Genomic DNA, 57,010 nt, shown 5'->3' on the forward strand with positions numbered 1-57,010 from the left:
TGCAATCGCTGCAAGGTTTGGATGCCGACGGACGCGTGATTTATATAGGGACGTTCTCGCGTACCATCTTCCCCGCGCTGCGGATCGGCTATCTCATCGCTCCCAAGTCGCTGACCGCGGTGTTCACGTCAGCCAAATGGCTGTGCGATCGGCACACCGCCACTCTGGAACAGGAAACGTTGGCGGAGTTCATCTCGAGTGGAATGTACGAACGTCATCTGCGTCGCGTTCGGCGGAGGAACGCCGCCCGCCGCAAGGTGATGCTGGACGCGGTCGAACGATATCTCGGCGACCGCGTTCAAGTGACAGGTTATGGTGCCGGCGCTCACGTTGTTCTGTGGTCCCATAGACGCATCGCCGAGCGCGCCGTGGTTGAAGCGGCCGCATCGCTCGGGGTGGGAATCTACGGCATATCTCCGTACTTTCTGACGCAGCCCGCCAGGAACGGTTTCATTCTGGGATATTCGCGCATGAAAGAGGCAGACATCCGCGAGGGTATCCGGCGCTTGCGCCAGGTGCTGTGAGCCACAGAGTTTCGAACCAGGGCCGCTCACGCTTCGTTCTGAAGCAAGACGATGAAGTTGCCGCACGTGTCATCGAAGAATACGAACCTGCTCGATCCCACCTTTTTCGGCTTGCCGCGAAACTTGACGCCCAGGCCCTTCAAGCGTTGGTATTCGGCGGCGACGTCGTTCGTCGATAGTATGGCGGCCGGAAAGACGGCATCGTAAAGCGCCTTTTGCGCCGCCCGTGCCGGTTTGAAGGCGTTCGATTCCAGCACGAGCTCGACGCCCTTGGGACCCTTCGGCGAGGCTACCGTCAGCCACCGGGTGCGGCCGCGACGATCTCGAGACTTCCTGAAGCCCAAGACGCTCGTGTAGAACGCGAGCGCCTTGTCCTGGTCGTCGACCTTGATGATCACATGTCGGATTTGCATCTCGCGCTCACTTCGTCGCACTACGCACTGCCGTCGCCGCCGGCGCGTCGCCGCTCTTCACGTAGCCGCAGGCCTCCACGACCCGACCGTCGCGCACGCGCATGACATTGACACCGCGTACCGACTGCGACATCCCGGGGCCGAAGCGATAGCGCCAGCGAATGAAACCGTGCTCATCGAAAGCGACGATGTCCTCCGCAGTGAACGCGCCGTCGCGGTTGGCCGCCAGCTTCTGCCAGAAGTCCAGGCAAGCGCTGCGTCCGACGTATCGTGTTCCGTCTGGAGCCGGCTCCACGCTCTCCATGACACAGTCTTCGGCGATCAGATCATCGAGCAGCGTCCCATTGTGCTCAATGAAGGCCTGGTTGAAGCGCTGCAGGATTTGTAACGTGTGGGATGGCTGGGCTTTCATGGTCTCTCCTATACTCCTCGTTGGCTGGGAGAGAGTGTGCCGAGGGCCGCCCGGCTGGAATTGATCGAGAGTCCTGAGTTCTTTGCAGCGGCTGGATTTGGATGGATGCACTGACAGAAGCCATGCGCGCCGTGCGCCTCACGAGTGCGCTGTTCTTCAACGGCGAGTTCTCTGCGCCGTGGCGTTTCGCTACGCCGGCGCAGGACAAGGTGGCCCCCATTGTTTCACCCGAGAGTGAGCGGCTCGTTCTGTTTCATCTCGTCACCGACGGAGCAGCCACCGCTCGTGCCGCCGGTCACGATGATGTGGCGCTCACGGCGGGAGACATCGTCGTGTTCCCGCAAGGCGATGCTCACGAGATGTGGAACGGACGAACTTCCAAGCTGTTTCCTGGAGCCCGCCTGTTGCCGCGGCTCGCCAAAGGTGAGCTGGCCGCCGAGAAGTGGGGCGGCACTGGAGCCGTGACGAAGATCATCTGCGGCTACCTGGGTTGCGAACGTCACGCCGAGGGCTCGTTCCTGAGCGGCTTGCCGCCGATTTTCAAGGTCAACGTGCGAAGCAGCCCGGCCGGCGCGTGGATCGAAAGCGCAATACGTCACTGCGTGAGCGAGATCGATCCGCCACGTGCGGGCCGCATGGCGGTGCTCGCGAAGCTGGCCGAGACGCTGTTTGTGGAAACTTTGTGTCGTTACATGGACGAGTTGCCGGCCGAGCGCACCGGCTGGCTCGCCACTGCACGCGATCCGAAAGTGGGGCAGGCGCTTGCCCTGCTGCACCGTGAGCCGGCGCGCGCATGGACGTTGCCCGATCTCGCTCGGGAGAGCGGAACGTCGCGTACCGTGCTGGCCGATCGGTTCGTCCAACTCATGGGTGAATCGCCGCTCGCCTATCTGGCGCGCTGGCGGCTGCAACTCGCTGCGCGCCGCTTGACGACTACCGACCGGAAGGTCCTGCAAGTTGCGTATGACGTAGGTTACGAATCGGAAGCGGCGTTCAGTCGCGCTTTCCGTCGAGAATTCGGAATGCCCCCGGCCCGCTATCGACGGGAGCGCAAAGCGCCAACGGGACACGCGACTTAGAGCGCCCGACTTGCGTCGGCAATTCAAGTTCCGGTAGTCCGTCAGTGACAGCGTGTGCGGATCGGCGGGTGTCGATCCGCGGAACTCCTGCACGCGTCGGAGTATTCCTGGGTTGGAAAGGCGTGACGCCGCAGCGGAGGGCTCCGCTCATGAACTCTGTAACATCCTTCCCAAGGACTTCGTCCGTTCTCCTGCTGGCGGCATCGTTGGTCGCTGGTTCTGGATCGATGGCGGTTGCGCAGCCGCCGAATGAAGAGGAGCCTCCGCCGTCCGCAACACCCGTGCCGCCAGCCGCCGCGCCGCTCGAAGACAAGAAGCTCGATCAGTATGCGGATGCATTCCTGGACATCGAACAGATTCAAGTCGAGGCGTCAGCGCAGCTGGACAAAGCAGAAAATGAAGCGGCTGCCGTGGCCATCAAGGAGAAGGCGGAAGGCGCGATCATCGAGGCCATCGAACGCAGCGGCCTGAAGCTCGACGAATTCAATCAGATCACCGAGGTCGCAGCGTTCGATAACGACGTGCGCCGCAGGATCGCCGATCGTGTCGAGAAGCGCCGGACCATCTGAGGTCTTGCCTGATTACAGACCCTCTCGAGTCGGGGCCTGAAACAGCTCCGCAGTCCGCGTTCGCAGCCAGCGGTTGCGCGGGTCGTGGTGAAACTTGCGGTGCCAGATCTGCCGCAATGGGATTCGCGGCGACGGAAAGGGCAGGCCGACGACGCGAACCTGGGGCGACGCGGCTGAGAAATAATGAGCGAGCGGCTCCGGCACGGTGACCATGAGATCGGATTGCGCAACGATCACCGGGGCGCTGCCGAAGTGGGGCGTAGTCAGCACGACCCGGCGCTGAATGCGCTTGCGCTTCAAGTAACCTTCGATGACTTCTTGGCTGCGGCTCTCGGCTCGCACGACCACGTGCTCCAGCTGCAGAAACTGCTTCAGGTTGAGCTTCTTCGTCGACAGCGGATGGTCGGCGCGCAGCAGGCCGATGAAGCCGTCCGTGAACAGCACCTGCTGAAAGAAATTGTTCTTTTTGAGATCGGGGAAGTAGCCCATCGCCAGATCGACCGTCCCGGACTCCAGCCCGTCAGCGATCTGTGCCGCCGGCAGGCTGACCGCGTTGATGCTCGCTTGAGGCGCGAGCCGGCGAAGGTCCTTGAGCAGCTTCGGAAGAAATACGATCTCGCCCACGTCGGACATGGCCAGCGAGATCGGCCCGGTCAGGGTCGCGGGATCGAAGACCGGCGTCGCGATGATATCGGCGCCGATGCGCCCGAGAATGACGCGTGCCGAGCCGACGACGCTCCGGCCTCGGGGCGTGGGCTGCATGCTGTTGCCGATGCGCACGAATAACGGGTCATCGAAGAAGCTGCGCAGCTTGCCAAGCGCCGCGCTGACCGCAGGCTGACTTCGGCGCAGCTTCACAGCCGCGTCGCTGACGCTGCGGCAGTCATCCAGCGCCACCAGCACGTAAAGCAGATTCAGGTCCAGTTCGCTCATAGAGATGTATCGCCCGGGGTGCTCTATTCATTTCACGGATAGAGCCAATAGTCCAGATCGTGTTGCCGGATGAGGGCCCGGAGCCGGAGCATAGCCTGCATTGGACGATTCTCGAAAAGACCGCCGCATGCAGCGTTACATCCTCAGGCTTTCCTGCCCGGACCGCAGAGGCATCGTCGCCGCCGTGGGCAGCTTTCTGCTCGAACACCGCTGCAACATCGTGGAGAGCGCCCAGTTCGGCGACCAGGCGCAGCGCTTCTTCATGAGAGTTTGTTTCGATGGCGAGCAGGCCCAGCCGGTCGAAGCCCTGCAGGCGGCGTTTGCGCCGATCGCCGAGAAGTTCTCCATGCAGTGGGACTTTTACGACCTCGCGGTCAAGCAGCGAGTCGTGCTGATGGTCTCCAGGTTCGGGCACTGTCTCAATGACCTGTTGTATCGCTATCGAATCGGCGCGCTCGCCATCGAGATCCCCGCGATCGTCTCGAACCATCGCGATTTCTATCGGCTCTCCGCCGCCAACGACATCCCGTTCCATTACCTGCCGGTGAGCCCGGAGAACAAACCACGCCAGGAGCAACAGTTGCTGGAGATCGTGGCCGAAACGCGCGCCGACCTGGTCGTGCTTGCCCGGTACATGCAGATTCTGTCGCCGACGTTGTGCCAACGGCTGCAGGGTCGCGCCATCAACATACATCACTCGTTCCTGCCGAGCTTCCAGGGGGCGAGGCCGTACCAGCAGGCGCACGATCGCGGCGTCAAGTTGATCGGCGCCACCGCGCACTATGTCACGGAGGATCTGGACGAAGGGCCCATCATCGAACAGGACGTAGCACGCGTCGATCATGCCATGAGCGCAGACGATTGCGCCGCTGTGGGGCGCGACGTGGAGTGTGCAGTGCTGGCGCGTGCGGTGAAATGGCACGTCGAACACCGCATCTTGTTGAACGGCAATCGCACCGTCGTGTTTCGCTGAGCGCAGGTCGTAGATGACACAACCCAAGTTAGAGGACATGCCGCAACCCGCGGTCGATCGGGCAAGCATTGCCAGGCTGGCGCGAGAGTGTTCCATCGAAATGAACGTGCAGGATGCTCCTCAGCTGCGTCCTGCCCGCGTGCTGTTGTCACCAGGAAAAAAGGTCTACGTGAGCCATCTGCCGAAGCAGACATGGCAGCAGACACTCGACGCTTGTCGCGAGGTGCGAGAGGTTGGATTCGAGCCGGTGCCGCATGTGCCGGTTCGTTTGTTGGAGAGCGAGCGCTCGCTCGAAGAGTTTCTGCACGAGGCTGTCCGACGAGCCGAGGTTGCGGAGGTGCTGCTGATCTCCGGCGATTATCCGCAGGCGCGCGGGCCGTACTCGACTGTTGCGGAGGTTTTGCGAACCGGCAAGCTGGTCGAGCTCGGCTTGCGCAGGATTTCGATGGCGGGCCATCCCGAAGGACATCCACGAGTGGCGCTGCCCGAAATCCGACGAGCCGAACGCGACAAGGCGCAGCTGGCGCAAGCGGCAGGATTGCAAGCCACATTGCTCACGCAGTTCTTTTTCGAAGCGCCGCCGTTCCTCGAGTGGGCTGCGGGCTTACGCGCTGACGGTGTCAACTCGAGGCTCGTCGCAGGCCTGTCCGGCCCCGCCAGTATCGCGACGCTGCTTCGCTATGCGGTGCGCTGTGGCGTCGGCCCGTCGATTCGTGCGCTGGGGGCAAGGCCGACCTCGATGGTGAAGCTCATCGGCGACCACGGGCCCGAGACGCTCATGCGCACGCTGGCCGGCGTGTCACGACCCGATGTGTATGACGGCCTGCACCTTTTCACGTTCGGCGGTTTCTTGCGAACGAGCGAATGGTTGAAGCGTGTCGGCGACGGCGAGTTCACGCTCGATCGGCACGGTGGTTTCCGCGTCGACTGAGGACTATCAGCAAAGTTTATCGCTTGGCCGCGGTTCGGCATTGGCGCGACGGTCTGCCGTCTCCCAATAATCGGCTGCTTGGATCGAATATAAACAGTTAGATATTGCGGGGATGGAGTGGACACAAGGCTGGGTCCCTACGCAGGAGTGGCTGAGCGGCGCGCCGACGGATGTTGGTCGCTGCGCTCTGTCGACCCGCTGCGTTCCTATCCTCGCCGCTTCACCGAATATCTCGCGCGCTGGGCCCGGGAGCGTCCCGAGGCCGTCTGGCTCGCCCAGCGCGACACCCATGGCGAATGGCGCAAGCTCAGCTATGCGGCCGCCTTCGCACAGATCCAGAGCATCGCCGCAGGCTTGCTGCAACGAAGCCTCAGTGCCGAGCGGCCGCTCGTGATTCTCTCGGGCAACAGTATCGAGCACGCACTGCTCACATTCGCGGCCATGCATGTCGGCGTGCCGGTCGCGCCGTTATCGCCGGCATATTCGCTCGTCGATCCCGAGGCAAGGCGTGTCCAGCACACGATCTCGCTGCTGACGCCGGGATTGGTGTATGCCGAGGACGCTCGAGCATTCGACAACGCGGTATCGGGGGCTGTGCCGGCGGCAACAGAAGTCGTCGCTCTTGATGGCCACTTCTCCTCGCGGCGTCACACGCCATTCTGCAGCCTGATGAGCGAGGCGAGCGTCGACGTCAAGCGCGCACATGAAGCGGTGACGGGCGACACGATCGCGAAGTTCATGTTCACCTCCGGCTCCACGCGCATGCCGAAGGCAGTCATCAACACGCATCGCATGCTCTCGTGCAATCAGCAAATGTATGCCCAGTGCTATCCGTTTCTCGAAGAGGAGCCGCCAGTGCTGGTGGACTGGCTGCCCTGGCATCACACGGCCGGCGGCAACGCCAATATGGGAACGGTGCTCGCACACGGGGGCACGCTCTACATCGATGCGGGCAAGCCGACGGCGGCGGGTATGGCGCAGACGGTTGCGAATCTGCGCGAGGTGGCGCCGACCGTCTACTACACGGTGCCGAAAGGCTTGGAGATGCTGGTCGACGCAATGCGCGGCGATGAGCGCCTTCGCACGCGCTTCTTCAGCCGCATGAAATTGATATTTCCTGCCGGCGCCGGCCTGCCGAAGCCGGTGCAGGACGCGATTGACGAGATGTCGATGCAAGTGCGCGGGCGCAAGACTCCGATGACCATGGGCCTGGGCATGACGGAGACGGCTCCGTTCGCCATCTCGGCGCATCTGCCGACGTGGCAACCGGGAGTGATTGGACTGCCAGCGCCAGGCGTCGACGTAAAACTGGCGCCGGTCGCGGACAAGCTCGAAGTGCGCTATCGCGGGCCGAGCATCACGCCTGGCTATTGGCGTCAGCCGGAGATCAGTCGCGAGGCCTTCGATGACGAAGGTTTCTTCTGTAGCGGCGATGCCGCGGTATTCATCGATCCGGCTCAGCCCAGCCTCGGGCTGCGTTTCGACGGCCGCATCGCCGAGGATTTCAAACTCTCGAGCGGCACCTGGGTCAATGTCGGCGCGATGCGTTCGGCAGTGCTGGCGGCCGGCGCGCCATACATCCATGACGTCGTGTTCGTCGGCCAGGATCGCGATGAACTCGGCATGCTCGTGTTTCTTAGCACGATGGCCTCACGGCTTTCCTCTGCCGGTGTGCAGACCTGGTTGGGCGATCTGCTCAAAGTGCTGGCGCATCGAGCAGGCGGTGGCTCGCAGCGCGTGACTCGGGCGCTCGTGTTGCAACAGCCACCGTCGATCGTCGCAGGCGAAGTCACGGACAAAGGCACGATCAATCAGCGCGCCGTGATCCTGGCGCGTCAAGCGATGGTCGAGCGGCTGTATTGCTCGCCTCGCGAGCCCGGCGTGGTGGTGCTGTCATGACCACGCTGGCGCTGATTCCAGGGTTGCTCTGCGACGAGTTCGCATGGTCGGAACAAAGGCGCGCCCTGTCGAGCCACGCTCGAGTCTGGGTGCCCGATCATGGCTCGATTCATTCGCTCACCGACATGGCGCGAGCCATCCTGCGCGATGTGCCGGCCGAGACATTCGCCATGGCGGGACATTCGATGGGCGGCCGGGTCGCGCTAGAAGTGCTGCGGCTCGCACCGCATAGAGTCGAGCGCCTGGCGCTGCTCGACTCCGGCTGGCAGCCGCGCCAGCCCGGCGCCCGAGGCGAAGAGGAACGAACATCTCGGCTGGCGCTGCTCGAAGAGGCTCGTCGCAACGGCATGCGCGCCATGGGGAGGCGGTGGGCCTCGGGGATGGTGCATCCCAAGCGACTCGATTCATCGCTGTTCGAAGCCGTCGTCGACATGGTCGAGCGCAAGACGCCAGAAATATTTGCCGCGCAGATCCGAGCGCTGCTCGCGAGGCCCAATGCGATGGAGCAGCTACTCGCCATCCATTGTCCGACGCTCGTGGCCTGCGGGCGCCAGGATGCCTGGAGTCCCTTATCGCAACACTTGCAGATGGCCGTGATCGTCCGCGGCGCGCGTCTGCGCATCATCGAGGAAAGCGGTCACATGAGTACGCTGGAACAACCGGAGGCCGTGACGGCCGCGTTGGCGGAATGGCTGAGCGGGAAGGGCGACATCCCGGTCGCGCAGCGACCCATCGCGCTGCTGGAGCGTCAGCTCGCCGAGTCGGCCTGTCGTGATGTGGTGCGCCGGGCCGCACTCAAACTCGACGCCAACGACCTGGACGGCTTCGCCCAGTTCTTCACACCCGATGCGGTCGTCCTGCGGCCGGGCAAAGAACCTCTCTGCGGGGTCGACGCATTGCTTGCGTCCTACCGATCCCGGCCGCCTTCCTACCTGACTCGACATCTGGTGTCCGGCAGTGTCGTCGATCTGCGCGCGCCCGACGAGGCGCACGCCATCAGCAATGTGTTGCTGTGGACGGGGAATGCCGATCACGAAGCCGGCGATTTCGGCCGCCGTGCGCAGTCGCGGCAAGTCGTCGGGGAATTCGAAGACACCTTGCGCTTGTGCTCCGACGGACGGTGGCGCATTGCGCACCGTCAGGCACGCTTTCTCCTGCACGTCGAAAGCGGTGGGTGAGGCATGGCGCCAATCGATCCCAGTGCACAGCTGCGTCGCGAGCCCATGAGCTCGTTTCAAATCGTCGCGGTCGCGATTTGTGTCGCGCTCAATGCACTCGATGGCTTCGATATCCTCGCGATCACATTCGCCGGGCCGGGCATCACGCGCGAGTGGGGACTGGGTCCGGGCGGGCTCGGCATCGTCATTTCCACCGGCCTGGTCGGCATGTCGGTGGGATCGCTGTTGCTGGCGCCGCTCGCCGATTCCATCGGCCGCCGTCCCATCATCCTGCTGTGTTTGATTCTGATGACCGTGGGCATGCTGCTGTCCGCGACTGCCGCCAACGTCATCGCGCTGTCGATCTGGCGCATCGTCACCGGGCTGGGCATCGGCGGCATGCTCGCTTCCATCAATGCGATGGTTGCCGAGTATTCGAATGACACTCGCCGCGACTTCTGCGTCAGTCTCATGACCATCGGCTATCCGTTGGGCGGCGTGCTGGGCGGCACGGCCGCCGCTTGGCTGTTGCGCGAGTTCGACTGGCGCTCGGTCTTTCTGTTCGGCGGCGTAGTCTCGACGCTGATCCTGGTCGTGGTGTGGTGGCGCCTGCCAGAGTCCATCGAGTTCCTGGTGTTCAAACGTTCGCCGGACGCATTGAATCGTGTGAATACGATTCTTCGCCGCATGGGGCGAGCAAACATTGCTGAAATGCCAGCCCGAACGCGGCAGCCGCGCATGAATGTCTGGGCGGCGTTCGACAAGCAGCTCGTAGCGCAAACGGCGCTGATCTGCGCGGCGTACTTCCTCTACATGATGACGTGCTACTACGTGCTCGGCTGGATTCCTTCCATCGTCACGGCACTGGGCTTCACCGCGAGTGTTGGCGCGGAAGTGTCGGTCTGGACCAATCTGGGTGGAATCATCGGCGGCGCGCTGCTCGGGTATCTCGCCCGACACATCAATCTCAAACCGCTGGCGAGCGGCGCGATGCTGCTCACAGCGCTCTCGCTTGCCGTATTCGGCCGCACGCAACCCGATTTGTTCGCTCTCAAGGCAGTCGCGTTCGTGCTCGGCTGGTTTCTCTATTCGTCGGCGGTCGGGTTCTACGCGACGTTCGTTCGCGTATTTCCGACGCACCTGCGCGCCACCGGCACGGGCTTGGCCATCGGCCTGGGTCGTTTCGGCGGAATGCTCGGTCCCGTGCTCGGCGGCTGGTTGATGGCGGTGGGAACGAGCCGCCCCAGTGTCGCGGGGATCATGGCGCTTGGCGCGGCACTGTCTGCGATGTCCATCTGGTTATTGCGAGGATCGATGTTGGCAGCGCCGCCGCGGCTGGCGCTGAGCCGCTAGAGAGGTCGAATAAACAGGGTCGATACGACAGGGGGCTGCCGTGTATTCATCAAGACGAGTTCCGATGATGGCTGTGGCATTGACGTTGACGCTGCCGCTGACAGCGCGCGCTGCCGAGCTGGAAGAAGTGATCGTGACGGCGCAGAAACGCGAACAATCGTTGCAGGACGTGAGCCTGGCCGTCACGGCGCTGTCCGCCGACGACCTGCTCCGTAGCAACATCTCGAGCATCGAGGACCTGCAGCATCGCGTGCCGGGTGTCACGTTCGGCAACGACTTTGCGTTTGCGAAGCTGTTCATCCGCGGCGTCGGTTTGAACAGCTCGTTTGCCGGCATCGATCCTTCCGTGGCGCTGCACGTCGACGGCGCCGTGGTCGCGCAAGCGTCCGCGCAATTCGCGTCGCTGTTCGATCTGGAGCGGGTCGAAGCGCTGCGCGGCCCGCAGGGAACGTTGTATGGCCGCAATGCCACCGGCGGTTCCATCAACCTGGTGACCGCGAAGCCCACGCAGAACTTCAGCGGCTACACCAATGTTTCAGTCGGCGGCAGCGATCTGAGCTACGGACTGGACTCCGCGCTAAGCGGACCGCTCACAGAAAAGCTGCTCGGCCGCGTCGCTGTCCACTATCAACATCACGACGGCTACGGCAAGCACACTGGCAGCGGCAAAGACATCGATGACCTCAATGTGATCGCCACGCGCGGCCACCTGCAATTCAAATTCAGCGAGGACGTGGACCTGTTGCTCAGTGGCGAGTATGCCAAGGAAGACGATCACACCAAGTCCGTGCACTTCATCGCGCCCATGTTTCCCAACCCGCCGCTGCCCAGCCTGCGGGCCACGGGTCTGCCCAACGTGTCGCCGAACTCGCGCAACGCTGGCGGCGACTTCCGCCCGACGTTCGAAAGCGAGACCTGGGCGGCCACTGCCACATTGACGGTCGGCGTCAGCGATGCAATCTCGTTCAAATCGCTGACCAACTATCGCGAGTTCGACGATCAGCTGACGCAGGACTTCGATGTCTCTGACACGGTGAACGGCAACTTCCCGCCGGCGCCTACGTCGACGACGCAGTTACAGGCCATCGGCGATGAGCAGTTTTCTCAGGAACTGCAGTTCATCTACGAAGGCGACCGGCTGCACGGCATAGCCGCCGCCTTCTACCTGACCGAGGACATCGACAGCCTGGTGCTGCTGGGTCGCGATCCTGTGCGACAGCCCACCCGCTCCCGAGTGATCGTGCCGGCAACGCTCGATGTGGACGCATGGGCGTTGTTCACCAACTTCACTTACGACCTCACCAAGATGTTCTCTATCAAGGCCGGCGCACGCTACAGCTCGGAGAAGCGCGCGATGGAGAATCATTTTGCGGTGGCGAGCCCGGTCGACCCGGCCGCTGTCTTCGATCCGGTGAAGCGTGCGTCTCGAGATTATTCGGATTTCTCTCCGGAGGTGGGTGTCGAGCTGCGGCCCATGGATTCGGTCATGCTGTACGCCACCTATTCGGAAGGCTTCAAGAGCGGCACCGCCAATCTTGGCGAGCGCGTGCCCAACCTGGTCAATCCCGAGACGATCGAGAACATCGAGGCGGGCTTGAAGAGCTGGCTGTTGAAGGACTCGTTGATGCTCAACGTCGCCGCCTTCAAATACAAGGTCGAGGATGCGCAGTACGATCGCACCTACGCCATCACTGCGCCGCCGTTCTATGCCGCCCGACTGGAGAACGCGGCGACCACCGACGGCAAGGGTGTCGAGCTCGAGACCAGTTGGATCGCGACGGAGCGCTTCAAGGTGTCGTTCGCCGGCACCTACTATCACATTCGCTTCGACAAGTTCCTGTCGCAGAACCCGATCAATCCGGCGCTGTTCGGGCCGGGTGGGTCGAGCCTGCCGCCGGAGGATCTGACCGGCAACCGTCCGCGCAATACGCCGGATTGGACCGCCGAACTCTCGGCAACCTACGAATGGCCGCTGACGAGTGGCGCATCGCTGGCATTGACCGGCGGAGTGTCGAGCCGGGATAAGCAGTACTACACGGAGTTCAATGATGAGATCACCGGCCAGGACGGCTTTACGCTGTACGACGCCAACCTGCTGTACACGGGCGCCGGCGGCAAGTTCACGCTCAATTTCTGGGGTAAGAACCTGTCGGATGAGATGATCGTGTCCGGCATTTATGTGACGTCCACCGCGCGCACGATCACCGGCACCTATTTGCCTCCGCGCACGTATGGCGTGACCGCCGGTTATAAGTTCTGAGGAGCGAGGGACCGATGCCGTCAGACGCCGTTCAGTATCACATGCGGAATCAGGTTGGCTTCTTGCTGATCGATTACCCGCCGGTGAATGTGCTCGGAGCATCGGTTCGCGCCGGCCTTGCACGCAGCCTCGAGACAGCCCTCGCCGATGAGTCCGTGCGGGTAATCGTCATCGCCTGCGCCGGTAAGACGTTTTCGGCCGGCGCCGACATCGGCGAATTCGATGGCGCGATGGCGGAGCCGACATTGCAGTCGGTGTTCGCGTCCATTGAGGCGTCGAATAAGCCAATAGTCGCCGCGCTACATGGAATGGCGCTTGGCGGCGGCGTCGAACTGGCGCTCGCATGTCACTACCGAGTGGCGACGGCGGATGCAAAGCTCGGTCTTCCAGAGATCACGCTGGGACTGATCCCGGGTGCAGGTGGCACGCAGCGTTTGCCGAGAGTCATCGGGGCGGCGGCGGCACTCGACATGATCGTCTCTGGCGCACCTGTCGACGCCGCGGCGGCGCTGAAGCTCGGACTGGTCGATGCAGTGGTCGACGCAGATCTGCTGCTGGGAGCACAACGTTTCTGCGAGCAATTGATCGAGCAGGGCGCAGAGCCCCGTCCGACGGGCAGGCGGGCGGTCGAGGCCAGGGGCTTCGATGCGGCAGGCATTGCTCTCACCCTCAGCAAACATTCGCGAGCCTTGAAAGGGCGCACGACTCAGCAACTGGTCGTCGAGGCACTCACTGCGGCCACGCAATCGGACTTCTACGCCGGGCTTGCTATCGAACGTCGCATTGCCGATCGCTCGATTGCGACGACCGAAAGCAGGGCACTGCGCCACCTGTTCTTCGCCGAGCGGCAGGTCGCGAAAGTGCCCGGTGTCGCGATGGATTCCTCAAAGGCGCCGATTGCCCGCGTCGCGGTCATCGGGGCGGGAACGATGGGCAGCGGCATCGCCACCGCGTGCGCCGACGCAGGCATCGCCGTTACATTGATCGATTCCCATGCCGAGGGCATCGAACGCGGGCTGGCGTCGATTGCATCGAACTACGAGTCGAGTGTGGAGCGCGGGCGTTTGACTCATGAAGAAGCCGCGCGCCGGCGCGGACGCATCGTGGACTCGCTGGACCTGGGGGCCGCTGCCGAGGCAGACGTGGTGATCGAGGCGGTGTTCGAAGATCTGGCGCTCAAACAAAGCATCCTGTCCAAGGTCGCCTCGCTCACTGCGGCGTCGACGTTGCTGGCCTCGAATACTTCCACTTTATCCATCGCCGAGCTGTCACGAGCCTGCCGCGATCCGCAGCGGGTGGTCGGGCTGCATTTCTTCAGCCCGGCGCATGTGATGAAACTGCTCGAGATCGTGCGCGCGCCAACCGTCGATCCGGCAGCGCTCGGCCGGGCGCTGATGCTGGCAAAGCAGTTGAAGAAGATCGGAGTCGTGGCCGGCGATGCCTTCGGCTTCATCGGCAACAAGATGATGCTGGACGGCTACTGGCGTGAAGCGGAGCTGCTGATGTTGGAAGGCGCGACGCCCGAACAGGTCGACAGCGCGATGGAAACCTTCGGTTTCGCGATGGGGCCAGCGCGCGTCAACGATCTCGGCGGAACCGATGTCGGCACCAAGACCCGCATCGAGTTGTTCAAACGCGAGACGCGGCCGGATCCTTACTTTGTCATCGCCGATGCGCTGACGGCGATGAACCGCCTCGGGCAGAAGACGCTTGCGGGCTTCTATCGGTATCGACCGGGCGAGCGGCAGGCGCTGCCGGATGACGAGGTGATCGGGCTCATTGCAAAGCTAGCCGCCGGTCGCGGCATCGCCCAAAGATCGCTCGAAGCCTCTGAGATCGTGGAGCGGTGCCTGGTGCAGCTCATCAACGTCGGGTCGCAGGTGCTCGAAGCTCGCATCGCGATGCGCGCTGCCGATATCGATGTGGTGTGGGTGCATGGCTATGGCTTCCCCAGGCATCTCGGCGGCCCCATGTTTCACGCCGACAGCCTCGGGCTTAAGCACGTCCTCGAGCGCATCGAGTACTACGGCGCTCGCATGAAGAATCGCAACGACTACTGGCGGCCGGCGCCACTGCTCCAAACACTCGCTCAGCAGGACAGGTCGTTCGCAGATTGGGACAGCGAGCGCGCCGCCTGATGAAAGAGTACGACGACATTCCCGGGACTTACGTGTTCGATGCCGAGCGCGCACGTCAGGGATATCACTTGAATCGCTTCTGCATGTCGCTGATGCACGAAGACAATCGCAAGCGGTTCAAAGCTGACGAGGCTGCCTACGTGAGCGCGTTCGGCATGAGCGAGGAGCAGGTCGACGCGGTGCTCGGCCGCTCCTGGAATCGCATGCTGGAGCTGGGAGGCAATGTTTATTTCATGGCGAAGCTGTTCTTCACCGACGGTCGTTCGGTGCAGTTCGCGTGCGCGCAAATGGCTGGCATGTCTCAGGACGCCTACGCGAAGATGATGTTGAGCGGCGGCCGCTCGCCGGACGGAAACCGCTACAAGCGCGAGCAGAACGATGGCTGAAGTGTTCGCCGCGTTGACCACCTCGCACTTGCCGGCGATGGGCGCGGCCGTCGACCTGGGCAAGACTCGCGACGAGTACTGGCGGCCTGTGTTCGAAGGCTATGAGTTCGCGAAACGCTGGATTGCGGACGCACGGCCCGATGTGGTCATCCTGGTCTACAACGATCACGCGACTGCGCTCGGGCTCGACGTGATTCCGACGTTCGCACTGGGCTGCGGTGCCGAGTTCGAGCCGGCCGACGAGGGCTGGGGCCGCCGCCCGGTACCGGTCGTGAAGGGCGATCCGGAGCTCGCGGCCCATCTGGCGCAGTCACTCATCCTGGATGAGTTCGACCTGACGCTGATCAATCGCATGGATGTAGACCACGGCCTGACGGTGCCGCTGTCGATGGTCTTCGGTCAGCCCGAAGCGTGGCCGTGCAAAGTCATTCCGCTCGCGGTGAATGTCGTGCAGTACCCGCCGCCGACGGGCAATCGCTGCCTGCGCCTGGGTCACGCTCTGCGCAAGGCGGTGGCAAGCTACGATCGCGATCTGCGCGTGATGGTGTGGGGGACGGGAGGAATGTCACATCAGCTGCAGGGGCCGCGCGCCGGTCACATCAACTCGGATTTCGATGCTCGCTTCATGGACCTGCTCATCGACGCGCCAGAGCAGGCCGCCTCGATCCGGCACATCGATTACCTGCGAGAAAGCGGGTCGGAAGGCATCGAGCTGGTGATGTGGTTGATCGCCCGCGGATCGCTGACTGCGAAGGTCCGCGCCGTGCGGCGCTTCTACCACGTGCCGGCATCCAATACCGCAGTCGGCCATCTGATCCTCGAGAACGCAAATGAGTAACAAAGCGGCCTCGATCCTGCTCCACCCGAATGCCATGCGCGAGCAATCGCGGCCGTTGCCCGCTCGTATCGATCCGAACGTGAGGCAGCTGCGTGCACTGGTGTCGGTTGCGCAGGGCGGCTCCGTTCACAAAGCCGCATCGCTGATGCATGTGACGCAGCCGGCAGTGACGCGCGCGATTCATGAGCTGGAGCAGGCGCTCGGCCTCGAACTGTTCGCGCGTACACCCAAGGGCATGGTGCCTACCACTGTGGGCGCCATTCTCGTCGAGCGTACTCAGCGCGCCTTCGCTCAGTTGGCTAACGCCGAGCAGGAATTGGTCGACTTGGGAGTGTCCCGGCGTTCGACCGCGAGCATCGGCGCGAAGGTGACCAATCGGCACTTGCGAACGTTGGTGGCGATCGATCGCCATGGAACGGAAACCGCAGCGGCGCAAGAGCTCGATATCTCGCAGCCTGCGGTGACGCAGACGCTGCGCCAGTTGGAGCGCATCGTCGAAACCGATCTGTTCATCAGAACGGCGCGCGGCATGCTGGTGACTCGTGCCGGAGAGATCATGCTGCGGCGGACGAAGCTGATGTTCCATGAGCTGCAGCAGGCGCGTGACGATATCGCCGCCCAGTTCGGCAGTATCAGCGGTCGCATCGTGGTCGGCGCTTTGCCACTGGCGAGCACGCTGCTCGTGCCGCGCGCGGTAACGCGTTTGAAACAGGAACATCCGGACCTGCAGATCACGCTCCTTGAAGGAACCTACGAGTCGCTGCTGGAGAGCCTGCGCTGCGGTGACGTCGACCTGCTGGTTGGCGTGCTTCGCTACCCGATTCCTTGTAGCGACATCGTGCAGGAGAAGCTGTTCGAAGACTTGCTCTCGGTCGTCGGCCGGAAAGGGCACCCGTTCGCCTCGGCGGCATCGTTGAAGCTTGCTGACGTGATCGACTGCGAGTGGGTGTTGCCGTACAAGGCCGCGCCCTCGCGCAAGGCTTTCGAGCAGGTCATGCACGCCGCCGGCCTGCCGCTGCCGAAGAACGCGATCGAGTCCAATGCACTGGTCGCGCTGCGCGCGTTGCTGATCGAAAGCGACCGGCTCTCGATCCTGTCGCGCAACCAGATTCACTACGAGGAACTGCACGGGATGTTGTCGGTGTTGCCCATCGACATGCGCGGTAGTGAGCGCCCGATAGGCATCACGACGCGAGCCGACGCCAAGCGTTCGATTGGTTTGCACGCGCTGCTGCGCCACCTGCGCGCAGTCGGCGATGAAATGAAAGACGGAATTACTGTGGAGACGAGACGATGAAGCCGATGAATTTGGAAGGTGTATTGAAGCAAGCCGGCAATCCGGTGCACATGTTGCGCAACTCGAAGATTGGGGCGTACGTTTATCCGGTCGTGCCCTACGAGTTCAGCAATTGGCGGGACGAGCAGCGGGGCTGGCGCGAGACCGCAGTGTTGTTCGACCAGACCCACCACATGGCGGAGTTCACGGTGAGGGGGCCGGACGCGCTCAAACTGTGTTCGTATCTCACCATCAACAGTTTCAACAATTTCCAGCCGAACCGCGCCAAGCAGATGGTCCCGTGCAGCCATGACGGCTACGTCATCGGCGATGGCATTCTGTTTTATCTCGACAAGAATGAGCTGCTGTTCGTCGGCCGTGCGCCGACCGTGAATTGGATGCAGTTCCACGCCGAGAGTGGCGAGTTCAAGGTAGAGACGATCCGCGACGATCGATCTCCTTCGTATCCGCGCGGCAAGTTGGTCACGCGGCGGCACTATCGGTATCAGATCCAAGGCCCGAAGGCTTCGCAGATTCTCGCCAAGCTCAACGGCGGGCCGCTGCCCGACGTGAAGTTCTTCTCGATGGACACCATCAACATCAAAGGTCGGCAGGTGCGTTGCCTGCGTCACGGCATGGCCGGTGAGCCGGGCCTGGAGATCTGGGGTCCGTACGAACAGTACGATGAGATTCGCGAAGTCATCCTGGCGGCGGGCGAGGAGTTCGGGCTGGTGCAGGTGGGGGCGCGCGCCTACTCGACCAATACATTGGAATCCGGCTGGATTCCTTCGCCGCTACCGGCCGTTTACACCGGCGAGAAGATGAAGGCGTATCGCGAGTGGCTTCCGGCCAGCGGCTACGAAGCGACCGGCTCCATCGCCGGCAGTTTCGTTTCCGACAATATCGAGGACTACTATCTGACGCCGTATGCCTTGGGCTACGGCCCGTTCGTAAAGTTCGATCACGACTTCGTCGGCCGCGAGGCGCTGGAGAAAATGCAGCACCAGCCACAGCGCAAGAAAGTCACTTTCGAGTGGCATCCCGAGGACCTGGCGAAGATCTATCGTTCCATGTTCGATCCGTCGATGCCGAACTATAAGTACATGGACATTCCAAACTTCAATTACGGATCGTCGTCCTACGACGCCGTGCTGAAGGGCGGCAGAGTGGTGGGCTTCTCGATGTTCGGTGGCGCCAGTTTCAACGAGCGCAGGGTGCTGTCGCTGGGCGTCGTCGATGCAGGCATCAATGTGGGCGACGAGCTCACCCTGCTGTGGGGCGAGGAGAACGGCGGCACCGACAAGGCCACCGTCGAGCGCCACACTCAGCTCGAAGTCCGCGTGAAGGTGGCGCCGGTGCCTTACGCGCGTGACGCTCGCGAGGGGTATCACCAGGGCTGGCGTAGCAGGCAGGCCTGAGCTTGCCATGACGCTCAAGCTCGATGAGCTGATTGCGATCGACGTACACACGCACGCCGAGGTTTCCTGCCGCTGCCCGATGGACGAGGCGTGGCAGGAATATGAGCAGGCAGCGAACGTGTACTTCAAGGCCGGCAGCCGCCGGCCAACCATCGCCGAGACGGTGGCTTACTATCGCGAGCGGAAGATCGGGCTGGTGATGTTCACGGTCGATTCCGAACATCAGATCGGCGCGCGCCGCATCCCCAACGAAGAAGTGGCGGATGCGGCGCGCGAAAATGCCGACATGATGATCGCGTTCGCCAGCATCGATCCTCACAAGGGTCGGATGGGCGTGCGCGAGGCGAAAGCCCTGTTGAAAGACGGCGGCATCCGCGGTTTCAAGTTTCATCCCACCGCGCAGGGCTTCTTTCCTAACGACCGGATGGCCTATCCGCTATACGAGGTGATCGCCGAGCACAGGCTGCCGGCGATCTTTCACAGCGGCCACTCAGGCATCGGCACCGGAATGCCGGGCGGCGGCGGACTGCGCTTGAAGTACTCCAACCCGATCTATCTGGACGACGTCGCCGCGGACTTCCCCGAGATGAACGTCATCATCGCGCACCCGTCCTGGCCGTGGCAGGACGAGGCGCTGTCGGTGTGCTTGCACAAGCCGAATGTTTATATCGACCTGTCGGGGTGGTCGCCGAAGTACTTTCAGCCGCAGTTGATCCAGCACGCCAACAGCCAGCTCAAGCACAAGATGCTGTTCGGCTCGGACTATCCCCTGATCACGCCCGAGCGCTGGATGAAAGATTTCGCGGAGGCCGGCTTCAAGCCCGAGGTGCGGCCGCTGATTCTCAAGGAGAACGCGATCAAGGCGCTGCGCTTGAGGTAGCCTTCGTACAGTCGCATGCGTTGCATCCCTTGTCGAACACGACGCGCCATGTGCCGTCCGGCTCGCGGCGCCACACTGAATTGAACGTTCCGACGCGCTTGCCTTTGGGATCCAGGATGGGGCCGCTGCTATGGGCTAGCGTGCCGGAGTCGACCACTTCGACGGTTTCGGGTGCCCAGGAGAACGGCGGATTCGGACCGTCGAAGTACGCCTTCCATGCCGCCGCGATTGCCGCTTTTCCGCGGGTTGCTTTGTCACCGTCAAAGAACACCGCGTCCTCCGAGAGATGTCGCGTGAACGCGGCGTGATCGCGAGCCGCCATGGTGGCTGCAAATGCCTGCTCTGCATCGCGTACCTCTTTGGTCAATGCTGTGCGATCGGCGGCAGCCGCACCGGCGAAGGCGACCAGAGCGATGAAGCAGGTCAGTGAAGTCTTGAGGCTCATGCGCATGTCCTGAACTGGGGGAGCGAGCGAACGATACGCGTAAATCTGTCGCGAGCAAGTGAGCGTTGGTACGGGCGGAGCGCCCATTTCGCTGGGAAGGCCAGGATGCCCAGATGCTTAGAGTATGAGAATGCTGCTGGGAGTCGGCAGCCGCTCGGCTCTGCGTGACCACGTCCGCCCAGCGTCTTCGGACACATATAGGGTCCCACCCTGATCGGCGAGCGCAAGCGTCGAGGCGTGCGTCGCTATGCAGGCTGTATCGACGATGCCCTCCAGCCATTTCGGCAGTCCTGCGCCGACCGGTAACAGCGGACCCGATCCATCCAACGGACGGCGATAGATTCCACCGTGTGCAGCGAAGTGACCGTCGGATGCGGCAACGATGGCATCGCCACCCGCGAATGCGACCGCCGAACAGTAGGGCGCGTGCAAGCCTTCTTGTTCCACGCTCCATGTCTTGCCGCCATCGCGGCTGATGCAGAATCCAGTGGCGGCCGCGGCGATGACGATCTCGGGGCGACTTTCGTGAGCACGCACCTCGTGTACGTCTTCATCGATATTGATCGTCGGTTGCCAGGTTGCGCCACCGTCCGTCGAGCGGGGGATGCCGCCGACATGCACGTTCGCGAGAAGGGCAGCACCGTCGCACGTCGCGGCCATGGACCGGATGCCCAGCGGCGGGCCGAGCAACTTGCCATCGATGAGCGCCGTTCCCGCATACCATGTTTCACGCCCGGGCACGGCGGCGAACCCGGAAAGCGGATCGAGATTGCCGCTCGCGCCGAGACGCAACACCTCTGCACTCTCAGTGCCGACGTAAATCTCGCCCGAAACAGTCGCGATAGCTGCAAGCTCGGATTCGCTCACGGCGAGCGTGCGCCACACGCCGGTAGCGCTGCGCTGGCGCAGCGTGCGCCCGCCAACGACTGCGAGAGCGCCACCATCGCCGTCAGGCGCCAGTCCTCGCACCGGCTGACCTTCCAGTTCGTGTTCCGAATTTGCGCCGGAGATGACGATCAAACCGTCGCTCCAGGTTGCCACGAGCACAGTCGGTGTAGCCATCGGAACCTGCTCCTGACCCTGAGGAGAAAGGCCACTGAGCATACCTGATCCCGGTCCGAGCAGACTGCGCGAAAGCCGGCGTAGCGACGACGAATGTTTGATGCTTTCAAAAATTGTCAGGCGCAGGCCGTAGGCCGAGTCGCGGCAATGCTCGATACGCTGTCGCGAGAACATCTATATGGTCGGAACGGCGGGTATCCAGCGGTTCCGCCGTGAGTTTGACGAGCCAGGCACCGGCCGGTGTCCTGTAAGAATGCGGAGTCAGCGCTGCGTGTCGGGCTTCATCCGGAAAGCCAAGAAAGGTACAGGTCGCGGCAGACCAATAGTTCAGCCAGCCAAGATACATCGGCTGAGTCGGGACCGCCGGCCCGGTGTACGTGAAGTCGGTCAGCCGCGGAATGCCTCTTTCGAGAAGCGTCGGATCGGGCTGCGCCGTCGACGTGTCGAACTGAGTTGCGCGCAGCGCCTCGTTTCCGTCCGGAACGACCGCCGCGTGAGAGGCAGCCGACGCGTCACCGATTTCGACGAGCAGCTTCTCGCAAAATGTCCAGGGCGCGTCGGGAAAGTCCACGGTCATGCTGAGCAGTCCAAGGTCGTGCCGGTGGATGCGTCCGCCGAGCGCGACCCGGCCATCGTCGAACATAGGGCCGCCGCCTCGGCCGCGCACAGATTTGCCATTGTGCAGGTGGAACCAGTGCATCTTGGTCCGGGCGCGCTGAGCCAGGTATTTGCGCCGATCGCTCACCGGAATGTCGGTGCCAGGCTCTTTATAGGACGATGCCAAACAGAGCTTCTGGCCCGGAAATGCCCGTTCGACGACGTCGCACGCGGCCGCGAGACGATCGGCAAGCGTGTCTCGCTGCACCGGGACCTTGAAGGTCACGAAATAGCGAGAAATGTTTGCCATCTGGATTCTGCTCAGCATGCAATCACCCGCGGAAGACGTGCCTTTGTGGATCAGGGCGTGGTCGGCAATTGGTTCCCCAACGCTTCCAGCTTCGGCTGGACAGCCATCGCCACTTCATACGCTGCACATTCGTAGCGCACCTGTGCGCCTCCGGCGGAACGGCTTTGCTGCCGCTCACGACACTTCGGCGTCAGTCTGGCGATGATGATTTCATTGACGGAACGGTACTCTTGCAACGGAGGCCCGGCCGGCACGCCGGCTTTGACGTTAGCGACCAGCACTATCGGATAGATGACGCCCAGGGCCAGAGCGACGGCGGCGCCGGCACTGGTGGACACGTCTTCGTAATAGATCCTGGCATTGATACCGCATTCCACGGCGCTGTTCACCAAAGGGGGCAGCATGATCTGGGACTCGAGCCCCTGGACGCCAAAGGCGAGCGAACGGGTGCAGGCGCTCACGTCCAACGGGTCGATCGAATGCCTGCCCAGGTACTTTCCGCCGCCGATCCGCTGCGTGATCTCATTGATCTGGCCGTCGGCGGCAGCGATGGCCGCATACATCTCCTGCATTGCTTCCTTAACGTCCGCTGTGGATGCGCCGGCTCCGATCTTCTGCACCACGCCGATAGCTTGTTCTGCTATGCCGACGATCTGGTTGATCTCACTGAGAGTCTTTGGCGGTGGCCGCGAATCGCACGCTGTGAGCGTCAATGCCGCCACGAGAATGAATGTGCGCATGGAACCTCCGTGTCCTCGACATATTCGATGTCGGCGCTAATTAGCCGTCTTTGCTGTCGCTCGAGTCAAGCGTCTCCCGGCTTGGACACTATCGATTGAGGTCGTGAGGTCGCCGCGTGGTCCTCACAGCAATTGCAGCTCCCGAGGCGGATCGACCCGGCCGGTCACATATTCCTTTGTTGAACGAAGGCCATCCTTCAGGCCACGGTACGTGACGAGGTCGTAGGTTTCGTCGTAGGGACACCAACGATACTCCGCATGTTCCACAGGATTGAGCTCAATGCCCTCCGCGCTCACTTCCGCTGCGTACACGGAAATGATCTGCATGCAGTCGAATCGGCGGTTGTAGATGGTGTAGACATGCTCGGCCGCCCACACGGTCTTCGGCTCGAGACCGAACTCTCGCAAGCGTCGCGCGATTGCCGGAACGATCCGCTCCGACGGCTCGGTCATTTGACTTGGCACTTGCCAGAAACGCCCGCCGTTGAACCAGCGATCCGCTTTCTCCTGCGACGTGTAAAGCAGCAGGTATTCAACGCCGCGGGAAGGTGTGCGTCGGAACACCCACACGTCGAACACGTTTGGTTGAAGCTCCATCGGGCACCTCGTGCGGAGTGGCATCGCGCCCGGCGATCTTACTTCTTGGACGGCCGGAACGGCCACACCCAGGAGACGAGCGGGCCGACCTTACGGGTTTGAATCCAGACGCGGCCCTGGCCGGAGAAACGGCAGACGAAGCCTTCGCCTGAAAAGAACAACGATTTGTAACCGCCGACCTTGGTGACGTTGTAGCTCAGCCCGGCGGTGAACGCGACGATGTTGCCGGTGTCGACCACGTACTCGCCGCTCACGTCGATTTCGATGATGCCGCCGTAGCTGCTGAACCACAGGTCGCCCTGGCCCTGGCAGCGGATGAGGAACAGGCTTTCACCCGAGAAAAATCCTTTCACCAGGCCTTGCCACTTGCTTTCCACGGCAACGCCGCTGGTCGAGGCGACATAGGCGGAGTTCTGCAGATAGATTGTTTGATTGTCCAGATAGACGTGACGCAGATCGCCAGGCGCGCCCGGCGCGATGCCGATCTCGCCCGGTCCGCCTTGGGCGGTGAACTCGTTGATGAAGATGGATTCGCCGGTCATGAAGCGGCCCAGGCCGCCGCGCAGGCGAGTCTTCATCGCGAGGTTCGTGTCCATGGTCGCCATCGCGGAGGCTTCCACTTTCAATGTTTGATTCGCGGGAATCTGCACGCTCAGGAACGCGTAGTCGGGCTGACCCTGAACGCTGAATTTCAAACCGCGCGGATCGGGAGCCAGAGTCTTCGCTGCAGCATCGGGCGAAACTGGCGTAATGTTGAATTGCGCTGACATGAGTTGTTCCTAGCGTGAGCGAGCGCGCAGAGTCGGAGTCAGCGCCGTGCCGAAGCTGCGCTGATTGTTCGATTGACACCAGACGGTGCCTTTGCCGCGGAACTTGCAGACCAGTCCTTCGCCGCCGAGGATCGAGTGCAGCCAGCTGCCGCCGGCCTTGGTGAGCGTGAACTGGAGCGTCTCGTTGAATGCCACGATGTGGCCGGTATCGACGATCAATTCGCCATCGACCGGCTGCTCGTAGATGGCGCCGAACGAGTTCAGCAGCACTTTGCCGGTGCCTTGCAGCTTGACCCAGAACAAGCTCTCGCCCGAGAGCAGCGTCCGGAAACCCTGCCAGCCCACGCCGACTTCGACGCCGCTCTCGCAGGCCACGAACGAGCCGCCCTGCACGATGAGGCTCTCGCGTTGCAGAGTCATGCTCGTCATGTCGCCGGGCAGCGGCGTGCCGAGCCACACTTCCGAGCCCGCGCGGCGGGATTCGAAGTGATTTAGAAACAGCGACTCGCCGGCGAACCAGCGCTTCACCGTCTTGGTGAGGCTGCCCGAGCCGCGCTTGTGAGTCGTGGTCGTGATGCCAACGTCGGCGCTCATCGCGATCATGGCGCCCGCTTCGGCCGTCACGCTCTCGCCGGCGTCGAGCGTCAGCTTCGCAGCGCTGTTGCCGGGCCGGTGTACGACTTGGATGTCCATCGTTCAGCCCCAGAGTTTCGGATTGAGCCAGCCGGTGAGCCCGCTCAGGCTGCGGGTTTGAATGACGATGCGGCCCTTGCCACAGACGCGCGTGACCAGACCTTCGCCGCCCATGACGCTGGAGATGAGTCCGCCGGCGAGCTGCAGCTTCAGTTCGATGCCAGGCTCGTAGGCGACGAGATGGCTCGTGTCCACGATGAATTCGCCGTCGATCTCGCGTTCGATGAGCGCGCCATAAGCGCCGTACCAGACCTTGCCGGGGCCGGTCACCGAGATCTTGAACAGACCTTCCTTCGCGATGAACGACACCAGTCCGGCCCACTTCAGGCCGATCTTCACCGTCGGTTCGCACGCCAGGAAAGCGCCGGGCTGCAGATAGTAGGACTCGCCCGCAGCGAGTTCCTTGCACTGCATGTCGCCGGGCGTTGGCTGCACCAGGGTCAGCTGCTTCGGGGCCGATGTCTCATTCTGAAAGCGATTGATGAAGATCGACTCGCCGCCGAACAGGCGCCGCGCGATCGCGCCGAACAGACCGCCGTTCAGTTGTGTGCGCATGGTCAGATCGGCGGCCATGCTGGCCATGGCGTCCGACTCTGCAACGATGGCTTCGCCCGGCGCCAGCGTCACCTGGAGGTGCGCAAACGCGGGGGCTCCATCAATCTGCGTTTTCATTCACGGTCTCCTGCGAAGGATGCTCGGCTTGAAGTTCACGGACGCGACTCTTGAGCGCATTGAATGTCGCGCTCATGTCCCGATAGGGGCCTTGCTGGCGGGCCGCCTTTTCGCGCATACGCTCGATGCGAGAGTCGGTGGTTGGATGCGTAGCTAGAAATTCGGGCGTTTCCGTGAGCACCGCGCCAGCGCCGTCGCCGACCTGCTCGCGGACCTTCGCTCGCGTTTTTTCTTCTTCGGCCTGCACCTTGTCGAAGAAGGTCACCATGCCGCGACCGTCGATGCGTGCACGTTGCAATAGTTCGAACCCTTGCTCATCCGCCTCGTTCTCGAAGCCGCGCGAATATTTCTGCGACAGCAGGAACGGCGCGGCGCTCGCCAGCGTGGCCAGCAAGCCGCTGGCATCGCCCAGTGCGGCCTGAACAGTCAAAAACAGTCCGGTGGAGGCAATGAGATTGCGCGTGCCGTGTTGGGAGCTGACATGCGAGATCTCGTGAGCCAACACGCCCAGAACTTCTTCCGCAGAATCGGCTCGCAGCAGCAGCTCCGAGTTGACGACCACATAACCGCCGGGCAGCGCAAATGCGTTCAGCGAAGATTCGCGCGCCACGTAGAAATGAAACTCATAGCGCGAGTCCGGCAGCGCTTGCGTCAACACGTCCGTGAGCTCGGTCAGCAGTTTGGCGGTCTGCGGATCCTGGATGATGTCGGCCTGCACCTGGTACTGGCCGAACGCGGTCTTGCCGAGCTGTTCCTCCCAGGAGGCGGGGATCTGCCGGGCGGCGACGCCAGTGAGCCAACCCATGTTGAGCAACAGCACGACGGGGATTGCAACCAGCACCGCAAGGATGGCAGCAAACACTGCCCGGTTATGCACTCGCTTCCGGCGCATCGCGCCCAGTGCGGCCGTCAACTCCGGGTGAGCGGCCAATACCGGATCGCGCAGGATCGCTTGATCGCTGGTGTAGATCGACCAGTCTGGAAAGTCCGGGTGTGCGATGAAGACGATGCGGTCGCTGGCGCCACCCAGCGTGAGCCGCGCGCCCGCAAGCGGCATCGTCACCGTGTGCGCGTCGCTACGGAAGCAAAAGCCAGCCGCACTCACGCTCAGATCGCCGGCGGCGCGACCTCGAGCGATGCTTTCGTGAAATGCATGAGCCTGATAGAGCGACTCGGACATCCGCTGTGATCGAATTCCGCTGATTTTTATAGTGCAATCTGCCGCGGGCAATGTAAGTTAAAGGCGAGCGCGCCAGCAAGGCCAACAGTTGCTCCGGTTCACAGTTCTACAATCGCGGCCGCCGGTTCGATGAGTACGACGGCGTCGGAAGTTCCTGTCTCGTTACGGCACTCGGATCGGAGCGACAATCCGGTTCGAGGCGGACCGCGTAGCCCGTCTCCGCATCGCAAAATCGTGCAGGAGAACTGTCATGGCTTATGCAACGACCGTAGAGGACTTCCTGGAGCGGAATCACCTGGCGCACGAACTCGTGGAGCATGCGCCCACCGGCAGCAGTCTCGAGTCCGCTCGGGTGGCTCATATTCCGCCTCAGCAGATTGCGAAAGGCGTGCTGTTGAATGCAGACGGTAAATACCTGCTGGCCGTGACTCGGGCCGATTGTTATCTCGACCTCGACGAGTTGCGCAGGCAATTGCAGCTTTCGGTCGAATTGGCGCCGCGCGAGGACGTGGAGAGCGTGTTCGAGGATTGTGCGCTGGGCGCCGTGCCGCCGTTGGGGCCCGCCTACGGCATCGAGAGCGTTTGGGACGAGCAGCTCATGTCGGAGCCGGATTTGTACTTCGAGTTCGGCGATCACAGGCACCTGGTGCACGTACGCACTCGGGACTTCCTGGCGCTACTCAATAGCGAGCGGCACGGCTCATTCAGTGAGCCCATGCTATCGAGCCTGGGCCTTTGGGGGACGGCATGAGCGCGGATCGCCGACATATGAGATAGTCCGCGGCATCGTTGTCGAGGGACCATCATGAGCATTGGCGGATCAAGCATCGGGGCGGAGCTCGCTACCCTGAAATCAGACTATGCCCTGCCTCCGCCCATCAGCCGCGATGAGCGGCTCCAGCGGATCGAGCGCGCGCGGCGTCTCACTCGCGATGCCGGCGCGGATGTGCTGATCATCAACGCTGGCGCCAGCCTGCGATATTTCACCGGTGTTCCGTGGGGAGCCAGCGAGCGCCTGGTTGCAATGATTCTGCCGGTCGACGGTGACCCAGTGATGGTTTGTCCCGCGTTCGAAAGCGGCTCACTGGAGGCCGTGCTCGAAATCGCGACTGACGTGCGTTTGTGGGAAGAAGATGAGAATCCGTTCGCGCTCGTTGCTTCCGCATTACGCGGCATGCGCGCGAACGTTGCAGCGATCGATCCTGCCCTTCCGTTTGAAATGGCAGGACGACTCTCCGCTGAGATACCGGCGCTGCGACTGCAAGACGCATCGTCGGTCGTCAACGGTTGTCGCATGTACAAGTCGGCTGCAGAGCTGGCGCTCATGCAGTACGCGAAGAATCTGACGCTCGAAGTCCACCGCCGGGCAGCGCGCATTCTGGCGCCAGGAATTTCGACGGGCGAAGTTCGTCGCTTCATCGAGGATGCGCATCGCAAGCTCGGCACGGCCGGCAGCACGTTCTGCATCGTGCAGTTCGGCGAAGGCACCGCCTATCCGCACGGCTTGCCGGGCGAGCAGCAGCTGCGTGAAGGCGACATCGTTCTGATCGACACCGGGTGCAGCGTCGAGGGCTACAACTCGGATATCACGCGCACCTATGTGTTCGGCAAAGCGACCGACGAGCAGCGGCGAATCTGGGAACTCGAACATGCGGCGCAAGCGGCGGCATTTGCGAGCGCCCGGTTGGGCGTCGAGTGTCAGGCTGTCGATGCCGCCGCGCGCGGGCTTCTCACCCGCGCAGGGCTGGGGCCGGATTATCGATTGCCGGGTCTGCCGCACCGTACTGGTCACGGCATCGGACTGAGTATTCACGAACCGGCGTATCTGGTGCGTGGGGATCGTACGCCGCTCGCCCCTGGAATGTGTTTTTCCAACGAGCCGATGATCGTGATCCCCGGCCGCTTCGGCATCCGGCTCGAGGATCACTTTTATATGTCCGAGCACGGGCCGAAGTGGTTCACGCAGCCGTCGCCGTCGATCGATGCACCGTTTGGCTGACCCTACAGAGCCACGAAAGCAGCGGCTGCCAGCAGCGTCGGCACCGCTGCGCCGAGCAGGAGCCCGCCTGCGCCAATGGTTTCATCCGCGAAACCGCGCTTGAGCAGCGCCACGCCGGCGGGGTTTGGAGCGTTCGCGATCACGGTCAGTCCACCGCCGGCGACCGCTCCGGCGACGAGCATGTACTTCGATTCGTCGCTGATGCCCGAGATCAAAGAGCCGAGATAGGTGAGCGCTGCGTTGTCGGTGATCGCGGTGAGGCCAAGCGCGCCGCCGAACAACGCGAGCGGTTCCAGCCCGGACACGATGGGTTGCAGCCACCAGCGCTGCATGCCTCCTAACAGCACCAGGCCTGCCAGGAAGAAGCTCACGAGCAGGGCTTCCCTGATGATCAACGGACTCTGGTGCGCGTCGTAAGCCTGCGTGAATCCCAGGAACATGAGGAAGAGCCCGAGAAAGACGATGGGATGGTGCGCAAAGATGACGACACCGGCCAGAAACAGAATGTGTGCGAGCACGATCACTGCCGGGATTTTCGGCCGTGGCGCCGAGGTGTCATCGGCAACTGGTTGCAGATGATTGCGCGCTACGAAGGTAGCGATCGTGGCATTGATGAGCACCACCAGCGCTGCTTTCCAGCCTAAGTTGAGCAACATGAAGGTGCTGTCCCAGTTCCAGGTGGATGCCACCATCAATACTGGCGGCGCGGCGTAAGAGGTGAGGGTGCCGCCAATGGAAACATTCACGAACAGCGCTCCCAGAGCCAGATACTTGACGCGCTCTGGCACGTGCCGCTGAAACAATTGCGGGGCGAGCATCAGCGCCGCGATCGTCATCGCGGCGGGCTCGGTGATCAGCGAGCCCAACAGGGGCACCATCGCAAGACTCAACCAGGCATGCGCCAGCGGCGTCGGCACCGGCAACAAATGCGCGGCCGCGCGCAGGCCCGTTTCGACGGCGTGCAGGATCGGTCGCGAGGCCGCGATCACCATGACGACGAATACGAACATCGGTTCGGTGTAGTTGCGCGACTCTGCGTATGCGATGGCTTGGGAGCCGCCCGCCGCCATGGCTACGCAGACGATCAGCACGATCGCCCACAAGCCGAATACGACTTCTACTTCGCCCAACAGGTGAAAGAGCCCGGAGTGGCGCGGCGAATAGGCAGCCGCTCGTTCGAAGTGTTTGACGGAGAACGTGTGAAGAAGCGCCAGAGCAAACAACACCGCGGCGATCTTCTGAAGCAGAGGGTCGGATTCGATAGTCATGCGCGCAGCCCAGCCGCGCGGCGGCCCGACCTGCGCATCAACCTGTCGCGCGACCTGGTTCGGCGACACCCGCGCGCATTCTAGCAGATCGATCGCGTCCGGAGATGTCACTCACTGTTGCTCATCACGAGCGGCAGAATCCAAACGAAACTCGCTCCTATGACATAGGCCGCAGCCGCAAGCCAAAACAGTGCGGAACTGACTCGGCGCAACCGCGCGCACGCCTTGGCGGCCAGCGGTTCGGTCGGGCAGGGTAGATGGGCTGCACGCCGTAGCACGAACCAGCTCAGGATGAGCATCGCGCCCGCAATGCCGAAGACCAGCAGTTTGTGTTCACTCAGCCATATCAGCTGAGGCACGGCCGAAACCAAGCCCACGAGCACGGCCCCTGCGCCTAGCGAAACCAGCACGGCCGGCAAGACGCAGCAGACTAGTGTCGCCGAGCTCGCCAGCAGTGCGGCGGCAGAGGCGCCGACGGATCTCTGCAAAGTGATGTTCACTTTTTGCCTTTCAACGTCGCACGCACGTCTGCCATCGAGCGCTGTGTACGCTCGATCGCTTTGACGTCGTATCCCGCATCGGTCAGCGCCTTGCGCAGATCGGCGTCGGGGATGTCGGCGCCTTCCTTCGTGGCCACAGCGACGAGCCGGTTCTCGAGACTCACCAGGACATCGGCGGTCGCGGGATTTTTTCGCAAGGTTTTCTCGATGCCTTGAGCACAGAAGCCGCAGACCAGGCCGTTCACCGTCATCTCGATGGTGGCGGCCTGCACGTTGCTGACGAGCAGTGCAAGCGCGAACAACAGCTGTGAGGTTTTCATTGCAGTGATCCTAAAAGTTGAACATGAGCATGGCCTGGACTTCGCCGTCGAGCGTCGCGCCGGCCTCCAGCCACGCGTTGTGTTTGAACAGCCGAACCAGCGCGGCCCACTCGGTCCCGTCGAACAATTCGCCGGTGTATTCGCGAGCTTGGATGACGAACCAGACGGCCAGGGTTTCGTAGTCGTGTGGGTACGGTGCGATGCCCAACTGCAGAGTGTCGATTCGGTGACTGAAAGCGCTGGCGTCGTAGTAGTCGGTGCGCAGCGATGCGTAGACACGCCTCGTTTCATAGTCGAGCTGGCCTCCCGCGTTCCAGGTCAACTGGTTGTCGCCGGTCTCCCCGATATGAGCCCGGCCCAGGCCGCCCCAGACAAAGACGTTGGCCTGTGCCGACTCGAAGTTCCAGCGTTTCGGCAGGTAGTTGAGGCGGAGATAGGTGATATCGCGGGTGTCGCCGTTCTCCGCACTGTTCAGCGAGAGGTGTCCGCCGCCCAGCGAATATCGAAAGGTCGGCGCATAGAACGCCTGAATCTCAGTCATCGTGCCGGCGCCATATTCGGCCATCACGGTCGTGCCATCGGCGAATGCAATGGGCTTCGCCGCTGCGCTTTCGCAAGCGGCAGCCGCGACCAGCGCCATCGACACAGCGAGGCGCCCGGAGTGAATGCTCATGGGGCAACTCCAACAAGTAACAGAACGCCCGGCACTACGTGCCGTTGATGGTTACGAGCTCGGAGTTACGCGATCGGCGGTGGAACGAGAGGTGCGTAGTTCGGGCCGGCAAATACCGGTGGAACAAACGTCAGGAGGGCGCCGGCAATGGCCAGGCGAACAGGGTCGAGGACTACCTGCGGAGCTTGGAGCGCGGAGCACTGAGCAGTGCAGCTCATGCTGGCGGTTCCGCCATCAGGGCAGCAGGCGCAGTCTTTGGTCGCAGCGTCGTGCCCCGCGCAATGCTGCTCTTGTCCGTGATCGACAGACACGCTGCCGCCGACGGCCACCACGCCTTGCAGTAGCAAAGCGATGAAGAGCATCAGATTGAAGGCGAGGCGGCGCATAGAGTCGTCCGGAGTGTAGAACGAGCGGAGCTGCGATCCAAGCTCTGCAGCGCCGCCATCCGCGTGGACTCCGGATCAAGTGTCCTGGCGTGACATCGCGCGCTTCAATAGAAGCTCGGCCACTGCGTCGCGCGCCTGGGTCTCGGTGGTTCCGGGAGGAAATTCGAACACCTCGTCAGCATCGAATGGATTCGCAAAGCGAACCGGTTCGCTCTCGGCGAGCTGCTGAGGTGCCGGCCATTCCGATTGAGCTATCCGTTGCGCAGTGTTGGCTACGGGTGAATTTGCGCCATCCGAACTCGTGGCTACGTAGGTTGCCCCGGCGAGCCCGACAGCAGCGATCAACGAAAGGGTCAGCGCTGGTTTTCGCGGCGAGGCGACTTGCGCCGGTTTCGATGGTGGCGCCGAGCTCGTTGCAGGCTTGTCGACATGCTCGAGATGCGAAAGCGCGAGCAAGTCTTGTGCGCTCAGCTCAATCTCCGTGTCTGTCTCATCGATACGAGGAATCACACCTGCCGATTCGCTCATGACGCTTCCTCCTTCGGTTCGCAGCACCCAGCGACGGTCCGGGTCGCTCGGGCTGCATGAGGGATACACGCAGCGTCGGCTGGAAAAGTTTCCTGAGCCGGCACAAGGAGGCGACGATGTGTGATCGGCGTCACAATTAGTGAAAACATCCATGCACTATGACAAATGGAGAAGACCCGATGCCGCTCCAGAAGCGACAGCACGCGGGCGTCGGGTGAGTGTCACGGAGCGACCGGGCGGATCATGGCGAACGAAGCCGGACCCGGTTTGATGCCGGCGACCGCGACGTAGCGAAGCGGTCCGCCGGGAGTAATGGCATCGAACGGGTAGCAGGTGAGCAACGTGATCGTGGCGTCCACATTCTCATCGAACTGCAGACGTTCGTGACGGGCGTCGATGATGTGAGTCTCGCTGAGCTGGAAACGCCACTCGCGGCCGTCGACGGTTTGTATCGCGAATTCGTCGCCGGGTTGCAGGTTACGAAGAAACGCGAAGTGGGTATCGCGATGACCCGCCAGCACCGTGTTGCCTTCGCCGATAGCGGCAGTCCCGTTCACGTAGCCCGGGCCGAACGCAAGACTGCGGCCTGACGCATCGGCGAGCACGTACAAATCGACGTCCTTGTCGATCACTTGCAAGCGTGCGATTGGCCAGGTATCCGCCCAAGGCCACGGTTTAACTTCACGCTCGCCTTCGAGCGTGCGCGTCCATGCGGAGGCGATCAGTTGCTGAGCCAGCCATGCCTTTGCGTGAATGTATGTACCGCTGGCAACCTGCCACACGCCGAGTGCAGCGACCGCGACGATCGCCATCCGAGTCCAGTCTCGTTTCATTGCGGTTGGCGCCGCTGCAGGCGACGTTCTCGCAGTTGCCAGCCGAGCGCGATGAGCAGCAGCAATGCACCTATTGCGAAGTTGAGCTGCGCAGGTGTCGCGGTGGATGGGACACCCTCGGCCGGCCAATCGAGACCGTGCGGTTTGGTGTTCGGAATGCGTCGGCTGTGCAGCGATTCACCGTCAGGGCGCGCCGGCGTGCGATCGACGGCGACGAGGCTCGTGTAGTTGGAGACGAGTTGGTATTGCAGGGCCAGCGGCAACACACTTCCTCGGATCGAATCATCTGTCGCGCCGTTGGCGCGCGAGTCCATTAGATCGCCAATTCGATTGCGTGCCCAGAGCGACGCCACACCAGTCCGCGGCTGCATGCCGTTGAGCGAGATTTGTCGTGTCCAAGTGCCGTTCGTGCGGCCGCTGATGCTCAGCATTCCCTTTGCAGGAGACTGCAGACGAGCCGTGACGACGATGGGTTCACCTGCGTATAGGTCGCCGATACTCGCGGGCGCATATTCAGGGACTACGCCTGCTGGCCAGCTGAGCTCGATGTCCGTGAGCACGGGGCTCGTCAGCTTGTTCAACAGGGCGGTCATCTTGTTCTCGACCTCGTCGATCGAGCCGATATATGTGAATGTCCCGCGACCGGTGCGCGCGGCGCTGCGCAGAAAATGTCCGTTAGGCGCAGAACCGATTCCGACCGTGAACAATCGTGCGGACCGAAGTTGTTGACGTATCGCGAGCATGAGCTGGTCTTCGTTACCTACCGCAGCGTCAGTGATGAAAATCACCTGGCGCAGATGTTCTCTGGACGCAGGCATCGAGAGTGCCGTCAGCAGCGCGGGCAACATCTCAGTGCCGCCGGTTGCGTGTAGATTGCTTACGTAGCGCTGCGCTCGCGAGAGATTCTTTTCGGATGCGAAGACGGGCTCGTCGAACAACGCCTCGTGCGCCGAGTTGAACTGAATCACCGTAAATCGATCGGCCGGCTGCAGGGTACTCAAGCCGTTCGCCAATGCGGCGCGCGCCTGGTCGATGGACGCGCCGCTCATCGAGCCGGAGGTGTCGATGACAAAGATCACCTCTCTCGGCATGTTGATTGGCCGGGTGTCCTGCGGCGGCATGAACATCAGCAGCACGTGCTCGCCTTGGTCGGTCGGCTCCCGAAACAGCGCGATGGTCGGCTCGCTCTTCACGACCGGCACCCAGCTCAGCTCGAAGTCGCGATCTGGCGGCGATTGCTGATTACGCAGCTTGATCTCTGCGCCATGCTCCGTCGCACTGACGAGAATAGGGTGATAAGGACTGGTGATCTTTTCCACCGGCGCGCCGGCGTCGATGTCGATCGCCATGCTCACGCTCTGGCGCTGCGGATCCGCATGCGCCAGCTGCGGTTGCAGATCGCCGAGGGCCGCCGTGTCATCGCTCGGAACTGCGAGCGTCATCGCTGCGATGGGTGTCTCGCTGGTGAGTTGGGCCTCGGGGTTCGCGCTCACGCCCGGGACATAGCGCGGCGTGATCGTGAGCGGGAATCGCAGGCTGTAGCGGCCGGCATCCTGGCCGACAATCTGCAAATAGCTGATCACGATTTCGATGGTCTCGCCGGGGCCGATGTTGGCGACGGCTGTGCGGAACAGATTCGGCCGCTGCTGATGCACGACACTGGCCCGCTGACCCTGTTGGCGAGCCTGTTCGAAGATCTTCTGCGCCTGCTGCTTCTCTCGGATCTCACCAATGATGATGCGTTCGCCGACCTTCATGCGCAGCGTGTCCACCGCCGAGTGTTCCGGCAGCGGAAAGGCGTACAGACCTTCGACCCACGCATCGCTCTCATTGTGAAAACGTTGCGAGACCTCGACACGCGCGACAACGCCCGACACCTTCATTCGCACGGCGGTTTCCATGCGTGGTGCATCGATGGTACGTCCTTGATCGTCTCGCAATGTCAGCGAGCCGCTGCCGAATTCCTGCTCGAAAGTCTGCGCTTGCGCGATCGATGCGAAGCTTTGCAGGATCCAGATATAAAAGAGCACGGCACTCGACTGCCTCGCTTTCGCCCAGAATCGTGGCTGCCGTTGCTCATTCTTCCTCTGCACGATGCCTCTCCCTTGGGTGACTGGCCGTTACTACAGCCGTCAAAGGCGTCGTCATGAGGCGTCGGGCGTGCCGGAGTGCCGATGGATCGTGGCGAATTGTGGCAACTCATCGGCGAGTTGCAGGGAACATCGCATCCGACCGTATACTCCAACTTCCATCGCGAGCCCCAGAGGACCTGGACCATGACGCTGTCCGTCGCTCGATTAGGGATGAATCTCCTGCTGTGCTCCGTGGCGATTCCCGCCATCGCCGCCCAGTCTGAACAAACATCGCCGCCCGGCGCGGTCCCGCCTCCGCCCGCAGCAACTCATGCTCCGTTGACCATTGTTGAGCACAGCAGCTCGAACGTATTTCGCGAGGTAGACCCGAGTGCTTCGGGTGGCGTGCCGGCAGCGGACGAGCAAGGAGCAAAGGCGCAGAACAGATTCAGGTTCGTTACCGGCGAAGAAGCGAACGAATATTCGCGCCGGTTGAAGGAGCGCCTCACGGATCCAGAGCAGCGAGCGGCATTGCGCGCTGAGCAACGAGCTGTGCTGATGTCGCAAAACGCCGGGGTAGGGCGGTTGGTCGGGCTCGATCCGGCCACGGAGCAGAAGTTGATCGAGTTGCTGACGGACCAGCAGATGGAGCGGCTCGATCAGGTGCATATGCAGCCGCGGCCGACCGTCCCGGATCTGCAGCAATATGCGGACCAGGCCACGCAGCGTATGAACGCGTTGCGCGACCTGCTCGGCGACGAAAAGCTGGAGCGTTTTCGAGATTTCGAGCTGAGCCAAAGCGAGCGCCACTGGGTCAGCCGGCTCGCCGCGCGGCTTGCGCCTGCGTACAAGTTGCAACCGGATCAGGAGGATCAGCTGACCGCGCTCAAGCACGAGCAGTTCCAGACATCTTCCGCTGCGATGGAATCGTGGCGTGTGTTCCGCCGTCCCCTCGGTCAACTGACCTCGCTCGAAGAGATGCAGCGAGAATCCCAACGACAGTCTCGTATCGCGAATGAGAATTCCTGGCGCAAGCGGCAGGTAGAGAACCCGCTGCTGGAGCAGAAGGCCGCGGCGTTCCTGACGCCCGTGCAGTTGGCCGAGCTCTCCAGGTATCACGCGGAGGAGCAGGACACCTCGCGGCGTTACGTCGAGTCCGCAAGAGCGGAGGCAGGCCTGGATCCGAAGATTCCGGAGCAGGCGGAGGTGGCGGAAGAAACGCCGAAGCTCATCGAAGCCCAGTTGCAGATCGAAGTGAGCTTGACCGTGAACCGGGAGCCGGCGACGGTGACGCGCACGGTGCGCAACGGAGAGTCGTTTACGTTCGAGGTCGCGCAGGGGTTGACAGTGGAAGCGACGCCAACGATGTATGGCGACGATTGGATCGAAGTGCACCTGAAGTACTACGAAGACCGCACCAACGGCCGGCGTCGCCTTTCGGGTGGCAGCATCTCGGTTGCTCAGGCCAGACAGCCTGATGGCTCACTGTCCAGCGGCGGTAGCAGTGGAACAGTTATCACGGGCCGCAAGGGTTATGCGGTCGAAACGAAGGTCAATGCCAGGGTGCTGTGACGCTGTTCAACCCAGGGCGCGAAGCTGTGAACGGAAACAACATGGTCGCGCGCACGATCCGCTGGCGCTGGATCGCAGCGATCTGGTTCGCTGGCGGGCTGTTCGAGGCCAGTCAGGCCGTGCTCATCATGCGTTTCGGCGAAGGCAGGCGTCACGCATGGCTGCCGTTGTTCATCACTGAACTGGCCATCTGGCTGCCGTGGGCGCTAGCGACGCCATGGGTCATCAGCCTCGCGCGGCGCTATCCCATCATTCGCGGCACGACGCTGCGCACAGTCGCCGTGCACGTCGCCGCCTTCATCGCCATCAGTGTGGTCGTCGAAGCCTGGTCCGCCGCGCTGCAGGTGCTGTTCAATCCCTGGGGTAATCGGCGCCCGCCGACCTTCTGGGACACCTGGAGCATCGCGCTGCTCTACCAGATCCTCATTTTTCTGATCGCGTACGTGCTGATCCTGACCATCACATATCTGATCGATTCGCGAGAAAACATTGCGCGCCAGATGACGGAGACCGCACGACTCAACGAGGAGCTTTCGAAAGCTCAGCTGGCCGCGCTGCGCCGTCAGATGGAGCCGCATTTCATGTTCAACACGCTCAATTCCATCGCGGCGCTGGTGCGCGATCGTCGTAACGACGCGGCGGTGAGCATGATCGTCGGACTCAGCGAATTCCTGCGTCGAGCGTCGGAAGACTCTCATCGGCCGCAAGTGACCTTGGGCGAAGAAGTGGAGTATTTGCAGCGCTATGTGGACATCCAGAAAGTACGCTTCGGAGCACGTCTGCACGTGAGCGTAGATATCCCGCCGCATCTGTTGGACGTGCCCGTCCCGAACTTGCTGTTGCAGCCCCTCGTGGAAAACGCCATTAAACATGGCATTGGCCAGCGCGCGGCGGGAGGTACGGTCCGCGTTGCTGGCGACCGCAGAGATGGCAGCCTGTACTTGCGGGTCTACAACGATGGTCCGAGCTTTCCGCAGGATTGGGAAACAAATAGTGGCGGCGTCGGGCTCGCCAACTTGCGCACCCGCCTGCGGATCCTGCACGGCAGCGCCGCTGATCTCGCGATGGCGTCTAATGGAGCGGACGGCGTGGAAGTCATCATCACCTTGCCGCTGCGGAACGCGTGAATGACGCTCGCCGCGCCGATACGCGTCCTGGTGGTCGATGACGAACCGCTCGCCCGGCGCAACGTGACTGTCTTGCTGCGCGGTGACTCCGAGATTGAAGCAGTGTCGGAATGCGGATCCGGCGCCGAAGCGATCGAAATTATCGGGCGCTGGCAACCGCATCTGGTGTTCCTCGACGTGCAGATGCCCGAATGCGGCGGCTTCGATGTGCTCGAACTGCTGGGCACGGAATTGCCACCGGCGATTATTTTCGTAACTGCGTATGACGAGTATGCGCTGCAAGCCTTCGAGGTCGGCGCGCTCGACTATCTGCTCAAGCCATTCGATGACGCACGCTTCTACCGTGCTTTACAGCGCGCGAAAGGCAAGCTCGCGCACTACGCGGCCGAGCCCCCGACGCGGCGGCTCGTCGTCAGATCCCCTGGCCAGCTGCTGTTCCTCAATGTTTCGGACATCGATTGGATCGAAGCTGCGAGCTACTACGCTTGCGTCCATGTGGGCCGCGACACACATATCCTGCGGCGGACGCTGTCCGAGCTCGAAGGCGACCTGGGCGACGGCTTCATCCGCATTCACCGCTCGATCATCGTGAACCTCGACCGCATCCAGGGCATCGAGCTGCAGAGCGCCGGCGAGTACGAAGTGGTGCTGAAGTCGAGCGTTCGATTGCGATTGAGCCGGCGATTTCGCAAGCGGCTGCAGGAGCGGATGGGCGCGATGGCGGCGCCGAGTCGATAGAAGCTCGCCAGCGAGTTCTCTCATGGCATGTCCCTGAAAAGTGTGAAAAGGAGCGCCAAATATCGCTTCTCGCTACGGCACTATGCGCGCGGCACTGCACGCCGTTCACGGAGGAGCCTCGCGATGTCACCAACCCGCCAAGCCGTATTCACAGCGATCACGCTCGTGCTGTGGGGTGCTCCCTATTCGGCCCAGTCCGCCGAGCGAATCCAAAGCAGTGGGACTCCCGCAGCTTCGCAATGGCCTGCGGAGAATGCGATCTCTGGTGTGACGGTAAAGCCCAGCATGGACGGCGACTGGTTGCTGGAGTTCGATTGCGCGTTCGTCGGCAAGCCGCCGGCCAAGTTTCGCGTCGACCTGCTCATGAAGTCGAGCACTGGCGAGCCAGTGCTCAGGAACATGGACAAGCCATTCCCGGTGCCAAAGCCGGGGCGGCACCACTTCAGCACAGCGCTGAGCTATACCGGTACAGGTACGTCCACTCAAATCGTAGTCTCCTTGGTTCCGATCGGCCACGAATCCGCAGCGCTGGCCTCGCATCGCGTCGACCAGGTCATCCAGTGGCCCACGCAGGATGAGATGGACGTGCGCTATGCCACCAATGCCATCGATAACGGCAGCAGCGCAGCCACCGAGGAGGCGCGTGAGAAGCTCGAGCTCGTGATTGCCAGGAATCCGAACTATGCGCCTGCCTATATCGAGATGGCGCGAGTCGCGATGAGAACGAACTGGAGTCCGGAGGGCCTGCACCACGCCGAGACTCTGCTCGACTCGGCTCTAAAGCTCAGTCCGCAGAGCTCGGACGCGAAGATCCTGCTCGGCTACGTCTACACGCATCAGCGTCGTTTCGGCGAGGCCGAGAAGCAATTTACCGATGCCGCGCGCTCGAAGCCCCTCAACCTCTGGCTCTGGACCAACTGGGGCGAGATGTTGGAAATGCAGGGCAAGGTCGACCCAGCGATCGCCAAATACCGCGAAGCCGTCACGCGGCCGCTCGGAACAGGCAAGTCGTATCGAGCAAAGGAGATGGCATATACATTCCTGCTGAAACGGCTACAGGAGCGCAAGGACGCCGATGGCCTGGAAGCGCTGTACACACAACGCATGCGCGAGTGGGGCGTCGCCAGCTGCTATGACCTCGAATACGCGCGGTTCAAATTAGAAATGCGGGGCGACGCTCGGGGTGCGATGGATCTGGCCCGCGGTGCGCTCGAGTTGAACTGCCGAGGAGGTCAAGCTCGCCAGATTCTGGGACTCGCCAACTACGTGCTGTGGGCGCAGGGCACCGCGTCCAGCGCCGAAGCGCTCAATCAAGCCCGCATCTTCCTGCCGCCCGGCCCGACGGCTCTCTACTTGCTCGCACGCAGTGATAGCGCCTTCGTGGCTGCAAAGAAGCTGGTCGCCGCCGGCACGCCCATCGATCAGCTCGACAACGAGAAGATGACTGCGCTGGCCCTCGCTCTGCAAGACAACGAGCTCGACGCGGTAGAACGATTGCTCCGCCTGGGCGCTCGCCCCGAGACGCCGGTGAGCTATGTGGAAATTCCAACCGCCCTGTGGCCCGTGACAAACGGCAACCTCGAGGCGATCCGCATCATGCAGCGCGCGGGCGTCGATTATTCGAAGTTGATCTATAGGGGCATTACCGCATACGAGTACGCGAAACAGATCGGAGACAAAGAGTTGCTCGAGGTGCTGAAGCCGGGAACGCTTGCCCTGTAGACACCTCCCTCATTGTTGCAAGTAAACTTCCAGTAGCGTCGTGCACGAGGGGGGAGTGCCATGCTCACTGGGTCTTGCCACTGTGGCGCCGTTCGGATTCAGGTCGCGAGCAAACCTCGGCGCCTCACGAGCTGCAACTGCTCGATCTGCCGCCGCCATGCGGGCTTGTGGGGTTACTACCAACCCAGCAAAGTCAAAATCACTGCTCGCAAGGCAGACATCGATCGCTACGCCTGGGGTGACAAGTGCCTTTGGCTGTGTAGGTGCGCAACGTGTGGTTGCGTGACGCACTGGCAGCCAACCGCACGGGCCGGGAACAGGATGGGCGTCAATTTCCGCAACTTCGATCCCTCGGTAATCGAGACCACGCGGGTTCGGAGACTGGATGGAGCCAAAAGCTGGAAGTTTTTGGACTAAGCGTTAACCGGCGACGGCGCATCGACGCCACTGGCCGGCTCGCCGTTTATCACTTCGGGACGGCCGACCCCCTGCAATCGTGCTAGTGGGGCAGCGGGCCGCCCAACTCGGAGGAAACTCACATGGGACTTCTAACCTTCACTCTCAACGTCACCCTTGACGGCTGCGTCGACCATCAGGAAGGCATCGCCGACGACGAGACACACGCCTTCTTCACTCGCCTCATGGGCGAGAGCGGGGCGATGCTCTGGGGCCGCATCACCTACGAGATGATGGAGAGCTACTGGCCAGCCGTCGCCCGCGGCGACGCAGAGGCGCCACCGGCCATGCGCGAGTGGGCGGTCAAGCTGGAGGCCAAGCCGAAGTACGTCGTGTCGTCGACCCGAAGGGATTTCCCGTGGACCAATAGCCACCACATCGACGGCGACCTGCGCGCAGGCGTACAGAAGCTCAAGGACGCGACCCCGGATGGCGTGCTCCTCTGTAGCGGCAAGCTCGCGACCGAACTGGACCGGCTGGATCTGATCGACGCATACAAGCTACTCGTCCACCCCAGGATCGCCGGCCACGGCCCGACCCTGTACCAGAGCGGGCTGCCTAGCACGCGACAGCTTGAGTTGATCTCGGCGAGGCCGCTCCGCAACGGCGTGGTCGCGATGCACTACCGGCGCGCGCGCTGACATCGGAGTAGCAAGTCGGTGACCAGGTTCGACGCATTGTTGAGGTTCTCCGTCTTACCGGTCACGGTGCTAGTGGCAGCGCTCCTGCTCGTACCTTCCGTGAAAGGTCAATCTCTCGACGAAATGGCGGATGACGTCCTTCACTCTGACCTGCCGATCTTTGGGCATGGCGCCGACAATGAATGGCCACAGCATTTCTATGATGACGACTCGTTTGGTTGCACAAGCCGCGTAGCTTTCGGCGACTGGGTCTTCCGGAAAAGTGGCGCCGAGGTTGAAGACGACGTGCTGTGGTACCGCTTCAGCAACTACGGCGTATTCCACTGCTGGGCTAATACCTTCCGCGCGTCAGAGCGCGCAGAGCTCGATGGCGCAGACTTCTATCCGTCATTCTTCGTGTTCCTCGGTGGCACGCACGTCAATGGAAGTGATATCGAACTGTGGACAGTTCAGATCGGCGCGAGGCCAGGGAGTGATTATCTGCTGCTTTCCCGTGGCCCGGCCGAGGGTGTAATTGAGAAGTTCAATGTTCTTCAGGTCGCGTGTCCTCGAGAAAACGTGCGAGATGCAGGTTCGCTGGACATTCTGTTAACGCGCTACTGCGCTGTAAATTCGCGAGACGAGCTTATTGGTCTCGCTCGTCGCATGGCGCAGCGTCCTCCGCTCGGGGCTCTTACGCGAGTGCCGGTCGATGATGAGATAGAGGAAGACGGCCGTGAATAGGGTTGTTGGTCGCACACTTTTGCGTCCAGCCGGGGAGTCCGGACCGGTCGAAAGACGATGGTTTGAGGCCGGCGATCGCTCAAGCCTCGGCGAGTTATTCACCTCGAGTTCGCTGGTGCGTCGTTGCCAAAGTCACTTGCGTGGGCCGAGGTTGTTCAGTAGGACTGCGTAACTCGTGGAATGCGAGGAATTGGATTGTGGGAAGGGAGGGACTCGAAAACTCGACCCCGATTCGTAGAATTCGTAAGTTACGGAATTGTGGTTGGATAGAGATCCCCGGAATACCTTATGAATCCCCGAAATTGGCACTGGATTTGGCACTGAGGTTTCGGTGCCGAGAAGCTGCGGGTGCGTGGCGCTTCTAACATCGAACAGCTGTGCGTGGCTGGGAGCGGATTTGCTGAGCGGCGGCTCGGAGGTATTCCGATTCTCCGGCGAAACGTTCCACGCCCCGCGCCGCCAACAAATCTACCGGACGGGGTCGGGTCTTAAGTGTGCCCTCATTCTTCTCTGGCGCAATGCACTCCAGCAGGCGAAGTCAGTGCCAGCTGATGGGTGGAGGGTGCTGCATTCCGCTTCGTGGCGGGATGTGTAAGGAAGGCTAACGGCGAGCCGCGCCATTCGCATAGGCAACTACGAACGACTGTTCGATGGGCCTCGTGAACGTGTGCGGGCGTGGGAGAATGCGAACGCCAAATGATGTCTGCGGCGAACCGAGCCTAGCTAATGGTGGCGAGTTTCTGCCCGCCGATTTGGGCGTTCGCTCCAACGCCGGCATCAATCAGCACCGAAGAGCGGCAAAGTATCGAGCAGCAGCTGGTCAAACGCTAGAAGTCGAGGTCGCGGCCGCGAGTTTCCCGCCACCACAGCAACGCGACGACCACACTCACAGCGGCGATTGCTCGCACGTAGTCGAGCCCGCTGAAGAGATTGCCGGTCTCCGCCACGATCGCAAACGCAATCGCGGGCATGAATCCGCCGAACCAGCCGGTGCCGATGTGATACGGCAGAGACATGGCCGTGTACCGCACCTGTGTGGGGAACAGCTCGACCAGCGCTGCGCCGATGGGCCCGAAGATCGCCGAGGCCGGGACGATGAGGATCAACAATCCGAATAGCACCAGCGGCAGATCGAGCCGCGTTGGATCGGCCCGGTCCGGGTACCCCGCCTGATCCAGCATGCTGCGAAGCTGCGCATCGATTGCCTGCTCTTGCTGCTTGCCCGCCTCGGCATCCAGCTCCCGAGCGCTTGCCGCTGTTATAACTTGCTCGCCGACTCGAATGCGCGCAGGAGCCCCCGGGGGAGCATCCACGGTCTCGTAACTCACCCCGGCACGCGCGAGTGCTCGCTTCGCAAGGTCGCATGAACGCGTGAACCGTGCGGTGCCCACGGGATCGAATTGAAAACTGCAATCATTGCCGTCGACTTCGACGGCCACAGGTGCGCGCTCGCTCGCTTCGACGAGCGCCGGGTTGGCGGCTCGCGCGATAAGTTGATACGCGGGCACGTAGCCCACCAACGCCAGCACCATGCCAGTAAGGATCACGGGCTTGCGGCCGATGATGTCCGACAGCCAGCCGAACAAGACGTAGAGCGGGGCACCGGTCAGAGCCAATGCGATGAACAACAAGTTCACCGTGCTCGGCTCGACGCGTAACGAACGTTCCAGGAAGAACTGCGCGTAGAAGTGCGCCGCATACCAGATGGCGCCGTCCGCCGCCATGAACCCGAACAATGCGATGAGTACCAGGCGCGCATGCGACCAGCGGCCGAGTGCATCGCGCACAGGCGACTTCGAGACCTTGCCAGTCTGCTTCAACGTGCGAAATGCTGGCGATTCTTCGAGCTTCATGCGAGCCCAGATCGACAGCGCCAGGACCAGCGCGGAGCAGAGGAAGGGGATACGCCATCCCCAGCCACGGAACGCTTCCTCGCCCAGTGCCACTCGGGTCGCATAGATGATGGCGAGCGCAAGCACCAAGCCGAGCGCCGCCGCGCCATGAATCAAACTTGTGTAGAAGCCACGACGATGCGTCGGCGAGTGCTCAGCGACGTACGTAGCCGCTCCTCCGTACTCACCACCCAACGCGATGCCCTGTGCCATGCGAAGCGCGATCAACATCGCGGGGGCCACCGTGCCCACTTGCGCGTAAGTGGGCAACAAACCGATTGCAACCGTCGTCACGCCCATCAGGACAATGGTTGCGAGGAACGCCACTTTGCGGCCAAGCCGGTCGCCGATCGAGCCGAACACCAACGCGCCCAGCGGCCTCATCGCAAAGCCAGCGGCGAATGTAAGCAACGTGAAAATGAACCCCGCCGTGTCGCCCGCGCCGGCGAAGAACTGCACGGCGATGATCGAGGCCAGGGCGCCGAACAGAAAGAATTCGTACCACTCAAACACGGTGCCGAGCGCCGAAGCGAACACCACCATGCCGAGCTGCGAGGGCTGAGTCCCGGCGTCCGCGTGCGGTGTCGCGATGCTGGAGCTGGAGGCATTCATTGCGTCAACGTCCTCGCGCGTTCCCGCAGCGCCATGCGATCGATCTTCCCTGTGGGCAGTAGCGGCATCTCGTCCACCAGCGCGAAGCGCTTGGGGATCTTGTAGTTGGCCAGCGATTCTCGACAGTGCTCCGCGATCGCCGCTTCGGTCAACCCACCGCGATGAATAATGAACGCCATTCCCACTTCACCGTACAACGCATCGGGCAGTGGCACCACGGCGCTCGAAATCACCTCCGGGTGCATTTCGATGCACTGTTCGATTTCCTTGGGATACACGTTGTAGCCCCCCGACTTGAACATTTCCTTCAAGCGGCCGATGAGCTTGATAGTGCCGTTGGATTGACGCACGGCCAGGTCGCCGGTACGGAACCAGCCATCGCTAGCGTACGCGTCCGGCGGCGTAGACGAGCCTCGATAGCCGCTGAATCGCCACTCGTCGTGGATCTGAATCTCACCCAGCTCGCCCACTGCCGCTGCAGCGAGAGTGGTCGGATCGACGATGCGGATGCCGCGCTCGGGGTCCGGCCAGCCGACGGTGTCGCCCAGTACGGGGAGATCGCGGGTGCATGAAGTGAGCGCAATCGAGCCGACGCTTTCGGTCATGCTGTAATCGACCGCGAGTCGCCGCGCGACTTTGGATAGCCGTTCGATCAACTCGAGCGACGCGCGCCCGCCGCTCCAGATTGCCGTGTCCAGATGCGACCAGTCCGTGCGGGCTGCATCGGGATGGTCGAGGCACAATTGGAACATCGTGGGAATCTGATACCAGAATGAGATGCGTTCATGCGCGACCAGCCGTAACGTGGCGGCGGCGTCGAATTTTTCCATGAACACCTGGCAGCCGCCGGCCACGAAGCTGGTGCAGTTGATATCGCCCGCGGCACCGATGTGATTGATGGGCAGATTGTTGAGCGCCCGCCAGGGATCGATGGGCCACAGTCGTACTCGCACCAGCGCGCCTCGGATCAGCGCTCGATGTGACAGCAGCGCGCCTTTCGGGAGCCCAGTTGTGCCCGAGGTGTAGACGAGCATCGCGTTGCTCTCTGGCTTCGCCTCGCGGGGCACGTCGAGTGCGGACAATCTGTTGTCATCGCGTATGAGTGCGAGCGTGTGCTGCAGGCCCGCTACATCCGGGCGTACATCCAGCAGCAGGAACTGAGAGGTGGGCCGATCCCTCTGCAGCGTCTGCAGATCCTCGACATAGTCACGGGTGCCAATGCGGCTGCGGGCGAGCACGACGCGAGGAGCCGCATCGGACAGCACATACTGCAACTCGGCACGTGTGTGCTTCGGATTCAATCCAAGCCAGACCGCGCCTAGCGACGCTGTCGCCAGGAACGAAGCAAGGAAATCGATCGACGGCGGCGCCAGCACCGCCACGCGATCCCCAGCTTGCACGCCGAGCCCGCGCAGCAGCGCTGCAAAGCGAGCAACCTCCATCGCCAGCTCTGCATAAGTGATACGGCGAGCTCCTTCGACGGCCGCTTCGGCATTCGGTCGCTGATTTGCGTGTGCGAGAAGATAGTCGCTCAGGCTCGGCAGAGCGGGCGGCAGATCGGCGAGCAGCGCTGCAAGTGGGTTGGGGGTGGCGTCGGGCTGCATGAAAGTAGGAGGTGTCTGAGTTCAAACGAAGGTCAGCAGCCGGCGGGGAGTCATTCGCAGAATGGAGTCGATCTCCGATTGATCGAAGCCGCGCCGGAGCATCATCGGGACGACGTTGCGGAAGATGTGGCCGTACCCATGACCGCCGTTACAAACCAGCCGCGAGCGGTAACAGATGTCGTGCGAGATCGCGATCTGCGTAAGGTGTCCGCGATCAATCAGCTTGCGCAGCATCTTCAGGCGCTGGGCATCGTTGGGCATGTCGATGTCGGACCACTTGTAGAACGAGGTTTCCATGCCGAACAGGTCGAGCTCGATCACCACGCCGCTGTCGGCTAGGCGAAACAGCCGGTCGTCGTCGAAGATGGTGCGGTCGATGTGACTGATGATCACGCGGGACAGATCGGCGCGCTCGCGTCGCAGGAAATCGACGATCTCCTGAGGCTGATCCGGATGGCGGCCGGGGTGCACCGTCAACGCGGCTCCGGATTCCGCCTGTGCCTGCACAGCCGCCGCCATCACGCGTCGCTCGAGCGTGGTCCACGGCGACTGGCAGCCAATTTCGCCGATGATGCCGGCGCGAATATCCGTGCCCCACGCGCCGACGAAGAGTTGATCGAGCATTTCGCGTGTGAAGCTATCGACCGTGCGCTGCTGATTCGCGGGATCCTGGTATTCCTCGACGTAGTGACCGCAGCCCATGACGATATTGACGCCCGCGGCCGCGGCGATCTGCGCCAGCCCTCGCGGATTCGGATGCAAGCCGCCGCAAGACAGGTCCACCACGGTCGTTCCACCAACGGCGGTGAGCTTGCGCAGCTCCCTGATCGCGACGTCGGTTTGATTCAGGAGCAAGTTGCCCGGCGCCTGGATCTCGCCGTAGTCGATGGCGAAGCGATTCTCGATGGGGATATCCAGGCCCACTTGGCCGGCGGGGGTGTCAAGTCCCGGCCAGCTCGGCGGCCGTATGTCGCACAAGACATGCTCATGCAACAGCGTCGCTCCGACTGCCGCCGGGTCGATGACTCCGGCAACCGTCTGAGTTCGTCCCCGCAGAGTGGCGCGCGACTGGACAGCGGACATGACAGCACCTCGGGCCGACAAGTTGAGCTGGTGGACTCTACGGCCTCGCGCGCCGCCTAAACAGACGCCGCGACCGCGGCCCGCTCGGTCTGCTCCACGAACAGAAGCAGCCACTCGGCCACTAGGGCCGGCTTCTGCTCCCCCTGAATTTCGACGCTGATGTCAAAATTGCAGAGAATCTGGCCGGGCCCGCGCTCCCGGGTCGACTTCAGCACGACCTTGGCCCGCACTTTGCTGCCGACCTTGACCGGCGCCAGCATGCGGACGCGGTCCAGGCCGTAGTTGAGCTTGTAGGCTTCCCGAGGGGAGCGAATGATTACGTCGTGCAACAGGTGAGTGAGCAGCGACAGGGTCTGGAACCCATAGGCGATGGTCGTGCCGTACGGACTATGCCGGCCCGTCCACTCGGGATCCATGTGCATAGGATCGATATCGTCGCTGGCGCGTCCGAACGCATCGATGCGCTGCTGATCGATGACATACCACTGCGAGCAGCCCAGCTCCTTGCCCAGCATCTGGTCACGGACCGCGGCGGAGTACAAATCGATCGGCATGAGAAGACCTCGTGATGCGCAACGGAGTATCGTTGCGGCGACGTGAGACGGAACCATTTCGAGTGACTGGATGGAGATTGCGAAAAAATGACTAGAGAGTCAATAAAAAAATCGAAGCAGGGCAAGGCCGCGGCACCCGCGGCCCGTCCGAGCGGGCGCCGCCGGGGGCGGCCGAGCGGCAATGTGCTGGATCGGCGCGACCTGATTCTGACCGCCGCTTTGAAACTGTTCGCGGTGCGCGGCTACGAGCGCACGGGCTTGCACGATGTGGCGCGCGCCACTGGGATCACTCGTCCGGCGATCTATCACTACTACAACTCGAAAGGCCAGCTGTTGTTCGAAGCGGTGGGCTTCGCACTGGGTCAGCTGATGAACCGGCTCAGACAGGTCGACGCAAGCGCGTTCACCCATCCGGCGCAGCATCTGGCGATGCTGGTGCGCATGCAGGCCAGTTTCGAAATCGAATTGCGCGGAGTGACGCCATTCATGGACTCAGTGCTGTACGGGCCGCTGCGTGATGTGGCTGAGCTGACCGCGGCCCAGAAGACCGAACTGCGCAATTCGCAACGCCAACTGGTCGAGATCTATCGCAAGGTTCTACAGGACGGCAAAGCGAGCGGCGCGCTGGACGTGAGCAGTCCGACCGTTACTGCCTTTTCCATTCTCGGCATGGTCTCCCACCTGGCTGTCTGGTATCGCGAGGAGGGCGAGCTGACCAGCGAGGCGGTCGCCACGCTCATGAGCGAGCTCGCGCAACGCCTGGTGCTCAAGCCTGCATCGGCCGCCTGAACACAGTCATCCCCGACGCTCTCGGTTCTATCGGCAGTTCCGAACTATATTGACACGTGAGTCAATTCTGTTAGCTTGACGACATCGCCACAGGGTATGCCCTGCGCGGTCTCGAGTCGGGCTGCAAGTTTGAAGGGGAGCGGGATGGGGATGCGGGGGCGGCACATCGTCTGGGGCACGGTCCTAGCAGCGGGGGCGCTAATCGCGTCTGTCGCGACGGCGGAGAATTCATCCGTGCAGGTGCGCTACACCAGCTACGGCCTCCCGCATATCGCCGCGGCGGACTACGAGGGCGTGGGCTTCGGTCTCGGCTATTCATTCGCGGCCCACAACCTGTGTCTGGGGGTCGAGCTGGCGCTGACCTTGGCAGGTGAGCGCTCGGCGGCGTTCGGTGAAGACGGGGTTTACGTGGATCCGCATTTGGGCACCACACCCATCCGCAATCTCGATAGCGACTTCTACGCGAAATTCATCTACACGGACGCGGTCGCGGCCAGCATGGAAGCGCAGCTGTCCAGAGAAGGCCGCAGTCTGATCACTGGTTATGTGCGCGGATTCAATTGGTATCTGACGGAGACGCCTGGTACTCGCCGGCCGGCGGCTTGCAGAAACGCGAAGTGGGTGCGGCCGCTGACCGAGCGTGACATTCACCGCCGCATCAACAACATTTCAGTCCTGCAAAGCACTCACGTTTACCTTCCCGCGATAGCGGGCGCTCAACCCCCCGGACCAGCGGGCGAGCGCGCCATGAGCGCGCGTCCGCGCGAACCGCGCGTCTCTCAGGAGGGCGCCGGCAGCAACATGGCGGCATTCGGGCGCCGCGCGACGAGCAATGGGCGCGGGCTGTCTTTCGCCAATCCCCATTTTCCCTGGCATGGTCCGCAAAGGTTCTACGCTGCGCAGCTGACGGTACCTGGCAAGTACGACGTCTTCGGCGGCATGCTCTATGGCACGCCATTCATTCTGCTCGGATTCAATCGCGACGTCGGCTGGTCGATCACGTACTCGACCAACCAGCGTTTCTCGCTGCAACGTTTGCAGCTCGTGCCAGGTTCGCCAACCAGCTATCGCGTGGATGGACAAACGCGCCAGCTGGAAGCAGTGAACTTGCGCGTGCCTGCTCGTACCGCGGCCGGCAAGATGGTCATTCGCTCGCGCACTCTGTATCGAAGCGCAGATGGCCCGGTGATCGACACCGATGCTTTTCCCTGGACCACCGAGCACGTCCATGTATTGAAGGATGCGAACCGACTGCAGGGTCGCTGGCCAGATCAGTTCCTCGCCTTGGGTCGCAGCCGCACGGTGCATGAATTCAAGGCGGCGGCAGAACGTCACCGCGGGCTGATGTTCTCTAACCTCACGGCCGCCGACCGGCACGGCGATGTTTACTATGGCAACCTGTCGATTTCGATCAACATGCCCGATGCGGACCTCGAGCGTTGTCTGGTCGAGAACGGCGAACAGTTGCTGCGCGAACGGTTGGCTGTCGTGCTCGATGGTTCTCGCTCGGACTGCGGATGGCGTCCAGACGGCGACCCCATCGATCCTCAAATTCTCCCGCTGCGCCGACTGCCGTGGACGATTCGCGACGATTACGTTCTCAACGCAAACGACAGCCACTGGCTGGTGAACGCGGATCCGAACTCGGCATTGGAAGGGTTCGATCGCGTCGTCGGCATGGAGCGCGCGGCGCTTGGGGATCGGACGCGCACAGGTTTGAGGTTGGTCGAACGCCGGCTCGCGGGCACTGATGGATTGCCCGGCAACAAGATAACATTACAGACGCTGCGCCAGGCCTTGTATCGCGCGGATACAGTGCTCGGGGAGGCGATTCGTGATGATGCTGTTCGCGACTGTCGCGCAAACCCGAGCGTCGAGCTGGCGGCCGGGCATTCTGTCGATCTGAGTAAAGCGTGTGACGCACTCGCGATGTGGGATGGTACCGCGAGGATCTCCTCCAAAGGAGCGACGCTCGCGCGCGAATACATTCAGCGGCTACCTCGAGAACCGCGCAGTTCGGGCTTCACTCTGGCCGCCGCGACCTGGCGCGTGCCTTTCGATCCGGCGCGTCCGATCGCTACTCCTGCCGGACTGACGCCGTCCGACGCCACGCGCCGCGCGCTCGCCGAGGCGATTGTCACTCTCGACTCCGCCGGACTTCCTTGGGAAGGTCCCTTGGGTCAGTCGCAATTCCTGGACTTAAACGGCCAACGCGTGCCGTTCGCGGGCTTTCCTTTTTCTTTCTTGAGATTCGCTCCAGCGCTGGTGCCAGAGCGAAGCATGACCATGCCGGTCTATGTGTACGGCGATTCGTACGTTCATGCCGTTACCTTCGATGCAGAAGGCCCCGTCGCTGACGTGGTAATGGCGTATTCCCAATCCACTGATCCTCAGTCCGAGCACAGCTGGGATCAGACGCTTGCCTACGCGCACGAACGATGGATTCGTGTGCCCTTCGTCGATCGCGATATCGCCAGGGACCGCGGCTTGCGCACCATCGAGCTCGACTATAAAGAATGAGAGGAGGCTTGATATGACGTTTTCATCTGGCGCCTCACGGGCCACCGCCGGCGCCGTGTTGTTCGGGTTTCTTTGCAGTACCGCGTCGTTGGCGCAGCAGACGGGCGGAATGCTCGAAGAGATCATTGTCACCGCGACCAAGCGCAGCGAGCGTTTGCAGGACGTGCCCATCAGCTTGCAGGCGTTGACCGAAGCGTCGATGGCGGAGCAGGGCATTACCGACGTGACCGGCCTGGTGGCGAGCGTGCCGGGACTGTCGCTAGCCGACGGCGGGCCGGGGTACCGAACGCTGTATATCCGTGGTGTCGCGTCCGAGTACGGCAGCGCCGGCACCACGGGCGTATATATCGACGACGCTTTCGTGCAACCCGGTGGTATCGTGCAAACGATCGTGGAGCCGTTGTACTTCGACCTCGAGCGCATCGAAGTGCTGCGCGGTCCGCAGGGCACGTTGTTCGGCGGCAGCTCGATGGGTGGCACGGTGCGCTTCATCACCAACAAACCCGATACGACTCAGTTCGCCGCCGCGGCGGGCGCGGAGGTATCGTACACGCAAGATGGTGGCTTTAATTACGAGATCGACGGCATGTTGAATGTGCCGTTGGCCAGCGACGTCGCAGCACTGCGCATCGTCGGCGCACACCGCGACAAGGACGGCTACATCGACAAGCTCATTGGCGATTTCTCCGACCCGGCGCGTGAGGGCAGCGGTTCGATTCGCACCATCGAAAACGTCAACGACGAGGAATTCTCCGCCGTGCGCGTGCAGCTTGCCGTGACGCCGGGCGAGCGGCTCGCGATTCGCCCGTCATTCATGTATCAGAAAACGACTTCTGAATCCTTTGGCGCTTTCGACAATCCACCCGACAATTACGACCAGCGTCGCGCGATTGATGTGAAAGAGCCGATTGAAGACGAGCTCAAACTCGGTAACCTGGTCGTGACTTACGATTGGGAGGGCGTGCAGCTGCTGTCTTCGACTTCGTACAGCGAGCGCGATTCCTGGTTCAAGGAAGATGCCAGCGACAGCATCGAGGAGACGGTGCTGCCCGACTTCTACGGCATGCCGCGCGGATTGTTCTTCTATTCGACGTACGACGGCAGCCGCTTCGAAGAATCGTTTCAACAGGAACTTCGCCTGGCGAGCACGGGCGAGGCGCGCCTGAGTTGGGTGGCCGGCGTCTACTATGAGGATTATGACCAGGACAACGGCTTCGACTGGCTGGTCCCGGGCTTCAGTGACGCGGTGTTTCCGGTGGCCGATGACAACTTCTATCACAGCAAATCCTGGTTGAACCGCAAGCAGAAGGCAGCCTTTGCCGAAGGCACGTGGTCGATCACAGAAAATCTCAAGGCCACGGTTGGTCTGCGCTGGTACGAGTTCCAGGTCGAGCGGCAGAGTTATGACCGCGACGGCGAGATGAACGGCGGGCCGCTGCCGGACGGGCCGGTGTATTCGTCCAAGGAAGACGGCGTGAGCCCGCGTTTCTCGCTGGCTTATGACTTCGGCGACCAGATGATCTACGCCACCGCATCCCGCGGCTTCCGGGTGGGCGGACCGAACTCATCCGTACCCGGCGTCGATACCGGATCCACGTGTGTGGCTGAGTACCGTGCGGCGGGCATCGGCGTCACCGATGACGGCGATGTCGAAGGTTTCGAATCCGACGAGCTGTGGAACTATGAAATCGGCGCCAAGACCGCCTGGGCGGACAACCGCGTGGTCGTGAACGCCGCCGCGTATCGGATGAACTGGAACGACCTGCAGTCATTGTTCCTGCCGGCCTGCTTCTTCGGCGCCACGGTGAACTTCGGCAAGGCGACCTTGACCGGCGTCGAAGTGGATTACCGGATCGCCCTGACCAGCGCACTGGAGTTGTCGGGCGGCATCAACTACAACGACGCGGAGATCGCCGAGGACGCACCAGTGCTAGGCGTTTCTAAAGGCGATCGGTTGCAGAACGCGCCGGAGTGGGGCGGAAGCGTCGCGATCCGTTATGGCTTTCCGATGTTCGGTGGCGATGGCTACTCCTTAGCCACGGCGCGCTATGTCGACGACTCGTTCCGCAGCTTCGATCATAGCGATCCGCGCACGTTCCAGGATTCCTACACGATGGTAGGCGCGCGCATCGGCCTGCGACGCGATCAGTGGGAGCTCAGCCTGTTCGCGGACAACCTGCTCAATGAGCAACCGGCGATGTTCCACTTCATCTCGTCATTCTTCGGCACTGCCTCGCACACCCGCATGTTCCCGATGCGCGGCCGCACGATCGGCATGAGCTTCCGCAAAGATTTCTAAAGGAGATTGGTATGGATCGAAGACAGGCTATCAGCGCGATGCTCGCCGCCGCAGCCGCAGGCGGCAGCCTTACCGCTGGAGCGCAGACACATTCGGAGCACGGGGCGGAGCATGGCGCACATGGAGCGCACGGCGCCGACGATCATTCGAAGTATCACGACATCAAGCACGAGAAGCTGGTGATGCTGGCCTATCCCGGCATGACCGCGCTCGACATGCTTGGACCGCACCACATGTTCTCTTGCATGATGGGCGCCAAGGTCATCATCGCCGGGCAGACTCGCGACGTAGTGACGGCGGATACCGGACTGAAAGTCGTTCCCGACGTGGACTTCGCTTCGTGTCCTCGCGATATCGATTTGTTGTTGGTCCCCGGTGGCCTGGTTGGTACCACCGCGGCCATGAAGGACAGTAGGCTGGTCGACTTCGTTGCCGAGCTGGGTCAGCGCTCGAAGTATGTCACCAGCGTGTGCACCGGTTCGCTGATCCTGGGCGCCGCGGGTTTGCTGAAAGGTTACAAGGCGACCAGTCATTGGATCTCGTTGCACATGCTCAAAGAGTTCGGCGCCACTCCCGTGAAGGAGCGTGTGGTGTTCGATCGCAACCGTATCACCGGCGCCGGCGTCACCGCCGGAATGGACATGGGGCTCGCGGTGGTGAACATGTTGCGCGGTGAGGAGTACACCAAAATGGTCGCGTTGCTCACCGAGTACGATCCGGTGCCGCCGGTGAAGGCCGGCAGCCCCGAGACAGCCGGTCCCAAGGTAACGAACATGCTACGCGACATGTATAAGGGTTGGATCGCCGATACCGAAGCTGTTGTGAAGAGGAGCAGCCATGGTTGATAGATTCTCCGAAGTGAATCCCGGCAAGGGGCCGGCAACCCTCGACCGGCGCGCGTTGCTGACGGGCGTCGGGGCGATGACTCTACTCGGGCCGGCAGCGCTCCGTGCCGCTTCTCAGAGTACCAACCAGAGCAGCAGTGCGACGAGGGCCCAGTCGACCGAGGATCATTCCACGCACTCTCATGCGGGCTCGACACGCGAAGTCGCCATGCTTATGTATCCTGGCTTCTTTGCACAGGACCTCGTCGGACCCTACACGGTACTCGCATCGCTGCCGAGAACTCGCGTGCATCTGATATCCAAGACCAAGGATCCGATCAACGCAACACCGGCGGCGTTTCCAATCCTGCCGTCGGGAACGTTCGCGGACTGTCCGCGCGACCTTGATGTGCTGCTGGTGCCGGGCGGCGCGATGAGCACTGTCAACGCCATGAAGGACGAAGAGACCATCGAGTTCATCCGCGATCGGGGCGAGCGCGCCACGTTTCTCACCAGCGTGTGCACCGGCTCATTGATGCTCGGCGCCGCCGGCTTGCTGCAAGGTTACAAGGCGACGTCTCACTGGGTGACGCACGACATACTGTCGAAGTTCGGTGCCATCCCCACGCACGGACGGGTGGTCGTGGATCGCAATCGCGTCACCGGCGGCGGCGTCACCGCCGGCATCGACTTCGGTTTGAAAGTGGCGGCCATTCTGGACGACGAGTTCACGGCACAGCTGGTGCAATTGGCCATCGAGTACGACCCCGAGCCGCCGTTCGATAGCGGTTCGCTGGCGACGGCGCCCGCCAAGGTTCGGGAGGCCGCACAGAAAAACTACGAGCCGTTCCGCGCAGCCATGATCGATATTTCGGACAAGCTCGCCGAGAGTCTCAAGTCCTGATGTGTTGGAGGCGCGCGCTCGCATCGTCGAGCGCGCGCCCTCACTTGCTTTCAATCACTCGCCCTGTTTGATGAAGACCGCGCGCCCACCCACGACGGTGCGCAGCACCTCGAGCTTCGGAATATTTACTGGCTCTGTTTCAAACAGATTGGCGGACAGCACCACGAAATCAGCAAGATAGCCGGGCTCGAGCTTGCCGACCGATTTTTCCTGATAGCCTGCGTACGCATCGGCCTGGGTGTAGGCACGAACAGCTTCCTCGACAGTAATTTTTTGCTGCGGCTGCCAGCCATCCGGATTGGCGCCGTCGATGGTGCGGCGGGTCACCGCGGCGTAGATGCCCTCCAGCGGGTCGAGCGGAGCGACCGGCCAATCCGAGCCGAACGCAAGCAGCGCCTTGGCATCCAGCAGCGAGCGAAAAGCATATGTTCCCTTGAGGCGCTCCGGGCCGATGCGCTTCTCCGCCCAGCGGCCATCGTCGATGGCGTGATACGGTTGCATCGATGCGATAACGCCTTGCGATGCGAACTGCGCCGCCGCCGTTGGGCTCAGGTGCTGAGCATGTTCGATGCGAAAACGCCGGTCGCGCGGGCCGTTCTCGGCCGCGACACTCTTATAAGTATCCAGCAGCCAGTCATTGGCCCGATCGCCGATCGCGTGGATCACGACATGCAACCCCGCGCGATCTGCATTGACGATGCGACGGCGTTGCTCATCCGGCGCCACGAGAATCAATCCACTGGTTTTGGGATCATCCGTGTAGGGCTGGTGAAACCAGGCGGTAGTCGAGCCGAGCGAACCATCCACATAACCCTTCAATCCGCCCCAGCGCAACCAGTCGTCGCCACGGCCGTGTGTGCGGACATACTCCGCCATGCGTTGCCAGTCGGCCAAGGGCACGAAGGAATAAATTCGCACTCGCAGAGCGTCACGGTCACGCGCTCGGCGATAAGCCTCGAGCGAGCGCCAGGTGCCCATCGCCATGTCATGAACTTGCGTAACCCCCCGACTGGCCGCGTGAGTCATCGCGGTTTGTAACGCGCGATCCACTTGATCCATGCTTTCTTCAGGGATCTTCATCAAGGACTGAGCCTCATCCTTGAGCACACCGGTAGGGCGGCCCTTGGCGTCGCGCACGATGGTCCCTCCCGGCGGGTCTGGCGTCTTCTCGTCGATGCCGGCGAGTTTTAGCGCCAGCGAATTGGCGAGCGCCATGTGGCCATCGAGACGCGTGACATAGACCGGCGTGTTGCTCGTCTCCTTATCGATCCAGTTGCGATCGGGTAACTCGCCACCCCACATTTCGTGATCCCACGCGCCGTACAGCACCCACTCTCCTGGCGGCTTCTGCCGGGCGGCGGCGGCAATTCGCGAAGCGAACTCTTGAGGAGTTTTTGCGTCGCGCAGGTCGACGTGACCAAGGGAGATGCCGCCTTCGATGAAATGGACGTGCGCGTCAATGAAGCCGGGCGTAACGAATGCTCCATTCAGCTCCACGACTTCGGTCTTGGGCCCAATCCTGGACTTGATGGTGGCGGTGGGGCCCACCGCAACTAAACGCTCCCCTTCGATCGCGATCGCCTGGCTCAGCTCCCCTGTGCTGCCGCCGGTCCAGATGCGACCATTTAGATAAACCTTGTCCGCCATGTCGGCCCCGAGCGCTGTCGAGGCGAAGGTCAGAGTCGCGCAGATACAAGCCGCCAGCTGCGTCTTGAACGGTGCTCGCATGTCGTAGCTCCTACCAATTAACCGAGAATTCGACGTCACGACGGCGTGACCCGTGCGCATCGGCACGCAAATCATGGCTGCGCAGCCTGCCTGCGCCGGTGGTCGATCTCGATCACAATAGCAAAAATGACTTTCGAG

54 protein-coding genes (1 of these 54 only partly in view) are annotated in these 57,010 nt (G+C 62.3%); 29 read left to right on the forward strand and 25 right to left on the reverse strand.

Annotation, left to right across the window (positions count from 1 at the left end; translation table 11 throughout):
• Positions 1–524: the final stretch of a MocR-like pyridoxine biosynthesis transcription factor PdxR gene (gene pdxR, locus EK373_RS27545; protein ID WP_129647799.1), read on the forward strand. The gene continues 910 nt to the left of window position 1, outside the view; the window shows 524 of its 1,434 coding nt (coding positions 911–1,434); the start codon falls outside the window, past its left edge; it ends in the stop codon at positions 522–524.
• A 26-nt stretch (positions 525–550) separates the two neighbouring features.
• Here the strand turns inward: pdxR and EK373_RS27550 are convergent, their stop codons facing one another.
• Together EK373_RS27550 and EK373_RS27555 are read right to left on the reverse strand one after the other, a co-directional pair.
• On the reverse strand, positions 551–937 hold the full coding sequence (locus tag EK373_RS27550) for a VOC family protein (RefSeq protein WP_129647801.1): 387 nt from the start codon (positions 935–937) through the stop codon (positions 551–553).
• 7 nt (positions 938–944) lie between these two features.
• On the reverse strand, positions 945–1,349 hold the full coding sequence (locus EK373_RS27555; protein WP_129647804.1) for a nuclear transport factor 2 family protein: 405 nt from the start codon (positions 1,347–1,349) through the stop codon (positions 945–947).
• A gap of 101 nt (positions 1,350–1,450) precedes the next feature.
• On the opposite strand from EK373_RS27555, the gene EK373_RS27560 reads away from it, so the two are divergent.
• Both EK373_RS27560 and EK373_RS27565 read left to right on the forward strand, forming a co-directional pair.
• On the forward strand, positions 1,451–2,428 hold the full coding sequence (locus EK373_RS27560; RefSeq protein ID WP_129647805.1) for an AraC family transcriptional regulator: 978 nt from the start codon (positions 1,451–1,453) through the stop codon (positions 2,426–2,428).
• 149 nt (positions 2,429–2,577) lie between these two features.
• On the forward strand, positions 2,578–2,997 hold the full coding sequence (locus tag EK373_RS27565) for a DUF4168 domain-containing protein (RefSeq protein WP_129647807.1): 420 nt from the start codon (positions 2,578–2,580) through the stop codon (positions 2,995–2,997).
• A gap of 12 nt (positions 2,998–3,009) precedes the next feature.
• On the opposite strand, the gene EK373_RS27570 is transcribed toward EK373_RS27565, so the two are convergent.
• Positions 3,010–3,930 carry a LysR family transcriptional regulator gene (locus EK373_RS27570; protein WP_129647809.1) on the reverse strand — a complete coding sequence of 307 codons (921 nt, stop codon included), beginning with the start codon at positions 3,928–3,930 and terminating at the stop codon, positions 3,010–3,012.
• 127 nt (positions 3,931–4,057) lie between these two features.
• Here EK373_RS27570 and purU point away from each other — a divergent pair, with 127 nt between their 5' ends.
• From purU to EK373_RS27630, 12 genes are all read left to right on the forward strand, one after another.
• Positions 4,058–4,903 (forward strand): formyltetrahydrofolate deformylase, encoded by an 846-nt coding sequence (gene purU / locus EK373_RS27575; protein ID WP_129647811.1) that lies wholly within the window; start codon positions 4,058–4,060, stop codon positions 4,901–4,903.
• Positions 4,904–4,916: 13 nt separating this feature from the next.
• Positions 4,917–5,834, forward strand: coding sequence for a methylenetetrahydrofolate reductase (locus EK373_RS27580; RefSeq protein WP_129647813.1), 918 nt, complete (start codon positions 4,917–4,919; stop codon positions 5,832–5,834).
• Between the two features lie 117 nt (positions 5,835–5,951).
• Positions 5,952–7,733: a feruloyl-CoA synthase gene (locus EK373_RS27585; protein ID WP_129647815.1), complete on the forward strand. Its 1,782-nt coding sequence runs from the start codon at positions 5,952–5,954 to the stop codon at positions 7,731–7,733.
• The gene (locus EK373_RS34455) at positions 7,730–8,911 is read left to right on the forward strand and encodes an alpha/beta fold hydrolase (RefSeq protein WP_157994563.1); all 1,182 of its coding nucleotides are present in this window, start codon (positions 7,730–7,732) and stop codon (positions 8,909–8,911) included. The genes EK373_RS27585 and EK373_RS34455 overlap by 4 nt, the downstream gene beginning before the upstream one ends.
• 45 nt (positions 8,912–8,956) lie before the next feature.
• Positions 8,957–10,243, forward strand: coding sequence for an MFS transporter (locus tag EK373_RS27595; protein WP_157994564.1), 1,287 nt, complete (start codon positions 8,957–8,959; stop codon positions 10,241–10,243).
• A 67-nt stretch (positions 10,244–10,310) separates the two neighbouring features.
• Positions 10,311–12,503, forward strand: a complete 2,193-nt coding sequence (locus EK373_RS27600) for a TonB-dependent receptor (protein ID WP_232831292.1) — start codon at positions 10,311–10,313, stop codon at positions 12,501–12,503.
• 14 nt (positions 12,504–12,517) lie between these two features.
• Positions 12,518–14,641, forward strand: coding sequence for a 3-hydroxyacyl-CoA dehydrogenase NAD-binding domain-containing protein (locus tag EK373_RS27605; RefSeq protein ID WP_129647821.1), 2,124 nt, complete (start codon positions 12,518–12,520; stop codon positions 14,639–14,641).
• Positions 14,641–15,027, forward strand: a complete 387-nt coding sequence (ligA, locus tag EK373_RS27610) for a protocatechuate 4,5-dioxygenase subunit alpha (RefSeq protein WP_129647823.1) — start codon at positions 14,641–14,643, stop codon at positions 15,025–15,027. Before EK373_RS27605 ends, ligA begins: the two co-directional genes overlap by 1 nt.
• The gene (locus EK373_RS27615) at positions 15,020–15,865 is read left to right on the forward strand and encodes a class III extradiol dioxygenase subunit beta (RefSeq protein WP_129647825.1); all 846 of its coding nucleotides are present in this window, start codon (positions 15,020–15,022) and stop codon (positions 15,863–15,865) included. Before ligA ends, EK373_RS27615 begins: the two co-directional genes overlap by 8 nt.
• Positions 15,858–17,162 carry a LysR family transcriptional regulator gene (locus EK373_RS27620; protein ID WP_129647828.1) on the forward strand — a complete coding sequence of 435 codons (1,305 nt, stop codon included), beginning with the start codon at positions 15,858–15,860 and terminating at the stop codon, positions 17,160–17,162. The genes EK373_RS27615 and EK373_RS27620 overlap by 8 nt, the downstream gene beginning before the upstream one ends.
• Entirely contained in the window at positions 17,159–18,559 is a 1,401-nt protein-coding gene (gene ligM / locus EK373_RS27625; protein WP_129647830.1) for a vanillate/3-O-methylgallate O-demethylase, read from the forward strand. The genes EK373_RS27620 and ligM overlap by 4 nt, the downstream gene beginning before the upstream one ends.
• A 7-nt stretch (positions 18,560–18,566) precedes the next feature.
• Positions 18,567–19,439 carry an amidohydrolase family protein gene (locus EK373_RS27630; RefSeq protein ID WP_129647832.1) on the forward strand — a complete coding sequence of 291 codons (873 nt, stop codon included), beginning with the start codon at positions 18,567–18,569 and terminating at the stop codon, positions 19,437–19,439.
• Here EK373_RS27630 and EK373_RS27635 read toward each other — a convergent pair.
• The 9 genes from EK373_RS27635 to EK373_RS27675 form a co-directional block, all read right to left on the reverse strand.
• Positions 19,417–19,884 carry a YybH family protein gene (locus EK373_RS27635; RefSeq protein WP_232831294.1) on the reverse strand — a complete coding sequence of 156 codons (468 nt, stop codon included), beginning with the start codon at positions 19,882–19,884 and terminating at the stop codon, positions 19,417–19,419. The genes EK373_RS27630 and EK373_RS27635 overlap by 23 nt on opposite strands.
• 117 nt (positions 19,885–20,001) lie before the next feature.
• On the reverse strand, positions 20,002–20,946 hold the full coding sequence (locus EK373_RS27640; RefSeq protein ID WP_157994565.1) for a WD40/YVTN/BNR-like repeat-containing protein: 945 nt from the start codon (positions 20,944–20,946) through the stop codon (positions 20,002–20,004).
• 106 nt (positions 20,947–21,052) lie between these two features.
• The gene (locus EK373_RS27645; RefSeq protein WP_129647838.1) at positions 21,053–21,871 is read right to left on the reverse strand and encodes a DUF5953 family protein; all 819 of its coding nucleotides are present in this window, start codon (positions 21,869–21,871) and stop codon (positions 21,053–21,055) included.
• A 32-nt stretch (positions 21,872–21,903) separates the two neighbouring features.
• Positions 21,904–22,593, reverse strand: coding sequence for a hypothetical protein (locus tag EK373_RS27650; RefSeq protein ID WP_129647840.1), 690 nt, complete (start codon positions 22,591–22,593; stop codon positions 21,904–21,906).
• Between the two features lie 123 nt (positions 22,594–22,716).
• On the reverse strand, positions 22,717–23,190 hold the full coding sequence (locus EK373_RS27655; protein ID WP_157994566.1) for an NUDIX domain-containing protein: 474 nt from the start codon (positions 23,188–23,190) through the stop codon (positions 22,717–22,719).
• Positions 23,191–23,228: 38 nt separating this feature from the next.
• Positions 23,229–23,960: a TIGR00266 family protein gene (locus EK373_RS27660; protein ID WP_129647844.1), complete on the reverse strand. Its 732-nt coding sequence runs from the start codon at positions 23,958–23,960 to the stop codon at positions 23,229–23,231.
• A gap of 9 nt (positions 23,961–23,969) precedes the next feature.
• Positions 23,970–24,653: a TIGR00266 family protein gene (locus EK373_RS27665; RefSeq protein ID WP_129647846.1), complete on the reverse strand. Its 684-nt coding sequence runs from the start codon at positions 24,651–24,653 to the stop codon at positions 23,970–23,972.
• 3 nt (positions 24,654–24,656) lie between these two features.
• The gene (locus tag EK373_RS27670) at positions 24,657–25,325 is read right to left on the reverse strand and encodes a TIGR00266 family protein (protein ID WP_129647849.1); all 669 of its coding nucleotides are present in this window, start codon (positions 25,323–25,325) and stop codon (positions 24,657–24,659) included.
• Positions 25,309–26,505, reverse strand: coding sequence for a M48 family metallopeptidase (locus EK373_RS27675; protein WP_129647851.1), 1,197 nt, complete (start codon positions 26,503–26,505; stop codon positions 25,309–25,311). Before EK373_RS27675 ends, EK373_RS27670 begins: the two co-directional genes overlap by 17 nt.
• Positions 26,506–26,755: 250 nt before the next feature.
• On the opposite strand from EK373_RS27675, the gene EK373_RS27680 reads away from it, so the two are divergent.
• Together EK373_RS27680 and EK373_RS27685 are read left to right on the forward strand one after the other, a co-directional pair.
• The gene (locus EK373_RS27680) at positions 26,756–27,256 is read left to right on the forward strand and encodes an aminoacyl-tRNA deacylase (protein ID WP_129647853.1); all 501 of its coding nucleotides are present in this window, start codon (positions 26,756–26,758) and stop codon (positions 27,254–27,256) included.
• 54 nt (positions 27,257–27,310) lie between these two features.
• The gene (locus EK373_RS27685; protein ID WP_129647856.1) at positions 27,311–28,504 is read left to right on the forward strand and encodes a M24 family metallopeptidase; all 1,194 of its coding nucleotides are present in this window, start codon (positions 27,311–27,313) and stop codon (positions 28,502–28,504) included.
• Positions 28,505–28,506: 2 nt separating this feature from the next.
• Here the strand turns inward: EK373_RS27685 and EK373_RS27690 are convergent, their stop codons facing one another.
• The 8 genes from EK373_RS27690 to EK373_RS27725 all read right to left on the reverse strand — a co-directional run bounded on the left by EK373_RS27690 (position 28,507) and on the right by EK373_RS27725 (position 35,105).
• The gene (locus tag EK373_RS27690; protein WP_129647858.1) at positions 28,507–29,772 is read right to left on the reverse strand and encodes a putative Na+/H+ antiporter; all 1,266 of its coding nucleotides are present in this window, start codon (positions 29,770–29,772) and stop codon (positions 28,507–28,509) included.
• Between the two features lie 107 nt (positions 29,773–29,879).
• Positions 29,880–30,149 (reverse strand): hypothetical protein, encoded by a 270-nt coding sequence (locus EK373_RS27695; protein ID WP_232831296.1) that lies wholly within the window; start codon positions 30,147–30,149, stop codon positions 29,880–29,882.
• Positions 30,150–30,268: 119 nt separating this feature from the next.
• Positions 30,269–30,592 carry a heavy-metal-associated domain-containing protein gene (locus tag EK373_RS27700; protein WP_129647862.1) on the reverse strand — a complete coding sequence of 108 codons (324 nt, stop codon included), beginning with the start codon at positions 30,590–30,592 and terminating at the stop codon, positions 30,269–30,271.
• 10 nt (positions 30,593–30,602) lie between these two features.
• Entirely contained in the window at positions 30,603–31,265 is a 663-nt protein-coding gene (locus tag EK373_RS27705) for a hypothetical protein (protein WP_232831298.1), read from the reverse strand.
• 65 nt (positions 31,266–31,330) lie between these two features.
• Positions 31,331–31,651, reverse strand: coding sequence for a hypothetical protein (locus EK373_RS27710; protein ID WP_129647864.1), 321 nt, complete (start codon positions 31,649–31,651; stop codon positions 31,331–31,333).
• 75 nt (positions 31,652–31,726) lie between these two features.
• Positions 31,727–32,179 carry a hypothetical protein gene (locus EK373_RS27715; RefSeq protein WP_129647867.1) on the reverse strand — a complete coding sequence of 151 codons (453 nt, stop codon included), beginning with the start codon at positions 32,177–32,179 and terminating at the stop codon, positions 31,727–31,729.
• A gap of 221 nt (positions 32,180–32,400) precedes the next feature.
• Complete coding sequence (locus EK373_RS27720) at positions 32,401–33,012, reverse strand: class GN sortase (RefSeq protein WP_129647869.1); 612 nt, start codon at positions 33,010–33,012, stop codon at positions 32,401–32,403.
• Positions 33,009–35,105 carry a marine proteobacterial sortase target protein gene (locus EK373_RS27725; protein ID WP_129647872.1) on the reverse strand — a complete coding sequence of 699 codons (2,097 nt, stop codon included), beginning with the start codon at positions 35,103–35,105 and terminating at the stop codon, positions 33,009–33,011. Before EK373_RS27725 ends, EK373_RS27720 begins: the two co-directional genes overlap by 4 nt.
• Positions 35,106–35,186: 81 nt before the next feature.
• Here EK373_RS27725 and EK373_RS27730 point away from each other — a divergent pair, with 81 nt between their 5' ends.
• The 7 genes from EK373_RS27730 (at position 35,187) to EK373_RS27760 (ending at position 42,063) form a co-directional block, all read left to right on the forward strand.
• Positions 35,187–36,656: a hypothetical protein gene (locus EK373_RS27730; protein WP_129647874.1), complete on the forward strand. Its 1,470-nt coding sequence runs from the start codon at positions 35,187–35,189 to the stop codon at positions 36,654–36,656.
• Positions 36,657–36,697: 41 nt separating this feature from the next.
• Positions 36,698–37,783: a sensor histidine kinase gene (locus EK373_RS27735; RefSeq protein WP_198683697.1), complete on the forward strand. Its 1,086-nt coding sequence runs from the start codon at positions 36,698–36,700 to the stop codon at positions 37,781–37,783.
• Entirely contained in the window at positions 37,784–38,521 is a 738-nt protein-coding gene (locus tag EK373_RS27740) for a LytR/AlgR family response regulator transcription factor (protein WP_129647877.1), read from the forward strand. It begins immediately after the preceding gene.
• A 123-nt stretch (positions 38,522–38,644) separates the two neighbouring features.
• A complete protein-coding gene (locus EK373_RS27745; protein WP_157994567.1) occupies positions 38,645–40,243 on the forward strand; it encodes a tetratricopeptide repeat protein in 1,599 nt (532 codons plus the stop codon).
• Positions 40,244–40,303: 60 nt separating this feature from the next.
• A complete protein-coding gene (locus EK373_RS34550; protein ID WP_129647881.1) occupies positions 40,304–40,660 on the forward strand; it encodes a GFA family protein in 357 nt (118 codons plus the stop codon).
• A 122-nt stretch (positions 40,661–40,782) separates the two neighbouring features.
• On the forward strand, positions 40,783–41,340 hold the full coding sequence (locus EK373_RS27755; RefSeq protein WP_129647884.1) for a dihydrofolate reductase family protein: 558 nt from the start codon (positions 40,783–40,785) through the stop codon (positions 41,338–41,340).
• Between the two features lie 99 nt (positions 41,341–41,439).
• Positions 41,440–42,063 carry a hypothetical protein gene (locus EK373_RS27760; protein ID WP_129647886.1) on the forward strand — a complete coding sequence of 208 codons (624 nt, stop codon included), beginning with the start codon at positions 41,440–41,442 and terminating at the stop codon, positions 42,061–42,063.
• An 827-nt stretch (positions 42,064–42,890) separates the two neighbouring features.
• On the opposite strand, the gene EK373_RS27765 is transcribed toward EK373_RS27760, so the two are convergent.
• The 4 genes from EK373_RS27765 to EK373_RS27780 are packed head-to-tail and all read right to left on the reverse strand — an operon-like array spanning position 42,891 to position 47,808.
• Positions 42,891–44,567, reverse strand: coding sequence for an MFS transporter (locus tag EK373_RS27765; RefSeq protein WP_198683698.1), 1,677 nt, complete (start codon positions 44,565–44,567; stop codon positions 42,891–42,893).
• A complete protein-coding gene (locus EK373_RS27770) occupies positions 44,564–46,171 on the reverse strand; it encodes a class I adenylate-forming enzyme family protein (RefSeq protein WP_129647888.1) in 1,608 nt (535 codons plus the stop codon). The genes EK373_RS27765 and EK373_RS27770 overlap by 4 nt, the downstream gene beginning before the upstream one ends.
• A 21-nt stretch (positions 46,172–46,192) precedes the next feature.
• Entirely contained in the window at positions 46,193–47,254 is a 1,062-nt protein-coding gene (locus EK373_RS27775; RefSeq protein WP_129647891.1) for a phosphotriesterase family protein, read from the reverse strand.
• A gap of 56 nt (positions 47,255–47,310) precedes the next feature.
• A complete protein-coding gene (locus EK373_RS27780; RefSeq protein WP_157994568.1) occupies positions 47,311–47,808 on the reverse strand; it encodes a MaoC/PaaZ C-terminal domain-containing protein in 498 nt (165 codons plus the stop codon).
• 87 nt (positions 47,809–47,895) lie between these two features.
• Here EK373_RS27780 and EK373_RS27785 point away from each other — a divergent pair, with 87 nt between their 5' ends.
• From EK373_RS27785 to EK373_RS27805, 5 genes are all read left to right on the forward strand, one after another.
• Complete coding sequence (locus tag EK373_RS27785) at positions 47,896–48,597, forward strand: TetR/AcrR family transcriptional regulator (RefSeq protein ID WP_129647896.1); 702 nt, start codon at positions 47,896–47,898, stop codon at positions 48,595–48,597.
• A gap of 144 nt (positions 48,598–48,741) precedes the next feature.
• Positions 48,742–51,117: a penicillin acylase family protein gene (locus EK373_RS27790; protein WP_157994569.1), complete on the forward strand. Its 2,376-nt coding sequence runs from the start codon at positions 48,742–48,744 to the stop codon at positions 51,115–51,117.
• 13 nt (positions 51,118–51,130) lie between these two features.
• Positions 51,131–53,416 (forward strand): TonB-dependent receptor, encoded by a 2,286-nt coding sequence (locus EK373_RS27795; protein WP_129647899.1) that lies wholly within the window; start codon positions 51,131–51,133, stop codon positions 53,414–53,416.
• An 11-nt stretch (positions 53,417–53,427) separates the two neighbouring features.
• The gene (locus EK373_RS27800; RefSeq protein WP_129647901.1) at positions 53,428–54,261 is read left to right on the forward strand and encodes a DJ-1/PfpI family protein; all 834 of its coding nucleotides are present in this window, start codon (positions 53,428–53,430) and stop codon (positions 54,259–54,261) included.
• The gene (locus EK373_RS27805) at positions 54,254–55,144 is read left to right on the forward strand and encodes a DJ-1/PfpI family protein (protein ID WP_198683699.1); all 891 of its coding nucleotides are present in this window, start codon (positions 54,254–54,256) and stop codon (positions 55,142–55,144) included. The genes EK373_RS27800 and EK373_RS27805 overlap by 8 nt, the downstream gene beginning before the upstream one ends.
• A gap of 54 nt (positions 55,145–55,198) precedes the next feature.
• Here EK373_RS27805 and EK373_RS27810 read toward each other — a convergent pair whose 3' ends face one another.
• Positions 55,199–56,872 (reverse strand): amidohydrolase, encoded by a 1,674-nt coding sequence (locus tag EK373_RS27810; protein WP_129647903.1) that lies wholly within the window; start codon positions 56,870–56,872, stop codon positions 55,199–55,201.
• Between the last annotated feature and the right edge of the window lie 138 nt (positions 56,873–57,010).

It is taken from the genome of Peristeroidobacter agariperforans, from assembly GCF_004138335.1.
GTDB lineage: Bacteria > Pseudomonadota > Gammaproteobacteria > Steroidobacterales > Steroidobacteraceae > Steroidobacter > Steroidobacter agariperforans.

Excerpts from the sequence above, each read along its gene's own strand:
- EK373_RS27550 (WP_129647801.1), bottom strand. The coding sequence starts at position 937 with ATGCAAATCCGACATGTGATCATCAAGGTCGACGACCAGGACAAGGCG.
- EK373_RS27555 (WP_129647804.1), bottom strand. The coding sequence starts at position 1,349 with ATGAAAGCCCAGCCATCCCACACGTTACAAATCCTGCAGCGCTTCAAC.
- EK373_RS27560 (WP_129647805.1), top strand. The coding sequence starts at position 1,451 with ATGGATGCACTGACAGAAGCCATGCGCGCCGTGCGCCTCACGAGTGCG.
- EK373_RS27565 (WP_129647807.1), top strand. The coding sequence starts at position 2,578 with ATGAACTCTGTAACATCCTTCCCAAGGACTTCGTCCGTTCTCCTGCTG.
- EK373_RS27570 (WP_129647809.1), bottom strand. The coding sequence starts at position 3,930 with ATGAGCGAACTGGACCTGAATCTGCTTTACGTGCTGGTGGCGCTGGAT.
- purU (WP_129647811.1), top strand. The coding sequence starts at position 4,058 with ATGCAGCGTTACATCCTCAGGCTTTCCTGCCCGGACCGCAGAGGCATC.
- EK373_RS27580 (WP_129647813.1), top strand. The coding sequence starts at position 4,917 with ATGACACAACCCAAGTTAGAGGACATGCCGCAACCCGCGGTCGATCGG.
- EK373_RS34455 (WP_157994563.1), top strand. The coding sequence starts at position 7,730 with ATGACCACGCTGGCGCTGATTCCAGGGTTGCTCTGCGACGAGTTCGCA.
- EK373_RS27595 (WP_157994564.1), top strand. The coding sequence starts at position 8,957 with ATGAGCTCGTTTCAAATCGTCGCGGTCGCGATTTGTGTCGCGCTCAAT.
- EK373_RS27600 (WP_232831292.1), top strand. The coding sequence starts at position 10,311 with ATGGCTGTGGCATTGACGTTGACGCTGCCGCTGACAGCGCGCGCTGCC.
- EK373_RS27605 (WP_129647821.1), top strand. The coding sequence starts at position 12,518 with ATGCCGTCAGACGCCGTTCAGTATCACATGCGGAATCAGGTTGGCTTC.
- ligA (WP_129647823.1), top strand. The coding sequence starts at position 14,641 with ATGAAAGAGTACGACGACATTCCCGGGACTTACGTGTTCGATGCCGAG.
- EK373_RS27615 (WP_129647825.1), top strand. The coding sequence starts at position 15,020 with ATGGCTGAAGTGTTCGCCGCGTTGACCACCTCGCACTTGCCGGCGATG.
- EK373_RS27620 (WP_129647828.1), top strand. The coding sequence starts at position 15,858 with ATGAGTAACAAAGCGGCCTCGATCCTGCTCCACCCGAATGCCATGCGC.
- ligM (WP_129647830.1), top strand. The coding sequence starts at position 17,159 with ATGAAGCCGATGAATTTGGAAGGTGTATTGAAGCAAGCCGGCAATCCG.
- EK373_RS27630 (WP_129647832.1), top strand. The coding sequence starts at position 18,567 with ATGACGCTCAAGCTCGATGAGCTGATTGCGATCGACGTACACACGCAC.
- EK373_RS27635 (WP_232831294.1), bottom strand. The coding sequence starts at position 19,884 with ATGAGCCTCAAGACTTCACTGACCTGCTTCATCGCTCTGGTCGCCTTC.
- EK373_RS27640 (WP_157994565.1), bottom strand. The coding sequence starts at position 20,946 with ATGGCTACACCGACTGTGCTCGTGGCAACCTGGAGCGACGGTTTGATC.
- EK373_RS27645 (WP_129647838.1), bottom strand. The coding sequence starts at position 21,871 with ATGCTGAGCAGAATCCAGATGGCAAACATTTCTCGCTATTTCGTGACC.
- EK373_RS27650 (WP_129647840.1), bottom strand. The coding sequence starts at position 22,593 with ATGCGCACATTCATTCTCGTGGCGGCATTGACGCTCACAGCGTGCGAT.
- EK373_RS27655 (WP_157994566.1), bottom strand. The coding sequence starts at position 23,190 with ATGGAGCTTCAACCAAACGTGTTCGACGTGTGGGTGTTCCGACGCACA.
- EK373_RS27660 (WP_129647844.1), bottom strand. The coding sequence starts at position 23,960 with ATGTCAGCGCAATTCAACATTACGCCAGTTTCGCCCGATGCTGCAGCG.
- EK373_RS27665 (WP_129647846.1), bottom strand. The coding sequence starts at position 24,653 with ATGGACATCCAAGTCGTACACCGGCCCGGCAACAGCGCTGCGAAGCTG.
- EK373_RS27670 (WP_129647849.1), bottom strand. The coding sequence starts at position 25,325 with ATGAAAACGCAGATTGATGGAGCCCCCGCGTTTGCGCACCTCCAGGTG.
- EK373_RS27675 (WP_129647851.1), bottom strand. The coding sequence starts at position 26,505 with ATGTCCGAGTCGCTCTATCAGGCTCATGCATTTCACGAAAGCATCGCT.
- EK373_RS27680 (WP_129647853.1), top strand. The coding sequence starts at position 26,756 with ATGGCTTATGCAACGACCGTAGAGGACTTCCTGGAGCGGAATCACCTG.
- EK373_RS27685 (WP_129647856.1), top strand. The coding sequence starts at position 27,311 with ATGAGCATTGGCGGATCAAGCATCGGGGCGGAGCTCGCTACCCTGAAA.
- EK373_RS27690 (WP_129647858.1), bottom strand. The coding sequence starts at position 29,772 with ATGACTATCGAATCCGACCCTCTGCTTCAGAAGATCGCCGCGGTGTTG.
- EK373_RS27700 (WP_129647862.1), bottom strand. The coding sequence starts at position 30,592 with ATGAAAACCTCACAGCTGTTGTTCGCGCTTGCACTGCTCGTCAGCAAC.
- EK373_RS27705 (WP_232831298.1), bottom strand. The coding sequence starts at position 31,265 with ATGAGCATTCACTCCGGGCGCCTCGCTGTGTCGATGGCGCTGGTCGCG.
- EK373_RS27710 (WP_129647864.1), bottom strand. The coding sequence starts at position 31,651 with ATGCGCCGCCTCGCCTTCAATCTGATGCTCTTCATCGCTTTGCTACTG.
- EK373_RS27715 (WP_129647867.1), bottom strand. The coding sequence starts at position 32,179 with ATGAGCGAATCGGCAGGTGTGATTCCTCGTATCGATGAGACAGACACG.
- EK373_RS27720 (WP_129647869.1), bottom strand. The coding sequence starts at position 33,012 with ATGAAACGAGACTGGACTCGGATGGCGATCGTCGCGGTCGCTGCACTC.
- EK373_RS27730 (WP_129647874.1), top strand. The coding sequence starts at position 35,187 with ATGGATCGTGGCGAATTGTGGCAACTCATCGGCGAGTTGCAGGGAACA.
- EK373_RS27735 (WP_198683697.1), top strand. The coding sequence starts at position 36,698 with ATGGTCGCGCGCACGATCCGCTGGCGCTGGATCGCAGCGATCTGGTTC.
- EK373_RS27740 (WP_129647877.1), top strand. The coding sequence starts at position 37,784 with ATGACGCTCGCCGCGCCGATACGCGTCCTGGTGGTCGATGACGAACCG.
- EK373_RS27745 (WP_157994567.1), top strand. The coding sequence starts at position 38,645 with ATGTCACCAACCCGCCAAGCCGTATTCACAGCGATCACGCTCGTGCTG.
- EK373_RS34550 (WP_129647881.1), top strand. The coding sequence starts at position 40,304 with ATGCTCACTGGGTCTTGCCACTGTGGCGCCGTTCGGATTCAGGTCGCG.
- EK373_RS27755 (WP_129647884.1), top strand. The coding sequence starts at position 40,783 with ATGGGACTTCTAACCTTCACTCTCAACGTCACCCTTGACGGCTGCGTC.
- EK373_RS27765 (WP_198683698.1), bottom strand. The coding sequence starts at position 44,567 with ATGAATGCCTCCAGCTCCAGCATCGCGACACCGCACGCGGACGCCGGG.
- EK373_RS27770 (WP_129647888.1), bottom strand. The coding sequence starts at position 46,171 with ATGCAGCCCGACGCCACCCCCAACCCACTTGCAGCGCTGCTCGCCGAT.
- EK373_RS27775 (WP_129647891.1), bottom strand. The coding sequence starts at position 47,254 with ATGTCCGCTGTCCAGTCGCGCGCCACTCTGCGGGGACGAACTCAGACG.
- EK373_RS27780 (WP_157994568.1), bottom strand. The coding sequence starts at position 47,808 with ATGCCGATCGATTTGTACTCCGCCGCGGTCCGTGACCAGATGCTGGGC.
- EK373_RS27785 (WP_129647896.1), top strand. The coding sequence starts at position 47,896 with ATGACTAGAGAGTCAATAAAAAAATCGAAGCAGGGCAAGGCCGCGGCA.
- EK373_RS27790 (WP_157994569.1), top strand. The coding sequence starts at position 48,742 with ATGGGGATGCGGGGGCGGCACATCGTCTGGGGCACGGTCCTAGCAGCG.
- EK373_RS27795 (WP_129647899.1), top strand. The coding sequence starts at position 51,131 with ATGACGTTTTCATCTGGCGCCTCACGGGCCACCGCCGGCGCCGTGTTG.
- EK373_RS27800 (WP_129647901.1), top strand. The coding sequence starts at position 53,428 with ATGGATCGAAGACAGGCTATCAGCGCGATGCTCGCCGCCGCAGCCGCA.
- EK373_RS27805 (WP_198683699.1), top strand. The coding sequence starts at position 54,254 with ATGGTTGATAGATTCTCCGAAGTGAATCCCGGCAAGGGGCCGGCAACC.
- EK373_RS27810 (WP_129647903.1), bottom strand. The coding sequence starts at position 56,872 with ATGCGAGCACCGTTCAAGACGCAGCTGGCGGCTTGTATCTGCGCGACT.